We start from the raw sequence: 57,671 nt of genomic DNA on the forward strand, positions 1-57,671 counted from the left end.
CGCGCGCGAAACGCTCTGTTAAACGCGCCGGTTTTGCGGGAGAACGTCGCCTTTTGGGACACGAATGAGCCCCTGACGTCGCGATCCCATTTCGATGGCGGTTTTGTTCTATCGAGTCCTTGCAGGGTTTGGTGCAATGAGAGCCATACCGAAACCGCGCCAAAACCCAGGGACTCGCCCATGAATGTCAGCGTCTTCGATCTGTTCAAGATCGGCATCGGACCCTCTAGCTCGCATACCGTCGGGCCGATGATCGCGGCGTGCCGTTTCGCGTCGCATGTCGAGGACGCCAATCTGCTCGCCTTCGTCACGCGCGTGCGCGCCGAACTGTTCGGCTCGCTCGGGGCGACCGGCAAGGGCCACGGCACCGACAAGGCCGTGCTGCTCGGCCTCGAAGGCAATCTGCCCGATCTCATCGATCCCGACTCGATCGCGCCGCGCCTCGCGGACATCCGCGCGACGAAGCGCCTCAAGCTGCTCGGCAAGCATGACGTCGTGTTCGAGGAGCGCGAGCATATCGGCTTCTATCGCAAGCTGATGCCGGGCGCGCCGGGATCGAGCATCGTGCATCCGAACGGCATGCGCTTTCAGGCGTTCGACGAGAACGGCCAGTTGCTCGTCGAGAAGGAGTATTACTCGGTCGGCGGCGGCTTCGTCGTGAATCGCGAGGGCGATCGCGTCAATGGCTTGCGGGCGAGCAACCCGGTGCCGCATCCGTTTCGCACCGGCGACGATCTGATGCGCGTCTGCCAGGAGACAGGTCTGTCTATCGCCGACGTGACCATGCAGAACGAATGCGCGAATCGCACCGAAACCGAGGTGCGCGAAGGCCTGCTCGCGGTGTGGCGCGTGATGGCCGCGTGCGTCGAGCGCGGCTGCAAGGAACGCGGCGAATTGCCTGGCCCGATGCATGTCAAGCGCCGCGCCGCCGATCTGAACGCCTCGCTGCGCTCGCGCTCCGAGGAGTCGCTGCGCGATCCCTTGTCGATGCTCGACTGGGTCAATCTCTACGCGATGGCCGTCAACGAAGAAAACGCCTCGGGCGGCCGCGTCGTCACCGCGCCGACCAACGGTGCGGCCGGCGTGATTCCCGCCGTGCTGCACTACTACGTGAAGTTCATGCACGGCTCGAACGACGAAGGCATCGTGCGCTTCCTGCTGACGGCCGCGGCCATCGGCATCATCTACAAGGAAACGGCTTCGATCTCCGGCGCGGAAGTGGGCTGCCAGGGCGAAGTGGGCGTCGCGTGCTCGATGGCCGCCGCCGCGCTTGCCGCCGTGATGGGCGGCACGCCCGCGCAAGTGGAAAACGCCGCCGAGATCGGCATGGAACACAACCTCGGCATGACGTGCGATCCCGTCGGCGGGCTCGTGCAGATTCCGTGCATCGAGCGCAACGCGATGGGCGCGATCAAGGCGCTCAACGCCGCGCGCATGGCGATGAAGGGCGACGGCAAGCATTACGTGTCGCTCGATTCGGTCATCAAGACGATGCGCGAAACCGGCGCCGACATGAAGACGAAATACAAGGAGACGTCGCGCGGTGGCCTCGCCGTCAACGTCATCGAATGCTGAATTGCCCAAACGCTAAAACCCTGCACCGAAGGAAACACCCATGAGCCGCTACTCGATATTCAGCCTCTTGCGCAACGGCATGTCGTATCACGAGAACTGGGAGCGCCAATGGCGCAGCCCCGAGCCGAAGCGCGAGTACGACGTGGTGATCGTCGGCGGCGGTGGTCATGGTCTCGCGACCGCGTATTACCTCGCGAAGGAGCACGGCATCACCAATGTCGCGATTCTGGAGAAGGGCTGGATCGGCGGCGGCAACACGGCGCGCAACACGACCATCGTGCGCTCGAACTATCTGTGGGACGAATCGGCCGCGCTGTACGAGAAAGCGATGAAGCTGTGGGAAGGTCTCTCGCAAGACCTCAACTACAACGTAATGTTCAGTCAGCGCGGTGTGATGAACCTCGCGCATACCTTGCAGGATGTTCGGGATACTGAACGTCGCGTGAATGCGAACCGCCTGAACGGTGTCGACGCAGAGTTCCTCACGCCGCAGCAGATCAAGGAAATCGAGCCGACCATCAACCTGAACAGCCGTTATCCGGTGCTGGGCGCGTCGATTCAGCGTCGCGGCGGCGTGGCGCGTCACGATGCGGTCGCGTGGGGCTTCGCGCGCGGCGCGGATCGCGCGGGCGTCGACATCATCCAGAACTGTCAGGTGGTGGGCATTCGCCGCGACGGCAATCAGGTGACGGGCGTCGATACGACCAAGGGCTTCATCAAGGCGAAGAAGGTCGCGGTCGTCGCCGCAGGCAACACGACGACGCTCGCCGACATGGCCGGCGTGCGCCTGCCGCTCGAAAGCCATCCGCTGCAGGCGCTCGTGTCCGAGCCGATCAAGCCGGTGGTGAACACGGTCGTGATGTCGAACGCGGTGCATGCGTACATCAGCCAGTCCGATAAGGGCGATCTCGTGATCGGCGCGGGCGTCGATCAGTACGCGGGCTTCGGTCAGCGCGGCAGTTTTCACATCATCGAAGGCACGCTGGAAGCGATCGTCGAAATGTTCCCGGTGTTCTCGCGCGTGCGCATGAATCGCCAGTGGGGCGGCATTGTCGATGTGTCGCCGGATGCGTGCCCGATCATTTCCAAGACCGACGTGAAGGGTCTCTACTTCAACTGCGGCTGGGGCACGGGTGGCTTCAAGGCGACGCCGGGCTCGGGCTGGGCCTACGCCCACACGATCGCGAAGGACGAGCCGCATGCACTGAACGCGCCGTTCTCGCTGGATCGCTTCTATACCGGTCATCTGATCGACGAACACGGCGCGGCTGCCGTGGCTCACTAACCGCATCGAGGAAAAGAAACATGTTGCTGATCGAATGCCCCTGGTGCGGGCCGCGCGCCGAAACCGAATTCTCCTGCGGCGGCGAAGCGGATATCGCGCGCCCGCTCGACACCGAAAAACTCACCGACCGCGAATGGGGCGACTACCTCTTCATGCGCAAGAACCCGCGCGGCGTGCATCGCGAGCAATGGAACCATGCGCAAGGCTGCCGCCGCTGGTTCAAGGTGCAGCGCGATACCGTCAGTTATGAAATCCAGGGCTACGAGACGTTCGACCGTCCGTTGGCTGTCATGTCCGACAACGGAGGCACGTCGAAATGAGCCAGAAAGACCGACTCGGCATGGGCGGGCGCATCAATCGCGCGATTCCCGTCACCTTCACGTTCAACGGCAAGACGTATCAGGGCTACGAAGGCGACACGCTCGCGTCCGCGCTGCTGGCGAACGGCGAGCACTTCGTCGCGCGTAGCTGGAAGTATCACCGGCCGCGCGGCATCATCACCGCGGGTGTCGAAGAACCGAATGCTGTCGTGCAGCTCGAAACCGGCGCCCATACCGTGCCGAACGCGCGCGCGACCGAAGTGGAGCTGTATCAGGGCCTCGTCGCGCAAAGCGTGAACGCGAAGCCGAACATCGAGAACGATCGCATGGCGGTCAATCAGAAGATCGCCCGCTTCATTCCCGCCGGCTTCTACTACAAGACCTTCATGTGGCCGCGCAAGTTCTGGCCGAAGTACGAAGAAGTCATTCGCGATGCGGCCGGTCTCGGCGAAGCGCCCAAGCATCTCGATGCGGATCGCTACGACAAGTGTTTCGCCCATTGCGACGTGCTCGTGGTCGGTGGTGGTCCGTCGGGTCTCGCGGCGGCGCATGCGGCTGGCTTGTCGGGCGCGCGCGTGATTCTCGTCGACGATCAGCGCGAACTCGGCGGTTCGCTCCTGTCGTGCCGCGCGGAGATCGATGGCAAGCCCGCGCTCCAATGGGTACAGAAGATCGAAGCCGAACTGCGCAAGATGCCCGACGTGAAGGTTCTCTCGCGCAGCACGGCGTTCGGTTATCAGGATCACAACCTCGTTACGATCACGCAGCGTCTGACGGAGCACTTGCCCGTGTCGAGGCGCGAGGGCACGCGCGAACTGATGTGGAAGGTGCGCGCCAAACGCGTGGTGCTCGCGACCGGCGCGCACGAGCGTCCGATCGTGTTCGGCAACAACGATCTGCCGGGCATCATGCTGGCGTCGGCCGTGTCGACGTATCTGCATCGCTATGCGGTGCTGCCGGGCCGCAGCGCGGTCGTGTTCACGAACAACGACGACGCGTATCAATGCGCGCTCGATCTGAAGACGGCAGGCGCCGACGTGACCGTCGTCGACCCGCGTCCGGCCGAATCGAAGGGCGCATTGCCGGCAGCCGCACGCCGCTATGGCGTGCGCGTGATGAACAACGCGGTGATCACGGCGGCGCGCGGCAAGCTGCGCGTCGCGTCGGTGGAAGTGGCTTCGTACGCGAAGGGCCAGGTCGGGCAGAAGCAGACGGAACTGCAATGCGATCTGATCGCGATGTCGGGCGGCTGGAGCCCGGTGCTTCACCTGTTCGCGCAATCGGGCGGCAAGGCGCACTGGCACGACGAGAAAGCCTGCTTCGTCCCCGGCAAGGCGATGCAACCGGAGAGCAGCGTCGGCGCATGCGCGGGCGAGTTCTCGCTGGCGCGCGGCATTCGTCACGGCGTCGATGCGGGCGCGGACGCGGCGCGCGCGGCGGGTCATATCGTCGCGAAGCCCAATTCCGTGCAGGTCGCTGAAATCGTCGAGGCGCCGATGTTGCCGCTGTGGATCGTCGGCAACAAGGACCTGTCGACGCGCGGCCCGAAGCAGTTCGTCGATTTCCAGAACGATGTGTCCGCGGCGGACATCTATCTCGCCGCGCGTGAAGGCTTCGAATCCGTCGAGCACGTGAAGCGTTATACGGCGATGGGCTTCGGCACCGATCAGGGCAAGCTCGGCAACATCAACGGCATGGCGATTCTCGCGCAGGCGCTCGGCAAGACGATTCCCGAGACCGGCACGACGACGTTCCGCCCGAACTACACGCCTGTCACCTTCGGCACCTTCGCGGGCCGCGAGCTGGGCGAGTTCCTCGATCCGGTGCGCAAGACCGCGATCCACGAATGGCACGTCGAGAACGGCGCGATGTTCGAGGACGTCGGCAACTGGAAGCGTCCGTGGTACTACCCGAAGGCGGGTGAGGACATGCACGCGGCCGTCGCGCGCGAATCGCTGGCGGTGCGTCAGAGCGTGGGCATTCTCGATGCATCGACGCTTGGCAAGATCGACATTCAGGGTCCGGATTCGGCGAAGCTCTTGAACTGGATGTACACGAATCCGTGGAGCAAGCTCGAAGTGGGCAAGTGCCGCTACGGTCTGATGCTCGACGAAAACGGCATGATCTTCGACGACGGCGTCACCGTGCGTCTCGGCGAACAGCACTACATGATGACGACGACCACCGGCGGCGCGGCGCGCGTGCTGACGTGGCTCGAACGCTGGCTGCAGACCGAATGGCCCGACATGCGCGTGCGTCTCGCCTCCGTGACGGACCATTGGGCGACCTTCGCGGTCGTCGGCCCGAACAGCCGCAAGGTGCTGCAGAAGGTGTGTCAGGACATCGACTTCGCGAACGCGGCGTTCCCGTTCATGAGCTATCGCGATGGCACGGTGGCGGGCGCATCGGCGCGTGTGATGCGTATCAGTTTCTCGGGCGAGCTCGCGTATGAAGTGAACGTGCCGGCCAACGTCGGACGCGCGGTGTGGGAAGCGCTCATGGTCGCGGGCGCGGAATTCGACATCACGCCGTACGGCACGGAAACGATGCACGTGTTGCGCGCGGAGAAGGGCTACATCATCGTCGGCCAGGATACGGATGGTTCGATGACGCCCTACGACCTCGGCATGGGCGGTCTCGTCGCGAAGTCGAAGGACTTCCTCGGCAAGCGTTCGCTGACGCGTTCGGATACGGCGAAGCAGGGGCGCAAGCAGTTCGTCGGCCTGCTCACCGATGATCCTTCGCACGTGCTTCCGGAAGGCGCGCAGATCGTCGCGGGTCCGTTCCAGGGCGACACCGCGCCGATGCTCGGCCATGTCACGTCGAGCTACTACAGCCCTATTCTGAAGCGCTCGATTGCGCTGGCCGTCGTGAAGGGCGGTCTCGAGAAGATCGGCGAATCGGTCATGATTCCGCTCGCGAACGGCAAGCGGGTCAACGCAAAAATCACCAGTTCGGTGTTCTACGACAGCGAAGGAGCACGTCAGCATGTTGAATGAGATCAAAGGTTCCTCGACGGTCGTCGATCGCGCAATCAGCGGACAAGGTGTGTGGCAGGAGTCCCCGCTCGTCGGCGCCGATGCGTTGATGAAAGCGCATCAGAGCGGCTCGCCGAAAGCATTTCGTCTGACGGAGCGGCCGTTTCTCGCACTCGTGAACGTGCGCGGCGATACGCGCGATGCGGCCTTCGCGAAGTCGGTGCAGAGCGTGATCGGCTGCACGCCGCCCGAGAAGCCGAATACGATCGCGCGCGGCAACGGTTACACGATGCTGTGGCTCGGCCCCGATGAATGGCTCGTACATTCCGATACGGCGCACGACGCCTCGCGTCCCGCGCCGCTCGAAGCGAAGTTGCGCGATGCGTTCGTCGGGCAGTTCTCGGCGGCGGTGGATATCGGCAGCGGTTATACGGTGCTCGAAATCGATGGCCCGAAGACGCGCGAATTGCTTTCGCGCGGCTGTCCGCTCGATCTTCATCCGAAGATGTTCGGTGAAGGGCAGTGCGCGCAGAGCCATTTCTTCAAGGCGTCGATCACGCTCGTGCCGCTCGGCGGCGATCGCTTCGAGATCATCGTGCGCCGCAGCTTCGCCGATTACTTCGTGAAGATCATGCTCGACGCCGCCGAGCCGCTGCTCTCATGAAGCCTTTCGAACCGCTCGAAGCAGGTGGGCAGGGCTGGCGCGTGATCGTCGACGAGTTGATCGTGAAGACGCGCGTCGGACTGTACGAGCATGAGCATGAAGGGCCGCAACCGGTGTGCATCGATGCGAGTCTGCGGTATCGCGGCATGCCGCATGAATCGGGCGATGGGTTGATCGATTATGAGGCGTGGTGCAATCGGGTGAGCGCGTTTCTCGAGACGAAGGGGCATACGCGGTTGCTCGAGACGCTTGCGGTCGAGGTTGCCGCGCTGTCGTTCGATGAGTGGCCCGCGCTCGATGCGCTCACGCTCGTGCTGCACAAGCCGAAGATTCGTGAAGGGACGAAGCGGCTTGGGCTCGAACTCGACTGGCGGCGCGCGGATTACGACGCGTGGCGGTTGAACGCCGCCGCGCAACATGCGTCCGTGCGATGAATGCGTCGCGCGATGTTGCCGCGCAGCTTTCCGAACGTGCCTGCAAGAAGCACGATGCGGGTGCGGCGCTCGCGTTGCTCGATCGGAGCATTGCGTTGAAGCATCGGCGTATTGCGTTGATTCGATATCTGCACGCGCAGTATCTGGATGCGCCGTTGGAGGCGCGGCATCATGAGTATGTGAAGGCGGTTGCGGCGCGGTTGAGCGTGGAGGCGGTGATGCGGGTTGTGAAAGCGGCGCGGGTGCGGTTTGAGTGATGGTTGGGCTCCGCGAGGGCGGAGGTAACGCGTCTGCGCCTTCCGGGGCCGCGTTCTTCGGTGGGCGATCTCCGCGTACGGGGAGGAACCGATGTAAGCAGCCCGAAATCGCTTGCTCATGGGGGTCTATCTTCGCGTACGCGGAGGAACCTCCTGCCGCGCTTCCTCGTAGCGATAGGCGTAGGGTCTATCTCCGCGTATGCGGAGGAACCCAGTCCTCATAGTCGATCAGCGCGCCGTACCGGGGTCTATCTCCGCGTACGCGGAGGAACCTCGGACCAGTAGCTGGGATTGATGTAGCGCTTGGGTCTATCTCCGCGCACGCGGAGGAACCACACCTTCGCCCCAGAACTGACCGGGCAGCTTGGGTCTATCTCCGCGCACGCGGAGGAACTAGTCAGAACACGGTCGCGTCGATGGTCGACAAGGGTCTATCTCCGCGCACCCGGAGGAACCCCGTCCACGAGGTAACCGGGCGTCGTGGTAGTCGGTCTATCTCCGCGCACGCGGAGGAACCCAGGTGCGACATGTAATTCTCGACCGTCTGAGGGGTCTATCTCCGCGCACGCGGAGGAACCCGTGATCGCGCTCGGCTGATGGGACGCGCGGCAGGTCTATCTCCGCGCACGCGGAGGAACCTTGTATCAGCGCGTCTTTAAACCATGTATACAGGGTCTATCTCCGCGCACGCGGAGGAACCTCTACCCACTATCTTCGTGATTTAAAAGAACAAACGATCAATTCGATGTTCTGAACTGTCCTCGCGGTCGAGAGTATGTCGACCCACCCCCCTGCTGTCAAACATCCGAACCCGCGCTGGAAACTCAGCGAAATCGTATGGCAGTGCGCAAGGCATTCGCGTTAAAAATAGGTATCCAAAATAAAGAATCGCTGCCTGAAATCTCCCATACGAGGCAAGTGCATGCGATCTGACAGCGCATGCAATCAAAAGCAAACAAAATCGGTACTTTCGCTGCCTGGGGCAAGCGTCCGCGAGACGGCGACGAGCACTCGCCCTTTCATCCGCTTTGCGATCACATGCTGGATGTGGCGGCATGCTTCATGGAGATCGCGCATTGCGGGCGCATTCACGCTGCCCTGTGCGCCGCCGCTGGCCGGCCATTGAGCGAGCAGGATATCGAGCGCCTTGCCGCGCTTGCCTATCTGCACGACTTCGGAAAAGCCAACAGCGGCTTTCAGGCGAAACGATGGAAAGGTCCCGCGCCGCGCGAATGGCCCCAAAAGACGGGACACGGTGCCGAGGCCCTCTACGCGTTCGGCTGCGGTGAAGCACTGCTTTCGGGACTGCGCATGGAAGCGATTTGGGACTGGGGCGGTGGTGTCGAAGAACTTCTGCTTGCGAGCCTGGGCCACCACGGTCGTCCCGTCCAGGAGCCATCGAGAGTCGATCCACTGATATGGCAGCCCGTGCGTGATGCCGCCGGTCGCGAAATGTACAGTCCTGCAAACGCGCTGAAAGAAATCGGCAATGCCTTGCGTCGGCATTTTCCATTCGCATTCAACCCGGGTGGCGAGCCGCTGCCATCCAGGCCTGCTTTCATTCATCTGTTCGCAGGCCTCGTGCAATTGGCCGACTGGCTTGGCTCGGACCTGTCCTTCTTCGAATACAGTTCGCCGGGCTCCGAGCGAAGGCTGGAAGACACGCGCGATCGGGCTTCGAAGGCGGTTGGCGCCATAGGACTCGAGACGTCCGCGCTTCGCGAGCAGTTGATTCGCGAGGGATTCTCTTTCCAGTCCGCTTTCGGAATGAAGGCGCCACACCCGGCTCAAAGCGCGCTCGGCGAGAAAGACCTCGGCCCGCTTCTCATACTCGAATCGGAAACGGGCAGTGGCAAGACGGAAGCCGCGCTGTGGCGCTTCGCGAAGCTGTTCGAGGCCGGCAAGGTCGATTCGCTGTACTTTGCGCTGCCGACGCGAGTGGCCGCCGCGCAGGTTTATGAGCGTGTCCGTGCGTTCGTCGCGCGTCTTTGGCCGACGAACGCGCCGGTCGTCGTGCGCGCGCTGCCGGGCTATGAAAGCGCGGATGGCAATGTGAAGGAAGCGGCTTTGCCGGACTTTCAGGTTCTTTGGACCGATCACCCCGACGATGCAACAGCGCACCAGCGCTGGGCCGCCGAGTCGCCGAAGCGCTTTCTCGCGGCGACGATCGCCGTAGGCACGATCGATCAGGCGTTGCTCGCCGCGCTGAAGGTGCGCCATGCGCATCTGCGTCACGCGACGCTTTGCCGGTCCTTGCTGGTCGTCGACGAAGTTCACGCCTCCGACACCTATATGTCGCAAGTGTTGGAGCAACTCCTGAAAGCGCATCACGCGACGGGCGGCCATGCGCTGCTTTTGTCCGCCACGCTCGGTTCGAGTCAGCGCGCGCGGTTTCAGGGCATCACAAGCGGAGGCCGGGAAGTCGCAGCTCTCGGCATCGAGGAGGCAGTTGGATCGCCATACCCCGCGCTCACGGATGGTGCAATCGTTCAAGCATTGCCGACCTCAGGCGAGCCCAAAACGGTCCACTGGCAAACTCTCAACGCAATCGACGACCACGAGCGCATCGCCCGCCTCGCATTCGATGCCGCGAAACAAGGCGCGCGCGTATTGATCATCCGCAACACCGTGCCGGCCGCGATTGCGACGCAAAAGGCGGTGGAAGCGTTGGTCAACGCATCCGGCGATCGCGCATGGCTGTTCGATCACAATGGCATCCCAACGCTGCATCACAGCCGCTTCAGCCGACAGGACCGGCCGCATCTCGATGCGCGCGTCGAAGAGCGCGTCGGCAAAGTGCGCGAGCCCATGCAGGCGTGCATCGTCGTCGGCACGCAGACGCTGGAGCAAAGCCTCGATATCGACGCGGACATGCTCATCACGGATATCTGTCCGATGGACGTGCTGTTGCAGCGCATCGGCCGGTTGCATCGACACGAGCGCAAGAAGCACGAGCGGCCGGTGGGTCTTCGGCAAGCGCGCGCATGGGTACTGATACCTGAGAGCGGTTCATTTGAAGCCTGTCTCGAGAAGCCGCGTAACGGCCTCGGGCGGCTGAAAGATGGCGGCGGCGTCTATCCAGACTTGCGCATGATCGAAGCGACGCGCCGCCTGATCTGCGCGCAACCCAGCCGCGAGATTCCGCGTGAAAACCGCTCGCTGGTGGAACGCGCCACCCATCCCGATTGCCTGCGCGCGATACAGCAGGAACTCGGCGCCTCGTGGGAGCAACTGTCGCAACAACTTGAGGGCGGCAAGAGTGCTGAGCGAGTCATCGCGCGAGACCATGCGCTTCCGTATGACACGCGATTCGACAAACTCGCATTCCCGGACGGCGAAGAGCGCGTCGCCACCCGTCTCGGCGCGGCCGATCGTCTCGTCGAGTTCGATCCGCCCGAGCGTGGGCCATTCGGCACGGACGTGCACCAGATCGCCATCCGGCATCACATGCTGCCACGCGGGCTTGACGCAGACGCGAAGCCGGCTTCGATCGTTCGCTTTGACGGCGGTTTCGAATTTGGGCTGGGCACGGCTCGCTATTCGTATAGCCGGTTCGGTATCGAGAAGATCTAGAGCCCTTTCATGCACATCCAATTCAGCTTGCTCGATCACGCGCTGATCCGCTACCGGACCAGCAATCGACAGGAACGGCACGCAACGTTGCCGGAACTGCTGGCCGCCTTCAACGATGACGAAGTGCGCGATTTTCCCGCGCTGCGTCCACATCAGCGTCATCCGTGGCATGCGTTTCTCGTGCAGCTTGCGGCGATCGCGCTTCATGCGGCGAAGCGTGAGACGCCTTTCGAAACCGCCGGCGAATGGCGCGCGGCCCTGCTTGCATTGACGCCCGAGGATAGCGACCGCGCGGCGTTCGCGCTCGTCACGCCGGACGAACGTCCCGCGTTTTTGCAGGCGCCGTGCGAGCGTGAGGCGTCGCGCAAGTGGAACAAGCGGATCACGACGCCCGATGCGCTCGATATGCTGGTGACATCGCGAAATCACGATCTCAAGGCACAACGCATGATTCATGCACAGGCCGAGGACTGGATCTACGCGCTCGTCAGCTTGCAGACACAAGAGGGCTTTCTCGGCGCGGGCAACTACGGCATTTCGCGAATGAACGGCGGTTTCTCCAGTCGTCCGGCGTTCGGCGTGGTGCCGGTCGGGCACTGGGGGAAGCGCTGGGCGCGCGACGTGCAAGTTCTGCTGCGCAACCGCGACAGGCTCGTCGAGCGCCTCGAACTGAAGGACGAAGGCGGCATCGCGCTCGTCTGGCTTCGGCCCTGGGATGGCGCGAGCAGCCTTTCCTTTGCCGAACTCGATCCCTTCTACATCGAAGTGTGCCGGCGCGTGCGCTTGCAGGCGCAAGGCGATACGCTCGGCGCAATCGCCACGACCAGCAAGGTTGTGCGCATCGCCGCGAAGGAACGTTGCGGCAATACGGGCGATGCCTGGACGCCGGTCAGCGCTGCCGAGCGCAAGGCGCTGTCGATCACGGGGAAAGGCTTCGACTACACGCTCGCGAGCACACTCGCGTTCTCGCAAAGCAAATTCACGCCGACTATTGCGCGCGAGCTGTCGGACGACGACGGAAACGAAGGCTTGTTCATCCTCGCTCAAGGTATTGCGCGCGGTCAGGGGAAGACCGAGGGGTATCACGAAAGGCGCATTCCCATCACGAAGAAGATGCGCGATCTGATGCTGCGACGAAATAGCGACGAGATAGCCGAGGCGGCGAAAGAGCGCATCGAGGCCATCAGCGATGTCCGCAAGACGTTGTGGAGCGCGTTGTGCGCGCTCCTGGGCAACGGCGCTCAGAGCGTGAGCGACGACACCAAGAACAAGGCCAACCGATTTTCAAAAACGTTCGAGCAGGAAGAAGACCGGCGCTTCTTCAACGATCTCAGCAAGGAAATCGAAGCCGACGACAGAATCGTCGAGCACGACCAATGGCTTTGCGCGCTCGTCGATCGCGCTGATGCCGCATTGGAGCAAGCATTCATCGCGGGACCGCGCAGTGCGGAACGTATTTATCGCGCACGAGGCGCGGCGCTTTCGCGCTTTCATGGTGGCCTGCGTTCCGCGAAGGCGCCACCCCGAATCGCTCGCGTGTTGAAACAGCGCGATGAAGCGCGTAAGGCCGCGCGATCCAAATCGTTCGAAGAGGTTTCAGATGTCCCAAATTGAAGACGTCGCGCCGCGAACATGGCGCGTCTCGGGCAATCAGGCGCAAGCGCTCGCCCATTTCATCGAAGCCGGAAAACAAGGCGAAGGCGCGCTGAAGGCGGACCATGTGGCGCTCAAGCGTCTCAACCCGGATGCCGAATCGCTTACCGTGCAACAGATTGCCGCCCTCACGCGGGCATTGCGGCGCGCGAAAGTGGATTGCGAGCAATTGAGCGTCGAGGGCTGGAAGCGATGGGCCGTGATCGTGAACGGCATCGCCCTGACGGGCCATCACATCTCGAAGAAAGGCGAGGAAAAAGCGAATGGGCGATTCGGATTTCAGTTGAGGCGCGCGGGCGTGTCCGATGCGCGCGTCAACCGGCTTTTCAACGCGCGCGGCGATGCGTTCTTCCCGCTCTTGCAGCGTGTTCTTCGCCTGATGCAAAGCCGGAAGGTCGAGCCGAACTGGGCCGAGCTGGGCACGTTCGTCCTCAACGAAGGTGCGGAACATGCCAGGGGCGAGCGCTGGGCAGAAGCATCGCGCATCAGGTTTGTCCAGGACTACACGAACGCCAAACCCGAAAGCGCCCAAAGGCCATGACCGCCCGCGCACCGAAGCACGCCTACTCAATCAGCAATAGAAGGACCGAACATGACTCACCCGCGCTTCATCCAGATCCACACACTGCAAGGCTACTCCGCCGCGCTCCTCAATCGTGACGATGCAGGCCTCGCCAAACGCCTCCCGATGGGCGATGCCGTCCGCACGCGTATTTCGTCACAATGCCTCAAGCGGCACTGGCGCACGGCGGACGATCATCATGCGCTCGCGAGGCTCGGCGTGCCGATGGCCGTTCGCTCGCGTATCACGCTCACGATGATCCGGGATGAGCTCATCAAACAGGATGTGCCGGAGCGCCTCGCTCAGACCGCAGCCGAAGCCTTGCGCGATGCAGGCCTGCTAGACAAAGGTGGAAAGAAGCTCAAAGGAAAGGATGCGCTGGAAACCGGACAGGCCGTTTTGCTTGGCAAAACGGAAATCGACTACCTCGTGCAGCGCTGCGCGACGCTGGCGCGAGAGTGTCAGGACGAAGCTGCGTTGACCTCCGCAGTGGCCGGTTTTCTCAAGGATGAGAAGGCGAACATCGAAGCGCTCAAGCACGGCAGCGGGCTCGAAGCGGCGCTCTTTGGTCGCATGGTTACATCGGATGTGCTCGCATCGCGCGATGCCGCCGTGTATGTCGCGCACGCGTTTACCGTCCACGAGGCGCAGGTGGAGAACGACTATTTCACCGTCGTCGACGATCTTTTGAGGGAAACCGGCGAACGCGGCTCCGCGGGCATCTTCGACACTGAACTCGCGTCGGGTCTTTACTATGGTTACGTCGTCGTGGACGTGCCGCAACTGGTGGCGAATCTCGAGGGCATCGGCATGGCCGAGTGCTTCGACGCGCATCCCGAACGACGCGAACTGGCGGGACAGGTCGTCAACAGCCTGCTGCATCTGATCGCGACCGTCAGTCCGGGCGCGAAGCGTGGTTCGACCGCGCCGTTCGGTCACGCGAGCCTGATGCTTATCGAAACGGGCGACTGGCAGCCGCGCAGTCTCGCGGGCGCGTTCGAAACGGCGCTGAAGTTGAAGGGCGCGAATATCCGCGAGCAGGCGATCCGGCAACTCGCGCGCGAAATCGAAAAGCACGACTCGGCGTACGGCGCGCCGCTGGATCGACGGTATCTCGCGCTCGATGATGAGACGCCGATGCCGAAAGCTCAGCGCCTCCCGCTCGATCAACTCGGCAAGTGGGTTCAGACTCGCATCGTCGAAGGAGCGTGACATGTCCCGACATCTGCTGATGCGCTTGCGCGCGCCGCTCGTGGCGTTCGGCGGCGAAACGATCGACAGTTACGGCGTGATCCGCGACTTCCCGGCGCTGTCGATGGTGACCGGCCTGATCGCCTGTGCGCTCGGTTACGATCGCGGCGACTTCGCGTTGCACGACCGCTTGCAGGCGCGCATCGTGATGGGCACGCGGATCGATGCCGGCGGCGCGCGGCTCGTCGACTTTCAGACGGCGCAACTCAACAGGCGCGACGAGGCGTGGACGACGCATCGCGAGCCCGAGACGCGTCAGGGCGGCGAGGACTCGTACAAGAGCCCGCACTTGCGTCATCGCGAGTATCACGCGGGTCTCGACGCGCTCGTCGCCATTCGGCTCGAACCGGCCAACGAGCAACCGACGCTCGATGACGTCGCGCTCGCGCTGGATCGGCCGAAGCGTCCGCTTTTCATCGGCCGCAAGCCGTGTCTGCCGACGACGCGCGTGTTCATCGACATGATCGATGCCGACCACGTGCTCGGCGCGCTGCAACAGGCGCTCGCGCCCGAGCTGCCCGATTTCCGCTTTCAGTGGCCCGAAGGCGAAGGCACGCTGCCTCATTCGCAATGGCGTGATGTCTGCGACGAACGCAACTGGCGAACCGGGGTTCATGGCGGATGGCGGCGCGTGCTCGAGGGTAGCGGCCCGTGTGCATCGAACTCGCTGGAATTATCCGCATGACCGCCTTCAACCTGATGCACTGTCAGCCCGATTCGCGCAAGCTCGTGTTGTGGGCTGCGCGGCAAGGCTGGCTGCCGGCGGGCGGCGATCTCGGCTATGCGTTGCATGCGGCGCTCCATCGCGTGTTCGGTGAGCGTGTGCCGAAGCCTTTTTACTTTCGTGATGCGCGCGCGGGCCTCCTGGCCTACACGCGAAGTTCGGCCGAAGAACTGCACGAGGCGGCTGCATTGTGTGCTGCGCCCGATCTGGCCGATGCGTTGGGTCTCGACGCAGGTCCGCGCAGTCCGGGCCTTGGCGTGCGTGCGTTTCCGCTGCGATGGAGCGCGGGCCGCGAGCTGGGCTTCGAGGTTCGCGTGCGGCCCATGCGCCGCTACAAAGCGGAGGACCGCGAGCACGGGACCGAGCGCGATGCGTATCGCGAACACGAAGCGCGTGTCGAGGATGAGAAGGAGCTTGCGCGCGAGGCTGTCTATGCGCAATGGCTCGCCGAACAGTTCGAGGCCACCGGCGCCGCGAAACTGATCGAAGCACGCATGACGCGCTTCCAGCTGACGCCGGTTTTGCGCCGGACACAGTCGAGTGAGCAGCAGGGCGGCGGAGGCCGCAAGGCACGCACGATCATCGGTCCGGATGCCACGTTCAGCGGACACCTGCGCGTCGAGGATACGGAGGCGTTTGCGCGATTGCTCATGCGCGGCGTCGGGCGTCATCGCGCGTTCGGGTTTGGCATGCTGCTGTTGAAGCCGGCGTCGATATCGGCATGAGTTGCGCGACGGGCCCATGCTGAAGGGTCGCCTCGGACTCGACACGTCGCGCGTTCCGCATGCGGATCGTCACGGTCTCGTGTGGCGGAAGCGCGGTGAGTTGAACGTGATCGACGGATGCCTGCATTTCGCGAGCGGGCAATAGCACGTCGATCAGATTCCGCATCAGTCGGTGTCGATGATCTTGCTCGGCCCGGGCAGCAGTGTGACGCACGACGCGCTGCGTCTGCTCGCTCGTCACGGGACGTTGCTCGCGGCGGTGGGCGTCGATGGCGTGCGCACTTACACCGCGCCGCCGTTGATGCCGGACCGTTCGAGCGTCGCGCGCCGGCAGGCGGAGTTGTGGGGCAACCCGCGCAGGCGTTTGAGCGTCGCGCGGCACATGTATGCGTTGCGTCTGGGCGAAGTGCTCCCGCATCGCGATCTCGACACGTTGCGCGGCATTGAGGGCGCGCGCGTGAAGACGATCTATCGGCTGCGGGCGCAGCAGTTCGGCATCGATTGGGACGGGCGTCGTTATGACCGTGCGAACCCCGAGGCCGCCGATCTGCCGAATCAGGCGATCAATCATGCTGCGACGGCGGTGCAGGCGGCGGCCGCCATCGCCGTGCAGGCGCTCGCTGCGATACCGCAGCTCGGGTTCATCCACGAGGATTCGGGGCAGGCGTTCGTGCTCGATATCGCCGATCTCTTTCGCGATGACATCATGCTTTCGATCGCATTCGCCGCCGCGAAGGAAGCGGGGCGGAGCGATCAGACTGTCGACCGACTGGTGCGGCGTGAGGCGGCGCGCGTGTTTCGCAAGAAGGCGGTGATTCCGGCGATGATCGATCGCGTGAAGCAGGTGTTACGGCTGGACGAGAAGCTGGAGGAAAGCGATGGCGCTGGTCGTGGTAGTGACGCGTGATGTCGCGGACCGGTTTCGCGGCTTTCTCGCGTCGGTGATGCTGGAGGTATCGACGGGGGTGTATGTTGCGCCGCGCATGAACAAGGGCGTGCGCGAAAGGACCTGGTCCGTGCTTGCCGATTGGCATGGGAATGAGCCGCGGGGCAGTGTCGTGATGGTGTGGCGGGATTTGGATGCGGTGGGCGGTATCGGGATCGTGCAGCTCGGGGCGGCGTCGCGAGAGCTTGTCGATGTCGATGGGATGTATGTCGTGCGGCGGTTGATGGTGGGGTAGAGGCGCGTTTTGTTCTTTGAAAATTTGGGTTTTGAGATTGGGTGGGAATGGGGGATTTGCTTTTCGGTTCATGGGGTTATGGGGGAGAGGTTCCTCCGCGTGCGCGGAGATAGACCCGGTTTGTTCCATCTTGCTGGCCCTCCTTGGGCGGTTCCTCCGCGTGCGCGGAGATAGACCCCAGCGGCAGAGCGTTTGCAAAGACGGCAATGCGGTTCCTCCGCGTGCGCGGAGATAGACCCGCCCTCCTGATCGCCGCCGCACCAGAGCTGCTGGTTCCTCCGCGTGCGCGGAGATAGACCGCTGGCGGGTAGCTCGAGCAGCGCGAGCAGCTCGGTTCCTCCGCGTGCGCGGAGATAGACCCACGTACACCGTCACGTACGCGGGCGCAGCGTCGGTTCCTCCGCGTGCGCGGAGATAGACCCGTGACATTGACCGGGACTGACGGCTCGGTCTAGGTTCCTCCGCGTGCGCGGAGATAGACCCGCGGGTGTGGCGGCTTATGGCGTCTCGCAGGGGGTTCCTCCGCGTGCGCGGAGATAGACCGAACGAGGCCGGCAAATCGCCCTGGCCGGCGACGGTTCCTCCGCGTGCGCGGAGATAGACCCGCCTTCCGAGCGGTGGGCTTAGCGCGGCGCCCGGTTCCTCCGCGTGCGCGGAGATAGACCCTGCCCGATCAAGGGCGTGCGCGTGTTCGAGGAGGTTCCTCCGCGTGCGCGGAGATAGACCTCCGCAAGCGTAAAGGTTCCGGGGGCTGGTTTCGGTTCCTCCGCGTGCGCGGAGATAGACCCTCGATGACGGCGTTGTGATAGCGATCCTGCACGGTTCCTCCGCGTGCGCGGAGATAGACCGCACGCGCTGGTCTCGGCTTTCCTCGCCAAGCAGGTTCCTCCGCGAACGCGGAGATAGTCCCGCCGCCAAGTGGACTTATCGGCATAGCGTTTCGCTTTCTCCGCCTCAGCGGAGCCACTACGTCACACCCCCCGCCGCGAGTCTCTGCAAACCACGCGCCCTTTTCCCCTCCGCCACGAAGTACGCCGTAGCAACGCGACCCAGCGCCTCCCGCCCCCGAATCCGATCCGCGATCTTCTCCGCCAGCATGATCGTCGGCGCATTGAGATTGCCCGTCGTGATCTGCGGCATGATCGAAGCATCGACGACGCGCAGTCCTTCCATGCCGTGCACGCGTCCTTCTCCATCCACGACAGCCATATCGTCATACCCCATCTTGCAGGAGCACGAAGGGTGATAGGCCGTCTCCGCCTTCGCTCTCACGAACGCATCGAGCTCCGCGTCGCTTTTCAGGTCATCGGAAGGATGCAGCTCTCGCCCGCGATACCGCGCGAGCGCAGGCTGCCGCATGATCTCGCGCGTGATGCGAATCGCATCGCGGAACTCGCGCCAGTCGAGCGGATCGGCCATATAGTTGAAAAGAATGCCCGGATGCGCGTGCGGATCGCGCGACTTGAGCTTCACGCGCCCGCGGCTCGGCGAACGCATCGATCCGACATGCGCCTGGAACCCATGCATCCTGATCGGGTTCGATCCGTTGTAATTGATCGCCACCGGCAGAAAGTGATACTGAATGTTCGGCCAAGGATCGTCATCGCGCGTGCGGATGAACCCGCCCGCTTCGAACTGATTGCTCGCGCCGACGCCCGTCCCGTTCAACAGCCATTCGGCCCCGATCGCCGGCTGATTCCACCACTGCAACGCCGGATACAAGGACACAGGCTCCTTGCATTCGTACTGCATGTACATCTCGAGGTGATCCTGTAAGTTCTCACCGACGCCTGGCAGATCGTGCACCACGGGAATCTCGAACTCCTTCAGCCAGTCCGCCCGCCCCACGCCCGAACGCTGCAACAACTGCGGCGAAGCAATCGCCCCGCTGCACACGAGCACCTCGCGCCGCACATGCGCCGTGACACGCTGCCCGCCATGCAGATACGCAACACCGATCGCCCGCTTGCCCGAGAACAACACGCGGTCGGTCGTTGCATGCGTCACGATCGTGAGATTGCCGCGATGCTTCGCACGATCCAGATACCCGCGCGCCGTGCTCGCACGCCGTCCGTTCGCGGTCACGGTGCGATCCATCGGACCGAAACCTTCCTGCTGGTAGCCGTTCAAGTCTTCGGTGCGCGGATAACCCGCCTGCACGCCGGCCTCGACCATCGCAGCGAAAAGCGGATTGTTGCCGGGCTTGCTCGTCGTCACATGCACGGGACCATCGCCGCCGTGATACGCATTCGGCCCGATATCGCGCGTCTCCGCCTTCCGAAAATACGGCAGACAGTCGAGATAGCTCCAGTCATCGAGCCCCGGCTGCGCGGCCCAGTTATCGTAATCGAGCGCGTTGCCGCGGATATAGCACATGCCGTTGATGAGCGACGATCCACCCAGCCCTTTGCCGCGCCCGCATTCCATGCGACGGTTGTTCATATGCGGCTCGGGCTCGGTTTCATAGGCCCAGTTATAGCGCCGCCCTTGCAGCGGATAAGCCAGCGCCGCAGGCATCTGCGTGCGAAAGTCGAAGCGATAATCCGGCCCGCCCGCTTCGAGCAGCAGCACGGTCACGTCCCCGTCTTCGGTGAGACGGGACGCGAGCACATTGCCCGCCGATCCCGCGCCGACGATGATGTAGTCGTATTCGTTCACGCTCATCGCAAATGCTCCTTAAAACACGGGCTGATAGGGACCGAGCTCGACCTGCACGGACTTGACGCGCGTATAGGCATTCAACGTGGCAATGCCGTTCTCGCGCCCGATGCCCGATTGCTTGTAGCCGCCCACCGGCATCTCCGCAGGCGATTCGCCCCACGTGTTGATCCAGCAGATACCCGCTTCGAGCCGATGAATCACGCGATGTGCGCGCGACAGGTTCTCCGTCACGACGCCCGCCGCAAGACCGTAGTCCGTATCGTTGGCGCGCGCGATGACTTCGTCTTCGTCATCGAACGCGAGAATGCTCATCACCGGACCGAAGATTTCCTCGCGCACGATACGCATGTCGTCGCGGCAATCGGCGAACACGGTCGGCTCGACGTATTGGCCGCGCGCGAAGATGCCATCGGTCACGCGCGCACCGCCCGCGACGAGCCGCGCGCCTTCGCGCTTGCCGCTCTCGATGAAGCCGAGCACCTTCTGCAACTGCGCCGCGCTCGCGAGCGGCCCGAAGTTGGTGCTGGGATCATCGGGCGCGCCGATGCGTATGCGCTTCACACGCTCCAGAATCAACGCTTCGAATTTGTCGATGACACCGCGCGCCACGAACACGCGCGTGCCGTTCGTGCACACTTGTCCTGAACTGAAGAAGTTCGCGCTCATCGCGATATCGGCGGCGCGTTCGAGGTTGGCATCGTCGAAAACGATGAGCGGTGACTTGCCGCCGAGTTCCATCGTGACTTCCTTGAGCGTCGATCCGCCCGCGCGCGCCATCACCTTCTTGCCGGTCTCGACGCCGCCCGTGAACGAAATCTTCTCGATGCCGCCATGTTCCGCGAGCATCGCGCCGACGCGGCCATCGCCTTGCACGACGTTGAACACGCCGGCGGGCACGCCCGCTTCGATATAGATCTCCGCGAGCTTCGACGCGGTCAACGGCGTGACTTCGCTCGGCTTGAAGATCATCGCGTTGCCTGCGGCGAGCGCGGGCGCGGACTTCCAGCACGCAATCTGAATCGGATAGTTCCATGCGCCGATGCCCGCGCACACGCCGAGCGGTTCGCGCCGCGTGTACACGAACGACGATTCCCGCAGCGGAATCTGTTCGCCTTCGATGGCCGTCGCGAGCCCCGCGTAGTACTCGATGACATCCGCGCCCGTGACGATATCGACGGCGCGCGTTTCCGCGATCGGCTTGCCGGTATCGCGCGTTTCGATGGCGGCGAGTTCGTCATTGCGCGCGCGAAGCAAGTCGACCGCGCGGCGCAGGATGCGCGAGCGCTGCATCGCAGTCGTCGCGGCCCATTCGCGTTGCCCTTCGCGCGCGGAACGCACGGCGCGATCGATATCCGCCTGCGACGCCTGCTGTACGCGCGCGAGCGTAACGCCTGAGGCGGGATCGAGCGTGTCGAAGGTTTCGCCGCTCGTCGCATCGACGTATTCGCCGCCGATATAAAGCCGTTGCTCTCCGAATACCGACATGTCGCGCTCCTTTCCTTGAGTGTGGGTGATCAGCCGCGCGCGTCGAGCACGAGGTCGATGTAGTCGTAGGCGAGGCGCAGCGCGCCTTTGGTATCGAACGGCTCGCCGGCGAGTGCGCCGCGCAGCCACAAACCGTCGATGAGCGCGGCGAGACCGCTCGCGGCGCGCCGCGCGGCGGGCTTCGTCAATGCGCGGGCGAAATCCGCGCACAGGTTCGAATGCAGACGCCGCGTGTTCACGCGCTGGAGTCTGCGCAACTCCGGCTTGTGCATGCTCTCGGACCAGAACGCGAGCCACGTTTTCATGACCGGCCCGTTCACCTGTTCGACGTCGAAATTAGCCGCGACGACCGCGCGCAGCTTCGAGCGCGGATCGGGTTTCGCGGCCTTGCGACGGCGTGACGTGCCTTGCCACAGCGAGCGCAGCACGTGACGCATGGTGGCTTCGAGCAGGCCGTCCTTGTCGCCGAAGTAATGACTGACGATTCCCGTCGACGTGCTCGCGCGCTGCGCAACGGACGCGAGCGTCGCGCCCGCGAGCCCGGACTGGTCGATGGTGTGCAGCGTGGCGTCGATGAGTTGCGCGCGGCGGATCTCGCGCATTCCGAGCTTGGGCATGGTGGCGTCGACCTGAAAACGGTGCGCCGATACTAGTTTTTTTATTTTGAACGGTCAATCAATAAAAAACGGGTCGAAAGGCTTTCGGGGCGCGATGTCGGATTCAGTCAAACGCGCGTCGCATTGAGTGACAGTCGCGGCTTCGCAGCGGCGCTACCCTCGTTGCACGGGCGCGGTCATCCCTCGGGTGTATCGCGCGTGCCGTCCACGAAACAAGGAGACGATCAATGAGCAGCAATCGCGGCGTCGTTTATCTGGGGCAGGGCAAGGTCGAAGTGCAATCCATCGACTATCCGAAAATGGTCGATCCACGCGGCCGCGACATCGGCCACGGCGTCATTCTGAGAGTAGTCAGCACCAATATCTGCGGTTCGGACCAGCACATGGTGCGCGGCCGCACGACTGCGCAAGTCGGTCTCGTGCTCGGGCATGAGATCACGGGCGAGGTCATCGAAGTGGGGCGTGATGTTGAGACGCTTGCGATCGGCGATCTCGTTTCGGTGCCGTTCAACGTCGCGTGCGGACGCTGCCCCACCTGCAAGTCGCAAAACACGGGCGTATGCCTGAACGTGAATCCGTCGCGCGCGGGCGGCGCGTATGGTTATGTGGACATGGGCGGCTGGATCGGCGGCCAGGCGGAATACGTGATGGTGCCATACGCGGACTTCAATCTGCTGAAGTTTCCCGACAAGGCGCAGGCCATGTCGAAGATTCGCGACCTCACCTGCCTTTCCGACATTCTTCCGACGGGTTACCACGGTGCCGTGATGGCGGGCGTGGGGCCGGGTTCGACGGTGTATGTCGCGGGAGCGGGGCCGGTCGGGATGGCGGCGGCGGCGTCGGCGCGCTTGCTGGGCGCGGCGTGCACGATTGTCGGCGACATGAACGAGGAGCGTCTGGCGCATGCGCGCTTGATGGGCTTCGAGACGATCAACCTGTCGAAGGATGCGACGCTAGGCGAACAGATCGAGCAGATTCTGGGCAAGCCGGAAGTGGATTGCGCCGTTGACTGCGTGGGCTTCGAGGCGCATGGGCACGGGAGCGACAGCGGTCACGAAGCGCCTGCGACGGTGCTCAATTCGTTGATGGAGATTACGAAGGCTGCGGGTGCGATTGGTATTCCGGGGCTTTATGTGACCGACGATCCGGGTGCTGTCGATGCTGCCGCCAGGAAGGGGAGTCTCAGCATTCGCTTTGGGCTTGGCTGGGCGAAGTCGCATTCGTTCCATACCGGGCAGACGCCGGTGATGAAGTACAACCGCAATCTGATGCAGGCGATTCTGTGGGATCGGTTGCCGATTGCCGATATCGTCAACGTGTCGGTGGTGTCGCTTGAAGAAGCGCCGGAAGGATATCGGCAGTTCGATGGCGGAGCGCCGAGGAAGTTTGTTATCGATCCGCATGGGTTGTTGAAGGCGGCTTGACGCTTTTTGTTGTTGCCCCTGGCGGGATTTGGTCCGCTGGGGGTATTTTTTTGCGCTTTCGCCGAAGAAACAAACCCCTCAAGCCACCAGAACCGACGAAACAGCAGCCAAAGAAGGAGCCTGCTTCCGTCTCTCCCGCGTCGGCGCGGTCCCAAACGCATCGCGATAGCTCTTGGAGAAGTGACAAGCCGACTGAAACCCGCAAGCCATCGTGATATGCATGATCGACATATCCGTCTGCAGCAACAACTCCCGCGCGCGCCGCAATCGCAACGTCAGGTAGTAATGCGTCGGCGTCATCCCGAGATGCTCGCGAAATAGCCGCTGCAACTGCCTCTGCGACATCCCCGCGAGCCGCGCGAGCTCCTCCCGCGACAAAGGCTCCTCGATATTGTTCTCCATCAGCGAGATGACCTCGAAGAGCGATTTGTTCGCCGACCCCAACCGCGCGACCAGCGGCATGCGCTGCTGCGCATTCACATCGCGCACATGTTCGACGATGAACTGCTCGGCGATCTGCGTAACCCGCGCCGTGCCGACGCGCGCCGCGATCAGGTTGAGCATCATGTCGAGCGGCGCGACGCCGCCCGTGCACGTCACGCGATCGCGATCGATAACAAACAGTTCCTTGAGAAAGCGCGTGTCGGGAAACTCTTCCTTGAGCGCCGACATGTTCTCCCAGTGGATCGCGCACGCATAGCCGGCCAGCAAACCCGCACGCGCCAATGCATAGGTGCCGGTGCAAAGCGAGCCAAGCACGCTGCCCGTGCGCGCAAACCGGCGCAACGCGGAAAGATGCTCCGGCGTGGTCGAACGCTGCACGTCGATGCCGCCGACCACGAACACGATGTCGGGCTGCCCCACGCAATCCACCGGACCCGTATCGACGGAAAGGCCGTTGCTCGCCGTCACCGGACCGCCCTCCGGACTCACGATCGACCATCGATAAAGCGGCTGGCCCGTCAGATAGTTCGCCATGCGCAGGACTTCAATCGCATTCGTGAACGCGATCATCGTGAAGTTGGGGAGCGGCATGAACGCGAAGTGGGACAGCGACGCCGTGCGATCGGAGGACATGTGAGGACTGATTCCTTGGAATCTATTAATTGGCGCCGTCATTTGCGGCGCTTTGCCACTTTCGCAATTTTGGTTTCGAGTGCAACTACCATGCCATCAGGCTAAACCCTGAGCAATGCAAGGCACCGTGCATGCTTCGCTGCGCGCGCGCACCGAGCCGGGCCATACGCCATAAGCCGCGCACTGCCATAGCGCACGATCGTTCCGGTGCAGTGCAGCAGGACACACAAAAAAACGCGCTACACCGAATCGTAATTCGCCACTTGTCGAAAACAGACGCGCATGTCGGAAAAGGCAAAGAACACGTCTAAATTCGTAAATTGACCGGCAGGGCGAAAGACAAGAATAGACGCAACGGCAAAGGTATCGATCAGGCGCTGCAAAGCCCGTCAGACCTTCGTCTTTCCCCCACTACCCGGCACGCGGAGCACACCCAGATGAGCACCCTCCACAACGACAGCATCATCATCGACGGACTGAATATTTCCAAGTTCGAGCGCTCCGTGTTCGAAGACATGCGAAAGGGCAATGTCACCGCCGTGAACTGCACCGTCTCGGTCTGGGAGGACTTTCAGAAGACCATCGACAACATCGCGGAAATGAAGCAGCAAATCCGCGAGTACAGCGAGATCCTCACGCTCGTGCGCACGACCGACGACATCCTGCGCGCGAAGAAGGAGAACAAGACCGGCATCATCTTCGGCTTCCAGAACTCGTATGCGTTCGAGGACAACCTCGGATATATCGAAGTGTTCAAGGAACTCGGCGTGAACGTGGTGCAGCTTTGCTACAACACGCAGAACCTCGTCGGCACCGGTTGCTATGAGCCGGACGGCGGCCTCTCGGGTTACGGCAAGGAAGTGATTCATGAAATGAATCGCGTGGGCATCGTGGTCGATCTGTCGCACGTCGGGGCGAAGACTTCTTCCGATGCGATCGCGTGCTCGAAGAAGCCCGTCACGTACTCGCACTGCTGCCCGTCGGGGCTCAAGGATCATCCGCGCAACAAGACGGACGAGCAACTGCGCGAAATCGCCGATGCGAACGGCTTCGTCGGCGTGACGATGTTCTCGCCGTTCCTGAAGAAAGGCCCGGACGCGACCGTCGACGACTATCTCGAGGCGATCGAATATGTGATCGATGTCATCGGCGAAGACAAGGTCGGTATCGGCACGGACTTCACGCAAGGCTACAGCACGGAATTCTTCGACTGGATCACGCACGACAAGGGCCGCTATCGCCGCCTGACGAATTTCGGCAAGGTCGTGAATCCGGAAGGAATCCGCACGATCGGCGAGTTTCCGAACCTCACCGCCGCAATGGAAAAGGCCGGCTGGAGCGAATCGCGCATCAAGAAAGTGATGGGCGATAACTGGATGCGCTACTTCGGCGAAGTCTGGAACGTCTGACGATCAACGACAAATACACAGGAACCCCGCGATGCAACCGCAACTGCCTATCGATGTCGATCCGCAAACCGGCGTCTGGACCACCGACGCGCTGCCGATGCTTTATGTGCCGCGCCACTTCTTCACCAACAATCACGTCGCCGTCGAGGAAGCGCTCGGGCGCGACACGTATGCGGAGATTCTCTACAAGGCCGGCTACAAGTCCGCGTATCACTGGTGCGACAAGGAAGCCGAGAAGCACGGCATCAGCGGCATGGCCGTGTTCGAGCATTACCTGAAGCGGCTGTCGCAGCGCGGCTGGGGCCTGTTCGACATCGTCGAGGCCGATCCTTCGACGTCGCATGCGCGCATTCATCTGCGTCACTCGTCGTTCGTGCTCCAGCAGCCGGGCAAGCAGGGCAAGCTCTGCTACATGTTCGCGGGCTGGTTCGCAGGCGCGATGGACTGGGTCAACGACACCGCGCCCGACAGCGCAAAGAAAGGCCCGCGCTCGAAGTCGATCGAGACGCAGTGCGCCGCCGAAGGACACGATCACTGCGTGTTCGAAGTGTCGCCGCTTGCCTGAGAGAGCGCCGGAGACAGCGCAGCAGCAACGTAGTCGCAGATAAAACCATCCCGAGGTCGATCGCAATGCGTTACCCGAACCTTTTCAAGCCTCTCCAGCTGAACAAGCTCACGTTGCGCAATCGCATCGTCAGCACCGCGCACGCGGAGGTCTATGCCGAACCGGGCGGTCTGCCCGGCGACCGCTATATCCGTTATTACGAGGAGAAGGCGAAGGGCGGCGTCGGCCTCGCCGTGTGCGGCGGTTCGAGTCCCGTTTCGATCGACAGCCCGCAAGGCTGGTGGAAGTCGGTGAATCTCGCGACCGACAAGGTCATCGACCCGCTGTCGCGTCTCGCCGAAGCGATGCATCGTCATGGCGCGTTCATCATGATCCAGGCGACGCACATGGGCCGCCGTTCCGCATGGCACGGCGAGCACTGGCCGCATCTGATGTCGCCTTCGGGCGTGCGTGAGCCGGTGCATCGCGGCAACGCGAAGATCATCGAAGTGGAAGAGATCAAGCGCATCATCCAGGACTTCGCCGCAGCCGCGAAGCGCGTGAAGGATGCGGGCATGGACGGCATCGAGATTTCCGCCGCGCATCAACATCTGATCGATCAGTTCTGGAGTCCGCGCACCAACTTCCGCACGGACGAATGGGGCGGCTCGCTCGAGAACCGTCTGCGCTTCGGTACGGAAGTGCTGAAGGCCGTGCGTGAAGCCGTGGGCGCGGATTTCTGCGTCGGCCTGCGCATGTGCGGCGATGAGTTTCATGAAGACGGCCTCTCTCACGAGAACCTGAAGGAGATCGCTCAGGCGATGTCCGAAAGCGGCCTCATCGATTACGTCGGCGTGATCGGTTCGGGCGCGGATACACACAACACGCTTGCCAACTGCATGCCGCCGATGGCGCTGCCGCCCGAGCCGTTCGTGCATCTCGCGGCGGGCATCAAGTCGGTCGTGAAGCTGCCGATCATGCATGCGCAGAGCATTCGCGACGCAGGCCAGGCCGAACGTCTGCTCGCCAACGGCATGGTCGATCTCGTCGGCATGACGCGCGCGCAGATCGCCGATCCGCACATGGTCATCAAGATCCGCGATGGCCGCGAGGATGAAATCAAGCAGTGCGTCGGCGCGAACTACTGCATCGACCGTCAGTACAACGGCCTCGATGTGCTGTGCGTACAGAACGCGGCGACCTCGCGTGAAGAGACGATGCCGCATGTGATCGAAAAGACGCGCGGGCCGAAGCGCAAGGTCGTGGTGGTCGGCGCGGGGCCTGCGGGTCTCGAAGCGGCGCGCGTTGCGCGTTCGCGCGGCCATGACGTCGTGCTGTTCGAGAAGAACGAGTATGTCGGCGGTCAGATCATGCTCGCCGCGAAAGCGCCGCAGCGCGAACAGATGGCCGGCATCGTGCGCTGGTTCGACATGGAAACGAAGCGGCTGGGCGTCGATCGCCGCCTCGGTGTCGCGGCCGACGACAAGATGATCATGGCGGAGAAGCCGGACATCGTCGTGCTCGCGACGGGCGGTTCGTCGTTCACGAATCAGGTGCCTGCATGGGGCGTGGAACAGGGTCTTGCAGTGAGTTCGTGGGACATTCTCTCGGGCAAGGTCGAGCCGGGCAAGAACGTGCTCGTCTATGACGGCGTGAGCACGCATGCGGGCGCAGGCGTCGCGGACTTCATCGCGTCGCGCGGCAGCAATGTCGAGATCGTCACGCCGGATGTGAAGGTCGCCGACGACACCGGCGGCACCACGTTCCCGATTTTCTATCGACGGCTCTATGCGCAAGGCGTGATCCACACGCCGAACTACTGGCTCGACAAGGTGTACGAGGAAGACGGCAAGAAGATCGCCGTGATCCGCAACGAGTACACGGAAGAGCAGGAAGAGCGCGCGGTGGATCAGGTCATCATCGAGAACGGCATCACGCCCAACGACGCGCTCTACTGGAAGCTCAAGCCCGAGTCGCTCAATCGCGGGCAGATCGACGTGCACACGCTCTTCGCTTCGCAACCGCAGCCGTCGCTCAGCGAAGAGCTCGGCAACGGACGCTTCCTGCTGTTCCGCGTCGGCGACTGCATCTCGATGCACAACATCCACAGCGCGATCTACGATTCGCTGCGCCTCTGCAAAGACTTCTGACGAGGGTATTGGACGATGAACCCCGTGTTTGTCATCACCGCTTTGCTGTGGCTTTCGATGGCGGGCCTCGCGTTCGCCCTTCTCAAGCGCGCAGCCTACTGGCGCGAAGGCCGCGCGACGACGGCCGGCGCGTACGGATGGGCGAATCTGCTGACCATCCCCAAGCGCTATTTCGTCGATCTGCATCATGTCGTCGCGCGCGATCCGTATATCGCGAAGACGCACGTCGCGACCGCCGGCGGCGCGATTCTCGCGATGGCGCTCGTCTTCATCAACTACGGTCTCGCGATCTACTCCGTCTGGCTCGACCGCGCGATCTTCCTCGCGGCCATCATCATGCTGGTCGGCGCGGTGTTCGTGTACCGGCGTCGCCGCGCGAAAGATGTGCCCGCGCGTCTGTCGCGCGGACCGTGGGACAGTCTGCCGCTGTTGCTCGGATCGTTCGCCGTCGGTCTCGCGCTGTTCATGCTGTTGCCCGCTTCGTGGATGTCGGGATCGCTCGCGATCATTGTCGCGTTGCTGATTGCGGCGGGCGCCTACACGATGACATTCGGCGCGGCGCAAGGCGGCCCGATGAAGCACGCGATGGCGGGTCTCCTGCATCTCGCGTTCCATCCGCGCCAGGAGCGTTTCAAGGCAAAGACCGAGCACGAAGTGGTGCCGCCGACCGCGCTGAAAAAGCCCGTGCTCGATGCGAAGGAATACGGCGTCGGCAAGCCGGTGGAGTTTCGCTGGAACCAGTTGCTGAGCTTCGACGCCTGCGTGCAATGCGGCAAGTGCGAGGCCGCGTGCCCCGCGTTCGCATCGGGTCAGCCGCTCAATCCGAAGAAGCTGATTCAGGATCTGGTCGTCGGCATGGTCGGCGGTTCCGACTCGCAATACGCGGGCAGCCCGACGCCCGGCATTCCGGTCGGCAAGCATTCGGGCGGTCCGGCGAAGCCGCTCATCTCGCAGATGATCGAAGCGGACACGATCTGGTCCTGCACCACCTGCCGCGCCTGCGTGCAGGAGTGCCCGATGCTGATCGAGCACGTCGATGCGATCGTCGACATGCGCCGCAATCAGACACTCGTCGAAGGCGATGTGCCGGGCAAAGGTCCGATCACGCTCGCGAATCTGCGCGAGACGGGCAGTCAGAACGGCTACGACATCGGCGCGCGTTACGACTGGTCGGTGGATCTGCAAGTGCAGGTCGCGCAACCGGGCCGTCCTGTCGATGTGCTGCTGATCGCCGGCGAAGGCGCGTTCGACATGCGTTACCAACGCACGCTGCGCGCACTGGCGAAGGTGCTGAACAAGGCGGGCGTCGATTACGCGGTGCTCGGCGGCGTCGAAACCGATACCGGCGACACGGCGCGGCGTCTCGGCGACGAAGCCACGTTCCAGCAATGCGCGTCGAAACTGATGAACACGCTGTCGCAGTATCAGTTCCGCCGCATCGTCACGGCCGATCCACATGTGCTGCACAGCCTGCGCAATGAATATCGCGCGCTCGGCGGCTATTACGAAGTGCAGCATCACACCGCGTTCATGGCCGAGCTCGTCGCGAACGGCAAGCTGACGCCGAAGGCCGCCGCCGTGCTCGCGGACAAGAAGATCACGTATCACGATCCGTGCTATCTCGGCCGCTACAACGGCGAGACGGAAGCGCCGCGCAAGCTGCTGAAGACCATCGGCATCAAGGTCGTCGAGATGGAACGTCATGGCATGCGCGCACGCTGCTGCGGCGGTGGCGGCGGCGCGCCGCTGACCGATATCCCCGGCAAGCAGCGCATTCCCGATATCCGCATCGCCGATGCGAAGTCGGTCGGCGCGGACGTGGTCGCGGTCGGTTGCCCGCAATGCACCGCGATGCTGGAAGGCGTGGTCGGCTCGCGTCCCGAAGTGCTCGACGTGGCGGAACTCGTCGCCGCAGCGCTGGAGTAAAGGCAATGAACGACATCAAACGAATCGATCCGCGCCGGCCTTTCATCGTCACGGCGGCGGGGCTCAAGCGCATCACGCTCGGTGAAGTCGGCAATGGCGTCGTGCTGGACTTCGCGCATGGCGGCCACAGGGAAGCGGTGAAGCCGCGCCGCACGATGAAGCCCGCCACGCGCGTGCTGCTCGTCGCGGCGCATACGGATCGCGGCGCGCTCGACGATCACGCGCGCCAGGCGCTCGCCGCCGCAGCGTTGCTCGCGGATGACACAACCGAAGTTGTGCTGATCGCGTTCGGCGAGTTCAAGGACGATGCCGCTGCGTTGGGCGCGGATCGTTATATCGAACTGCCCGCGTTCGACCGGCGCAATTACGCGCCCGACGAAGAAGTGCGCGCGCTGACGGCATGCGTCGCGGCATTCACGCCCGCGCACGTCTTCATGCCCGACAACGCAACGGGCGATGGCGATCTCGGCCGCCGCTACGCTGCGCGCGCCGATGCATCGATTGCGACACAGGTCGTCGAACTCGACGCCGCGCACGTTGCGTCGTATGCGCAGGCGGGCCGCGCGCTCGCATCGCGCGCCTTGCCCGATGTGATTCTGCTCGCCGCCAACGCGGTCGATGCGAAGCTGCCGTTCGTCGGCGCGGGCGAGGCGGTGAATCCGGACGGCATCGTGCCGGCTTCGAAAGTGAGCGCTTACGTCGATCTCGGCATCGAGGAAATGGACGCCGCGCAGGTCGCGCTGGAAGAGGCGGATTTCATCGTATCGGCGGGCAACGGCGTGTCCGATGTCGCCGCGTTCGAGGTGCTGGCGGGCACGCTGGGCGCGGCGATCGGGGCGAGCCGCGTCGCCGTAGACGATGGCAAGTTCACGCGCGACAAGCAGATCGGCGCGACCGGCAAGACTGTCGAGGCGAGCGTGTATATCGCGTTCGGCATTTCGGGCGCCGTGCAGCACTTGCAGGGCATCAAGGATTGCCGTCACGTGATCGCCGTGAATCTCGACGCCAGCGCGCCGATTGCCAAACGCGCGAATCTCACGATCGTCGCGGACACGCAGGAAACCATCAAGGCGCTGTCCGACGCCGCCGCCGCCGCGCGCGCCGCGCGCGCCGCGCGGGCCAGCGGTGCTTCGATCGTGCAGACCGCGCACGTTGCCGAGGGAGTCGCAGCATGAAGATCGCCGTTCTGGTTTCCACCGGCCGCCATCCCGTCAGCGGCACGGCGCGTTACAGCCGCAACGATGCGGCCGCCTTGACGATCGCCATCGACATTGCCAGGACGCACCACGCGCAACTCGACGTGCTGCACGCGGGCGATCCGGGAAATCCCGCACTCGCGGAATATCTCGCGCTCGGCGCGCCGAAAGTCGAAGTGCTGAATACGCAAGGCGATGCGTGCGCGGCTCTTGGAGCAAGGCTCGCGGGTTACGACCTGGTGTTCACCGGCACACGCGCCGAAGGCGCGTTCGACAGCGGCACGCTGCCCTACAAGCTCGCCGATGCGCTGAACGTGCCGCTCGTCGGCGCGGCTGTCGATGTCAGCGTGACGAAGGACGGCGTGGAAGTGCGTCAGTTCATGCCGAAAGGCTTGCGCCGCCGCGTGCGCGCGCCGCTGCCCGCGCTCATCGCCGTGCATCCGCTCGCCAACGCCGCACCGCGCTATGCGTATGCGCGCATGCGTGAAGGTCACGTCACGCCGGTTGCGGCGAGTGCGCCTGCCGACAGGGAAAACACCGCCTGGAGCATCGGCCCGGTCACGGCCAAGCCGAAGAAACTGTCCGCGCCCGAGAAGCGCTCGGGCCACGCGCGCATGCTCGGCGCGACGACGACCGAAAGCCGCGGCGGCAGCGTCGTAATTGAAGGGAGTTCCGTCGAAAAAGCACAAGTGATTCTCGCGTATTTGCGCGAGCATCAACTCGTCGATTACTAGGTTTCGACGCAAGCCCGGTGCCACATACGAAAGCAGCAGCCCGCGTTCAAAGGTGTTTGGCGGGGCACCAGACGTGACGCAAAACGGAGCACACGATGAAAGTTTCGGCAGACGTTCGCGCAATGATCGAACGCCGCAAAAAGGGCCATACGCTCGAGGCGCCGTTCTATACGAGCCCGGAGATCCACGCGCTCGACCTCGATGCCATCTTCCGCAAGACCTGGATTCAGGTCGCCATCGAACCGGACATTCCCGAACCGGGCGATTACACGACGGTCGAGATCGGCAACGACTCGATCCTGATCGTGCGCGACGACGACATGGAAATCCGCGCGTTCTACAACGTGTGCCGCCATCGCGGCGCGCGCCTGTGCAATCAGGAGAAGGGCTCGCTCGGCAATATCGTGTGCCCGTATCACAGCTGGACGTACAACCTCTCCGGCGACCTGATGTTCGCCGAGCACATGGGCGACCAGTTCGACCGCTGCAAGCACAGCCTGAAGAAGGTGCATGTGCAGAATCTCGCGGGCCTGATTTTCATCTGCCTCGCCGATGAACCGCCCGCCGACTTCGCCGTGATGCGCGAAGCGATGGAGCCGTATCTCGCGCCGCATGGCCTGAGGGACTGCAAGATCGCGGCGAGCATCGACATCGTCGAGAAGGGCAACTGGAAGCTCACGATGGAGAACAATCGCGAGTGCTATCACTGCGTCGCGAACCATCCCGAGCTGACCATTTCGCTCTATGAATACGGCTTCGGCTATCAGCGTTCGCCCGCCAACGAGGAAGGCATGGCCGCGTTCGAGCAGACCGTCGCCGAACGCACCAGGCAATGGGAAGCGATGTGCCTGCCGTCCGCCGAAATCGAACGTCTGTCCGATCTCGTCACGGGCTTTCGCACGCAGCGCCTGCCGCTCGATCGGGACGGCGAATCGCAGACGCTCGATGCGAAGGTTGCATCGAAGAAGCTGCTCGGCGGCTTCGAGCGCGCGGACCTGGGCGGCCTGTCGTTCTGGACGCAGCCGAATTCGTGGCATCACTTCATGAGCGATCACATCGTGACGTTCTGCGTGATTCCGCTTGCGTCGGGCGAAACGCTCGTGCGAACGAAATGGCTGGTGCACAAGGATGCGCGCGAAGGCATCGATTACGACGTCGACAACCTCACCGCCGTGTGGCGCGCGACGAACGATCAGGACCGCACGCTCGTCGAGTATTCGCAGCTCGGCGTCACGAGCAACGCGTACGAGCCGGGTCCATATTCGCCGTTCACGGAAGGGCTCGTCGAAAAGTTCTGCGAGTGGTACATCGGGCGTCTTGCCGATCATGCGAACGCGCCCGAGCACGGCGTGGATGCGTCGCACGGCGAGAAAGTCGTTTCCTTCATGCGCTAAGCGCGCTCGAACAGCAGCAAGCAGGAGCAGAACATGATGCGCGATCAGGCTACGTTCGAGCCGACCCAAAGCCGAGTCACCCAGCCGAAATTCTGGGGGACGCTGCCCATGCGCTGGGATTGCGACACGGACGAGACGCTCGTCTGCTGTCACGTCCGGCAGGAAACGCATGACGTCAAGAGCTTTTTCTTCAAGGCGCCCGGCGAACGCACGTTCGTGTTCGAGCCGGGGCAGTTCATCACGCTCGAACTCGATATCGACGGCGAGCAGATCAACCGTTGCTACACGATTTCATCCGCGCCGACGCGCCCGCACACGATTTCCATCACGGTGAAGCGCGTGCCGGGCGGCAAGGTGTCGAACTGGCTGCACGACAACGTCGTGGCGGGAACGACCGTGCGCGTGCTCGGGCCGTCGGGCGAGTTCACGTGCGCGCGTCATCCGGCGCGCAAGTTCCTGTTCCTGTCGGCGGGGTCGGGCATCACGCCGCTCATGTCGATGAGCCGCGCGCATCACGAGCTCGTCGACGATGCCGACATCATGTTCGTGCATAGCGCGCGCACGCCGGACGACATCATCTTCGCGCGCGAACTCGATCTGATCGCGTCGAACCAGAAGAACTTCCGCACTGCATTCGTCTGCGAACGCGTGGGCGCGCGCACGAACTGGCCGGGCGTGACGGGCTTTCTGAGTCTGCCGTTGCTGAAGCTGATCGCGCCGGACTTTCTCGAACGCGAGATCTTCACGTGCGGTCCCGCGCCGTACATGAAGGCGGTGCGCGATCTGCTCGACGAAGGGGGGTTCGATCGCAAGCATTATCACGAGGAGAGCTTCTCGTTCGGCGTCGTCGAAGAAGTCGCGGCCGTGCTGACGACCGCGCATGTCGGCGATGCGCTCGCGACGCAGACGGATTTCGTCGAAGCGCGCGAAGAAGCGGTTGGCTTCGAGCCGGCGCCGGCGGAGCCGGTCGTCGAGCCGGTTGTGGAACCCTTGATCGAAACGAAGTTCAAGGTCAACTTTGCGAAGAGCCGGCGCGATATCGAATGCGGCGGCCACGAACACGTGCTCGATGCCGCGAAGAAAGCGGGCGTGCGGTTGCCTTCATCGTGCACGCAGGGCATGTGCGGCACCTGCAAGGTGAAGCTCGTGTCCGGCGAAGTGAGCATGAAGCATGCGGGGGGAATTCGTCAGCGCGAGATCGATCAGGGCATGGTGCTGCTGTGTTGCAGCAAGCCGTTGACGGATCTCGTCGTCGACAAGTGAGGTGCCCGGGCGACCCTGATCTGGGTGCGTCGTTTCTTGACAACTGAGTGTCGGAAAAGTGCGTTACGGGCCAATTCTGGCTGGTGATTCTGTTCGCTACACGGCGTGGGCCGCTAAGGGGAAACCAAATGAAACCGATGAGAAGAATGCTCGTGCTCGGGGCGATGACCGCCGCGCTGGCCGCGAGCCTTGGGGCGAACGCCGCAGACAAGCCGACGATCAAAATCGGTTACGTCGAGGGCTGGGACGATAGCGTCGCGACGTCGAACGTGGCGGCGCGCATCATCGAGAAGAAGCTGGGGTATCCGGTGCAGCTCGTGCCGGTTGCGGCGGGCGTGATGTGGCAGGGCGTCGCGCGCGGCGATCTGGACGCGACCTTGTCCGCGTGGCTGCCGGTGACGCACGGCGCGTACTGGAACAACTTCAAGGCGAAGGTCGTGAATCTCGGTCCGAACTTCAATGACGCGAAGATCGGCTTGATCGTGCCTGAGAATGTCGACGTGAATAGTCTTTCGGACCTCGAAGCGAAGAAGGCGGAATTCGATTCGCGCATCGTCGGGATCGATGCGGGCGCGGGTGTGATGCAGAAGACCAGCGAGGCGATCAAGGCCTATAACCTCGACTACAAGCTGCTGCCGAGCTCGGGTAGCGCGATGACAGCGGAACTGGCGCGTTCGGAAGCGGCCAACAAGCCGATCATCGTGACGGGCTGGAAGCCGCACTGGATGTTCGCGAAGTACAAGCTGAAATTCCTGGAAGATCCGAAGAAGGTGTTTGGTGAATCCGAGCACGTAGACAACGTGATCAATCCGGAACTGGAGAAGAAGGCGCCGCAGGTTGTGGCGTTTCTGAAGAAGTTTCAGTGGAAACCGGGTGAGATCGATAGCGTGATGCTTGCCACGCAGAATGGCGAGAAGCCGCAGGCGGCTGCCGATGCGTGGATCGGCGCGCATGGGGATCGGGTGGATTCCTGGGTTAAGTAACGGGTTCTTTTGCGTTTGGGCAAACGCTAAGCGTCGTGGGGATGGTTCCTGCGGCGCTTTTTTTTGATGTGTCGCCGGATTCGGCGACACACCCAAACCAAAACCCTCAACGCAAAACCACGGTCCGCTCACCGTTGATAAAGACCCGCCGCTCGATAAAAGCCTTCACAGCCCGCGCCAGCGTAATGCATTCGACATCGCGCCCGGTGGCAAGCAGCCTCTCAGGCCCATAAGAATGATCGACCCGCTCGACTTCCTGCTCGATGATCGGCCCTTCATCGAGATCATCGGTGACGAAATGCGCCGTCGCGCCGATCAGCTTGACCCCGCGCGTATGCGCCTGATGATAAGGCTTCGCTCCCTTGAACCCCGGCAGGAACGAATGATGAATATTGATCGCCCGCCCGGCGAGCGCGCGGCTCGTCTCTCCCGAAAGAATCTGCATATAACGCGCAAGCACCATCAATTCAGCGCCTGACGTCTCGAACAGATCGAGCAGACGCGCCTCCTGCTGAGACTTGGTATCGGCGGTAATCGGCAGATGATGGAACGGCAGGCCATGCTGTCCGGCCAGATGCGCGAGGTCCGTATGATTCGACCCGATCCCGACGATGTCCATCTTCAGCTCGCCCATGCGCCAGCGGAACAGCAGATCGGCGAGACAGTGCTCCAGCTTCGACACCATGATGAGCACCTTCGGCCGCACGGCGAGATCGTGCATCGCCCACGACATCGAGAAGCGCCCGGCGATCGGTTCGAATTCGCGCTTCAGCATCGCGAGGTCCAGCGCTTCGCCGGCCTGTGCGCCATGAAACACGCAGCGCACGAAGAAGCGTTCGCTCAAGTCGTCGTCGAACACGGTGAGTTCGTCGATATAACCGTGATGCCGCTCCAGAAAGCCGACGATGGCGGCGACCTGCCCCGCCGCGCTCGGGCACGAGACCGTAAGCACCAGTTGATCAAAGCGGGAATCGGCGGCCATGCGTGCTCCACATTCGTAGGGTCGCAACGCCGCGAAATGCGGCGAGCGTACACGCTAGTAGAGCAAACACCGGCACGCTCCGGATAGAAGCGAAACGCCGCGCAGATAGTATGAAAGCGTCAGCCGGTGACGTCGCATTCGTCGAGCAGCCACTCGCTGAACGCCCGCACTGCGGCAACCGGCTCGCGCGCCGTGACCAGCACGTAGCCGCGCTCGGTGACGAGCGGCGCATCGCAGAGCGCGACGAGCTGGCCCGTCGCGATCAGTTCGTCGATGAGCGGCGCCCAGCCCAGCGCGACGCCCTGGCCCATCACCGCCGCGTGCGCGACGAGCGCGTAACTGTTGAAGGTGAAGCCGCCTTGCGTCGGCGGTGCGGCCAGGCCGTGCGCCTCGAACCATGCGCTCCACGACAGCCAGCGTTCGGGGAGCGTCGGTTCGAGATGCAGCAACGGCAGCCCGGCCAGATCGGCGGGAGCGACGGGCGCGCTTCTGCCCGCGATCAACGCGGGGCTGCATACCGGCATCACGCGCTCGGGAAAGAGCTTCACGGCGCTCCTGTTGCCCCAATCGGCCTGCATATCACCGAACACGATGACGACATCCGCATGATCGCCCGATGCGCTCGGCAGGCTCTGCGACGTGATGATCTTCACGTCGACATCGGGCATCAGTGCCTTGAATTGCGGCAGGCGCGGCATCAGCCAGTAGGTGGCGAAGCCGAAGTCCGTCGAGAGCGTGAGCGTGCGCTGCGCGTGGCGCGAGCGGATATCGGACGTCGCCGCGCGGATGACGTCGAGGCCGCGCCGCACGGCATCGAAAAGACGCGCACCGTCTTCGGTGAGCGTGACGCCGCGATGCCCGCGCTCGAACAGCGCCGCGCCGAGCGACTCCTCCAGTTGCACGACGCGCTGGCTCACGGCGGGCTGCGTCGAGCCGAGTTCGCGCGCCGCGGCCGTGAAGCTCGCGAGACGCGCGGCGGATTCGAACATCAGTAGCGCCTGCATCGGTGGCAGACGGTCCAGGCGCGGCATAAGTGCTCCTTATAAGCGCATAACGAAATGCCATCTTCACAGCCGCAATCTGAACGGCAATAGTGAGACTGAACGCTCAAACAAAGATTCTATTCGAGGCACGCATTCATGCTTGAGACGAAACCCAATATCCTTGTGCTGATGGCCGATCAACTCACGCCCTTCGCACTCTCCGCATACGGCAACCGTGTGACGAAGACGCCGCGCATCGATGCGCTCGCGCGAGAAGGCGTCGTGTTCGAATCCGCGTATTGCGCGAGCCCGCTGTGCGCGCCGTCGCGCTTTTCGCTACTTGCTGGCAAGCTGCCTTCGAATATCGGCGCATACGACAATGCCGCCGAGTTTCCGTCCGAGACGCTCACGTTCGCGCATTATCTGCGCGCCGAAGGCTATCGCACGATTCTCTCGGGCAAGATGCATTTCTGCGGCGCGGATCAGTTGCACGGCTTCGAGGAGCGGCTCACGACCGATATCTATCCCGCCGATTTCGGCTGGACGCCCGACTGGCAGAATCCCGAAGCGCGCCCGACGTGGTATCACAACATGAGTTCCGTGATCGACGCGGGCCCGTGCGTGCGCACCAATCAGCTCGACTTCGACGACGAAGTGACTTTCACGACGCGTCAGAAGCTCTTCGATATCGCGCGCGAGCGCAACGCGGGCAGAGACGCGCGCCCCTTCATGATGGTCGCGTCCCTCACGCATCCACACGACCCGTACGCGATTCCACGCAAGTACTGGGACATGTATCGCGATGAAGATATCGACATGCCTTCGTATCGCGATTCGCTCGAAGCATGCGATCCGCATTCGAAGCGTTTGCGTCACGTGTACGAAGCGGACCGCACGCCGCCGACCGAGCGGCAGATCCGCAACGCGCGGCGCGCGTACTACGGCGCGGTGTCCTACGTCGACGACCAGTTCGCCGCGATTCTCGAGGCGCTCGAACAGGCGGGCCTCGCCGACGACACGATCATCGTCGTCACGTCCGATCACGGCGAGATGCTCGGCGAGCGCGGCCTCTGGTACAAGATGACGTTTTTCGAAGGCGGCTGCCGCGTGCCGCTGATCGTGCATGCGCCGAGGCAGTTTCGCGCGCATCGCGTGGCGGACTCGGTCTCGCATCTCGACGTGCTGCCGACGCTCGTCGAATTCGCGCGCGGAGAAACGCCGCAATCATGGCCCGATAGCGTCGACGGTCGAAGCCTCGTGCCGCATCTGCGCGAGACCGGCGGCCATGACGAAGCGATCGGCGAATATCTCGCGGAAGGCGCGATCGCGCCGATCGTGATGATCCGGCGCGCTCGCTTCAAGTTCATTCACACGCGCGTCGATCCCGATCAACTCTATGACGTCGAAGCCGATCCGTTAGAGCGCACCAATCTCGCGAGCGACGAACGTCATGCATCGCGCGTGGCCGAATTCCGCGCCGAGATCGCGCGCCGCTGGAATCTCGACGCGCTGCATCAGGACGTGCTGAAGAGCCAGCAGCGCCGTCATTTCCACTTCGCGGCGACGACGCGCGGCACGATTCAGTCATGGGACTGGCAGCCGCATGTCGATGCGAGCCAGCGCTACATGCGCAATCACATCGATCTGGACGATCTCGAAGCGATGGCTCGTTTTCCTGCCGTCGAGCACTGAGACGCGATCTGCACCATCACCCCACATTCGACAGGAACGCACCATGAAAAAGGGCTTCATCCATGCGCTGTTCGCCGCCGCGCTCGGCATCGTGGCGTCTCACGCGTCGCCCGCCGAGCCGCAGTCCTGCGCGCAGGTGCGCATGGCGGGGCCCGGCTGGACCGACATCGACGCGACCAACGCGATGAGCGGCATCGTGCTCAAGGCGCTCGGCTACCGGCAGAACGTCGCGAACCTGTCGGTGCCGATCACGTATCAGGGCATGAAGAAAGGGCAGATCGACGTCTTTCTCGGCAACTGGATGCCTGCACAGGCGCCGCTCGTGAAGCCGTTCGTGGAGGAGAAATCGATCGACGTGGTGCGCCCGAACCTCTCCAACGCGAAGTTCACGCTTGCCGTGCCGGACTATGTGGCGGCCGCCGGCGTGCATTCGTTCGCGGACCTCGCGAAGAACGCCGACAAGTTCGATCACCGCATCTATGGCATCGAGCCGGGCGCGCCCGCGAATCAGAACATCAAGCGCATGGTCGACGACAAGTCATTCGGCCTCGGCGACTGGAAAGTGGTCGAATCGAGTGAAACCGCGATGCTCACGCAAGTGGATCGCGCGGTGCGCGAGAAGAAGTGGATCGTGTTTCTCGCGTGGGAGCCGCATGTGATGAACACGAAGTTCAAGCTCGCCTACCTCGATGGCGGCGACCGGTACTTCGGCGCGAACTACGGCGGCGCGACGGTCAACACGGTGGCGCGCAGCGGCTACGAGCAGCAATGCCCCAACGTCGCGCGCCTGTTCAGGCAGATGGCCTTCAACGTCGATCTGGAAAACGGCGTGATCACTGAGGTGCTGGAGAAGAAGACCCACGTCGATGCAGCCGCGACGGATGCGCTCAAGCGTCATCCGGAACTGCTGAAGTCGTGGCTCGACGGCGTGAACACGGCGAGCGGCGGTAACGGCCTGGAAGCGGTTCAGACCGCGCTCGGCGTGAAGTGAAAGGTTAGAGGCCGAGGCGCTCGATGACGGCGCGGGTGGCCGGCGATACGAAGTGGCGGATAGCCTCGACGTGAGACTTGTTGAGGAGTCCGTGATCGCGATAGACGCCGGCCGCTTTGGCCAGACGTTCGAGCACGATGTCATGCACGATGGATACGTCCTGGCCGAAATCCCGTGCCTGAGCGGAGACGAGCCTGTCGATCGCGCGAATCATGTCGAGCAGACCTTCGGTATGAGGCGCGTAGAGATGGAGGAACGTGGCGACGATGAGATCGATGTCGCGCGGCTCGAGGCCGGGATACCAGAGGCTCAGAAGGCGACGGCGGGCGGCCTGGAGACAGTCGCGTGCCATCTCATGCTGGCTGTTGGTCAGGCTCGCGCGATGGGACCGGTGTTCGGTGAGCACCTCGTCGACGTTCGCGAGCTGGCCGCCCGCCGCCATGATCGCGGCGAGATAGTCGAGATCTTCGGCGCTGGCCGAGCGATCGTCGAAGCGAATATGGTGTTCCCGAATGAACGAACGCCGCACCATCAGCGTGCCGCCGCTGATCGTGTTCAGGCCGTCGAGAAGGTGAGCCTTGATGTCCGCGTCGCCCAGCGCGCAGTGCGCAATGCCTTCGGGGACATCGCCGAACACGCGGGCGTGCGATCCGGCGGCCATCAGGCGATCACAGTTCCTGAATGCGGCCACCTGCGCGGCAAGTCTCGCAGGGAGCGCGCGGTCATCGGCGTCGAGGCGAGCGATGAATTCACCCTGAGCTGCATCGAAGCCAGCGTTGGACGCGACGCTGACGCCCTCGTTGCGGTCGAAGTGGATGAGGCGAATGCGTTGGTCGTCGCCGGCGGCGTGGCGGGCGGCGGACATGGTCTGATCGGTCGAGCCATCGTCCACGACGATGAGCTGCCAGTCTTCGAGCGATTGTTGTCGAACCGAAGCGATCGCTTCGCCGATGAAGCATTCCGCATTGAAGGCGGGAATCACGACAGTGACGAGGGGCGGTGATTTCAGAGCGTTTTCAGACGTCATGGGGCGGTGGGCGAAGCGAACGGAAGGGATGCGGTTTTTTTACAGATTCCGAAGTATGCGGAGCCGTATCCGTCGGGCATATCGGGCATATCTGAATTCGCGGTCGTTCTATTGACGCGCAACACTTCATTGCACGAGTCGCAACTGGACAGATTTGCGTCGCAACAGGTCGAGCCGCGACATATATGGAACCTTATTTTTATAGCGTCGACACGACACGTCGTTTCATCGCCTAGCAGATCGTCAGCTTGCTTCATGCCTTTACGCCATGCGCGCGGGCAGGGCAGCGCTTTTTCCAACGCAACATCCATCAAGACGAGCAAAGGACCAGCACATGAGAAAAGGACATGCCGCGAAGATCGCCGGCCTCGCGTTCACGGCGGGCGCGGCGAGCGTGCCGACAGCGGCGCATGCGCAAAGCAGCGTGACGCTCTACGGCATCCTCGATGCGGGCATCACCTGGGTGAGCAACACCGGCGGCTCGCACGTGGTGAAGTTCGACGACGGCATTTCCTACGGCAACCGCATCGGCTTTCGTGGCGTCGAGGATCTCGGCGGCGGCCTGCAGGCGATCTTCGTGCTGGAGTCGGGCTTTCATCTCGGCAACGGCCAGTACGCGTTCGGCGGCGCCGAGTTCGGCCGGCAGGCGTATGTGGGCCTGAAGAACCAGTGGGGCACCGTGTCGCTCGGCAATCAGCTCGACATGACCGAGGAGTTCGTCTATCTCTACAACATCTCGGCCTGGGCGAGCGGCTATGCGATTCATCAGGGCGACTTCGACCGCATGAACGGCGACCGTCTGCCTAACTCGATCAAGTTCCTGTCGAACGACTTCGGCGGCTTCACGTTCGGCGGCATGTATTCGTTCGGCAATCAGGCCGGCGACTTCCATCGCAACAGCGCATGGAGCGTGGGCGCGCACTACACGGCGAGCACCTTCAATGTCGGCGCGGCCTATACGCAACTGAACAACCCCAACGGCATCTACGCGTTCGATCCCTACGCGATGATCGGCGCGCGCACCTTCCTCGGCCAGCCGACCGTATCCGTCGATCCCGCGACTGGCGCGGTCACGGATCTCTATAGCGCGAACGCGTTTCCCGTCGACAAGCAGGGCGCGTTTGCAGTGGGCGCGGCGTGGACCATCGGCAAGCTGATGTTGTCCGGCAACTTCACCTACACGACGATCAAGGGCCTTGGGCAAACCTCGCACATGCAGGTGTACGAAGGCGGCGCGTCGTATAGCTTCATGCCCGATCTGAGCCTGTACGGCGGCTATCAGCACACGCGCTTCGAAGGCAATCACTGGAATCAGGGGTCGCTCGGTTTGCACTATCTGCTTTCTAAGCGCACGGATGTGTATGTGTCGGGCGACTATCTGCGCGCGTCGGGGCCGATCGATGCGGTGATCGGGTATAGCTTCACGCCTTCATCGTCGAATACTCAGTCCGATGTTCGCATCGGCATGCGTCATTCGTTCTAGGCCGCCGCAAGCCCTGCGGGAGCGGCACCACGCAATGCGCTGCGATCCTGCCGCGGACTCGTGTTGAAGCGCACACGATACGTGCGCGAAAAATGCGACGGCGATTCGAACCCGCATGCGACGCATACCGCGAGAATCGACATATCCGTCTGCTGCAACAGCTCGCGCGCCCGCGTGAGCCGAAGCCCGAGATAGAAATGCGTCGGCGTGTCCTTCAGCGACGCGCAGAACAGCCGCTCCAGTTGCCGCCGCGTCACGCCGATCGATTCGGCGAGCGCGTCCGGCGACAGCGGCTCTTCCATGTTCTGCTCCATCAGCTCGATCACCTGGATCAGCTTGCGATTGTGGATGCCGTACCGCGCCGCGATCTGCAGGCGCTGATGATCCGAGCGCTCCTGATGCGCCCCAGCACGAACTGCTCCGACACCTGCGCCGCGAGATTCGCGCCATGCTCGCGCGCGATCAGGTCGAGCATCAGATCGATCGACGCCGTGCCGCCCGCGCACGTGATGCGACGCGTGTCGATCTCGAAGAGTTCCTGACTCGTCTCGATGGCCGGATAGCGCTCCGCGAACGCCGCGGCCGCTTCCCAATGCAGCGTCGCGCGCTTGCCCGCGAGCAGGCCGGCTTCCGCGAGGATGAAACTGCCCGTGTCGATGCCGCCGAGCGTCGCGCCCGCGCGATCGAGACGCTTCAGCCAGTCGCCGATCGCGCGCGTGTAGTCGGAGAGCGGCTCGAAGCCCGACACGACAAACACGGTGCGCGCATCGCTCACCTGATCGAACGCGCTTTCGGCGTTGAGCGTGATGCCGTTGCTCGCGGCGACCGGCCCGCCGTCGACGGACAGGATATGCCAGCGATACAGCTCGCCCGCGAAGCGATTGGCGACTCGCAGAGGTTCGATCGCGGACATGAAGCCGATCGACGAGAATTCGGGCAGCAACAGAAAGTGGAAATCGTGGGGAGCGGACATCGGATCGATCGAAAAAGACAGGTCGATTGGCAAGCCGTCCACGCTAGCAAGTGCAATAAACGCGCGCAATCCGGCGCGCCCCGTAGGGCGAGCCGGACCGGATGCGGAAGAACGTGCGTTCAGGCGCTCGACAGTTCGTTCGTGAGCGTCTGCGCGACGGCGGCGAGATGCGGTTCGACGACCAGATCGGTGTGCTTGCCATCGACCTGCATGATGCGCAGGCCGTGCTTCGCGACGCGCTGCCAGACCGGCAGTGGATCGCTGCGCGAGTTGTCGAGCAGGCTCGCGCGCACATAGACGATCGGGCCGCCGTCATAGCGGCGCGGCCGGTAGGTCGTCATCGCCACGCGCATCGATTCGCGCACGCGCTGAAGCACGGGCGGCATGCCGACTGCATCGGGTGCGGGCGTGTGCGCCTGCTTGCCCATGCGCATGCGCACGCGGTCGGTGATCACGGCTGCCTTGCCGCGCATGTAACCGAAGCGCTCGCCGGCTTCGAGCGAACGCAGTTCGCGCAGACGTTCGACGATCACGGCCGCCTGATAGCGCGTCCACTGCGAGAGAGGCAGGCAGCGTGTGTGAACGTAGGTATCGAGCAGGCAGAGCATCTCGATCTTCTCGCCCGCCGCGACGAGCTGCTGCGCGATCTCGAACGCGATCAGACCGCCGAACGAGTAACCGACGAGCGCATACGGCCCGCTCGGCTGCACTTCGCGCATGCGCAGCACGTAGCCGCGCGCCATCTCTTCGACGCTGTGCTGCGGCGCTTCATCGCCGTCGAGGCCCAGCGCCTGCAGGCCATAGACGGGCCGCTCGTTTTGCAGCATGCCCGCAAGCGTCAGGCACTCCATCACCGAGCCGGTGATGCTGTGCACCATGAAGAGCGGCCGGCCGCTGCCCGCGCGCATCTGCACGAGTGTGGAGTTGCCGGCGCGCGTGTCCGGATCGGCGGCGAGAACGGCGGCGAGCCGCGCGATGGTGGGCGCGAGGATCATCGTCGAGAGCGGCAGGGTGCGGCCGGTCGCGCGCTGCACGTCGGTGAGCATGCGCGCGGCGAGCAGCGAATGGCCGCCCAGCTCGAAGAAATTGTCGTCGCGGCCGATCGGCGAGAAGCTGAAATGCTGCTCCCACAGCGCGCACAGATACGCTTCGATCGCCTCGACCGATTCGCCCGGCGCGGGCAGCTCGCGTTTCACGCGCGTGAGCGACGGATGCTCGCGGATCTGATCGAGACACTCGGGATTCGCGAGCGACGACACATTGCGCGCGGGCAGGCCGTTGACCGCATCGCGCGCGGCGGCTTCCGATGGCTTGTTGTTGTGCGTGACCGGCAGACCGTCGACCTGCACGATCACGTCCGGCACGAGCGCGGCCGAGCCCTGGCGCGTGAGATCGCGGCGCACATGCGCGGCAAGCGCCGCATTCAGTTGCGCGCCGGGCCGCAGCACGAGCAGCAGCACGATGCGCTGGCCCGCGTCGCCCGCGTTCGCGCCGGTCTGCGGCACGACCATCGCGTGACGAATCTCGGCAATGCCGCTCAGAATGCGGTAAATCTCGCCCGGGCTCACGTTGATGCCGCGCACGTTGAGCACGCCGTCGCTGCGGCCGTGCAGCCGCGCGGAACCCTGCGGCGAGAACTCGATGACATCGCCGTGCGTCCACACGCCTTCGTTCGCGGCGAAGTAGGCCTTGTGAAAGCGCGAGCCGTCGTCGTCGCTGAAGAAGCCGAGCGGGCGCGACGGGAACGGATTCGTGCAGACCAGCTCGCCGGGCATGATCGTGCTCGCGCCCTGATCGAACGCCTGCACGTCGAGGCCGAGGCTCCTGCATTGCGCTTCGCCCGCATAGACGGGCAGGTTCGGGTTGCCGAGCACGAAGCAGCCGATGATGTCCGTGCCGCCCGAGATCGATTGCAACTGCAACGGCTTCACATGGTCGTAGACCCACTGGAACTGCGAGTCGTAAAGCACGGCGCCGGTGGACATCATCGCCCGCAATGCGGACAGATCGAGCTGCGTACCCGGTTCGATACCCGCGTCCTCGCTCATCTTCAGATAGGCGGGGCTCGTGCCGAACACGCTCACGCGCTCCTTCGCGATGAGACGCCAGAGCGTGTCGACGGCCGCGACCGGGCCGTCATATGTGACGATCTCGACGCCCGATGCGAGCACCGACATCTGCCAGTTCCACATCATCCACGAGCAGCTCGTGTGGAAGAACAGCTTGTCGCCGGGGCCAAAGTCGCTGTGCAGGCGATGTTCCTTCACGTGTTCGAGCAGCGTGCCGCCCGCGCCGTGCACGATGCATTTCGGCTTGCCCGTCGTGCCCGACGAAAACATGATGAAGAGCGGATGATTGAACGGGAAGCGCTTCCATGAGAAGCGCATCGCGTCGCCGCGCACGATCAGCGAGTGCAACTCGTGCTGGCGCTGCGTCACCGAACTGGGCAGGTCGGTTTCGTCGAGGCACACGATGTCGGTCAGCGTCGGCAACTGCGCGGCGACTGCGGCGACGTGCCCCGAGATCGACCCGCCCGTGTCGAACGGACGCTGCATCGTGTGCGCGAACATCATCTTCGGGTCGAGCGGCGCGAAGCGGTCGAGGATCGCCTGCACGCCGTTTTCCGGCGCGGCGGTGGACAGCGTGGCGCCGAGCGCGGTCACGGCGAGCGCGACGGTGATCGCGTCGCCGTCGTTGCGCATGATCGCGACCACCCGGTCGCCCTCTTTCAGGCCCAGCTCGGAAAGCGTCTGTGCGAGCCGCACGACGCGCTCGCGCAGTTCACCGCGCGTATAGGCGATGCGCCGGCCGTCGGCATAGCACGAGGTGAGCGCGGGGGCGTCATCGGGAGCGATGCGTTTGCCGAGCAGATTCTCGGCGTAATTCAATTCGACGTTCGGAAAAAATCTGGCCGTTTCGCATTGATTGCCGATACAAACGGGCTCATCCGAACCCGACCATTCGAGACCGCGCGCCGATTCGAGAAAGCATTTCCAGAATTGCCGATATTCACGCGCCGCGTAGGCGTGCAATTGGGAATAATCGGCGAAATGTTCGCCGGTTGCTTTCTCGAAGGCCTGTGCGAAGGCCGTCATGCGCGATGCTGAAATCTGTTCGGTGGACGGCTGAAATAGCGGTTCGCGCGCATACAGCCGCGCATTCTCTCGGATGGCGTCTTGACGGTCCATGTCCCAGGCACCTTTGATTTGGACGACGTGTTTTAAATAGCTATGTGCTCGACGACGATTCGCAGGAAATCTCTCCATTCCCTTTGCCGCAGGCGTCGGAGACCAGCCTAACCCCTCATGTCGAATGTACCCCGCCGGAAATCCTTCCAATGTGCGCATAACCACAGAGGTTGTGGCGTTCCGGCCAAGTTTGACCTTGCAAGTGGGCGCTAAAGCATGTTTCGGATACCGAAAGGCGGCAATTACTACGCTTTCGGGCGGGTTTGTTCATCTCAATTCGCGTTAACGCTATGGCGAAAATCCTTTGAATGCGAGCCGAAACGAGGTAAGCGGCGCGCGAACGTGCGTGCGTGAATGCTTTCGGCGTGCAGGTCGCAAGCAGTCAAGTCACGGTCGCACGCGGGCGTTCGGGCGCCTTTATGCGGCGGTACTTTGTACCCCATGCCGGCACACGAACCGGCGCATCGATTCAACCCTCACCGAAAGGCTCGCCATGAGACAACGCCTGATCTGCACGCTGCTTGCCGTTACCTGTTCCGCATTCGCCGTGGCGCCGGGCGCGCAGGCGGAAGACGCGAGTTGCCGCACGGTGCGCTTCGTCGATATCGGCTGGACCGACATCACCTCGACGACCGCGCTCGCGTCGGTCGTGTTCGAGGGGCTCGGCTATGCGCCGCGCACTACGGTCGCGTCCGTGCCGATTTCGCTTGCTGGCCTGAAGAGCAAGCAGATCGATGTATCGCTTGGTTACTGGTGGCCGGTGCAGCAGAAGGCGGTCGAGCCGTTCCTCGAAGCGAAGAGCATCCAGAAGCTGGAACCGCCGAACCTTTCGGGCGCGAAAGCGACGCTCGCCGTGCCGAGCTATGCGTACGATGCGGGCATCAAGACGTTTGCGGACATCGCGAAGCATCGCGACGAGCTGGGCGGCACGATCTACGGCATCGAGCCGGGCAGCAGTGCGAACGCCAAGATTCAGAAGATGATCGATTCGAATCAGTTCGGGCTGGGTGGGTTCAAGCTCGTGCAGTCGAGCGAGGCGGGGATGCTGGTCACGGTCGAGCGCGCGATCCGCGAGAAGAAGCCGGTTGTGTTTCTCGGTTGGGAGCCGCATCCGATGAACATTCAGATGAAGATCAACTATCTCTCCGGTGGGGATGAGGTGTTCGGGCCGAACTATGGCGAAGCGCGGGTTTATACGCTGACGAATACGGATTTTCTGGCGCGGTGTCCCAATGCGGGGAAGTTTGTTTCCAACCTGCGATTCACGACTGATCTGGAGAACCGCTTGATGCAGCCGGTGATGAACAAGGAACGGCCTCAGGAAGCGGCGAAGGCTTATCTCAAGCAGAACCCGCAGGTGCTGGATGCCTGGCTTGCAGGCGTGAAGACGGTTGATGGGAAGGAGGGTTTGACGGCGGTCAGGCAGTATCTTGGGCTTTGAGTTTTGCTTGCGCTTGGGGTTGGGGTTGTTGTCGCCGGATCCCGTGAGCGTGTTGGTTTATTTGCGTTGCCCCGCACAGGGGCAACGCAAATAGACCGACACGAAACCAGGATTTCGCGAAAAAGCCGAAGCAACCCAGAAACAAAGGAACCCTAACAGAAACCAAGGGAAAAAAGACGATGAACTACGAAGTGATAGTAACGTGCGCAGTAACCGGCGCCGGCGACACGACCGGCAGACACCCCGCCATCCCCACGACCCCAAAACAGATAGCGCAAGCAGCAATAGAAGCGGCCCGCGCGGGCGCGACCGTCGCCCACTGCCACGTACGCGATCCCAAAACGGGCAGAGGCAGCCGCGATCCCGCGTTGTACCGAGAAGTAGTGGACCGCATCCGCTCCTCCGACACCGACGTGATCATCAACCTGACCGCCGGTATGGGCGGCGACCTCGAAATCGGCCCGGGCGAAGACCCGATGCGCTTCGGCAAGGGTACTGATCTCGTCGGCGGTCTGACGCGTCTCGCGCACGTCGAAGAACTGCTGCCCGAAATCTGCACGCTCGACTGCGGCACGCTGAACTTCGGCGACGGCGACTACATCTACGTCTCGACGCCTGCGCAACTGCGCGCCGGCGCAAAGCGCATCCAGGAACTCGGCGTGAAGCCCGAACTGGAAATCTTCGATACGGGTCACCTTTGGTTCGCCAGTCAACTGCTGAAAGAAGGCCTGCTCGATGACCCGCCGCTCTTCCAGCTGTGCATGGGCATCCCCTGGGGCGCGCCGCCCGACACCGGCACGATGAAGGCGATGGTCGACAATCTGCCGCCCGGCGCGCACTGGGCGGGCTTCGGCATCGGCCGCATGCAGATGCCGATGGTCGCGCAGGCGATGCTGCTCGGCGGCCACGTGCGCGTCGGTCTCGAAGACAACCTGTGGCTCGATCGCGGCGTGCACGCGACCAACGGCTCGCTCGTGCAACGCGCCGTCGAGATCATCGAAAGGCTGGGCGCACGCGCGCTCACGCCCGCCGAAGGACGCAGAAAACTCGGGCTGCCGCCGCGCGGCGAACGTCCGCTGGAAAAACGCATCGCCGAACAATTCGCCTGAATCCAGAAGACCCGAAAGGACAGATCGATATGCAAGTCAAGCAATTCGCCGCGCTCGGCGCGGGTGTGATCGGCAGCGGCTGGGTGGCGCGCGCCCTCGGAGCAGGGCTCGACGTCACCGCGTGGGACCCCGCGCCCGGCGCCGAAGCGCAGTTGCGCGCGAACGTCGCGAATGCGTGGCCGGCGCTCGAACGCGCCGGGCTGGCGAAAGGCGCGTCGCCGCAGCGGCTGCGCGTCGTATCGACGGTCGAGGAATGCGTGGCCGATGCCGACTTCATCCAGGAAAGCGCGCCCGAACGCGAGGAACTGAAGCTCGCGTTGCACGAACGCGTGAGCCGCGCGGCGAAGCCCGATGCGATCATCGCGTCGTCGACGTCCGGGTTGCTGCCGAGCGAGTTCTACGCGCGTGCGGTGAATCCTGAGCGCTGCGTCGTCGGCCATCCGTTCAATCCGGTATATCTGCTGCCGCTCGTCGAAGTGCTCGGCGGCCAAGCGACTTCGGGTGAGACGATCGATGCGGCGATGAGCTTCTACGCGTCCATCGGCATGCGGCCCTTGCGCGTGCGAAAGGAAGTGCCGGGCTTCATCGCGGACCGCCTGCTCGAAGCGCTGTGGCGCGAGGCGCTGCATCTCGTGAACGACGGCGTCGCGACGACCGGCGAAATCGACGACGCGATCCGCTACGGCGCGGGCATCCGCTGGTCGTTCATGGGCACGTTCCTGACCTACACGCTGGCCGGCGGCGAGGCGGGCATGCGACACTTCATGCAGCAGTTCGGCCCCGCGCTCGAATTGCCGTGGACGAAGCTGGTCGCGCCGACACTGACCGACGAACTCATCGACCGCGTGGTCGACGGCACGTCGCGGCAGACCAACGGGCGCGGCATCAAGGAACTGGAGCGATATCGCGACGACTGCATCGCGAGCGTGATCGAGGCGATCGCGCAGGCGAAAGCGCGTCACGGCATCGAAGATTAAAGGAACCACGATGATCTATCGCGACACGGTCAAGCCCGAATGGGTCGACTACAACGGCCATCTGCGCGATGCGTTCTACATGCTGATCTACAGCCTCGCGACCGATGCCTTCATGGACCACATCGGTCTCGACGACGCGGGCCGCCGCGCGCGGCAGCGCACGCTCTACACGCTCGAAGCGCACATCAGCTATCTGCGCGAAATCAAGGAAGGCGCGGCGGTGCGCGTGCAAACGCGGGTCGTCGCGCATGACAGGAAGCGCGTCCATCTCTATATGGAGATGTTCGAGGGCGAGACGGCCGAGCCGGTGTCCGCGTGCGAGCAGATGATGATGCACATCGATTCGAGCGGCGCGCCGAAGTCCGCATCGTTCGACGAGGACATCGCCGCGCGCATCGCCGCCGAGCCGGCCATCGCGCTGAAGGACGCGCGTTACGCGGGCCGCGTGATCGGTTTGCCGGCGCGCGCTTCGTCGGCAAGCGCGCCGGCCTGAGCGCGCCACGTTCTCAGCAACAGCGCGTTGGTCACCACGCTCACGCTGGAGAACGCCATCGCCGCGCCTGCGAACATCGGATCGAGCATGCCGAACGCCGCGAGCGGAATGCCGATCAGGTTGTAGACGAACGCCCAGAAGAGGTTCTGCTGAATCTTGCGGTAGGTGCGCCGCGAGATATCGATCGCGTCCGCGACGAGCGCCGGATCGCCGCGCATCAGCGTGAGGCCGGCCGCTTCGATCGCCACGTCGGTGCCGCTCGCCATCGCGATGCCGATGTCGGCGGCGGCGAGCGCGGGCGCGTCGTTGATGCCGTCGCCGGCCATCGCGACGATGCCCTTGCCCGACGCCTTCAGTTCAGCGACGACGCGCGCCTTGTCGGCGGGCAGCGTCTGTGCAAAGACTAGCTCCGATGAAATGCCCAGCGCGCGCGCGACGGCCTGCGCGCTGCCGTGGTTGTCGCCGGTGACGAGCGCGCTTTTCACGCCCATGCTCGCCAGGCGATCGATGGCGGCGCGTGCGGTCGGCTTGATCGTGTCGCCGAACCCGAGCAGCGCGAGCACGGCGCCATCGAGATCGATGAGCCAGGAGATCGTATTGCCCTGCGCCTCCAGTTCGCGGGCGCGCGCCGCAAGCGATGCGGGCACGTCCGCATTCAATTCCGCGATCCAGCGCGCGCTGCCGATCGCGACGCGCCGCGCCCCGACATTCGCCTCCACGCCACGTCCCGCGACCGCGCGCGCCGCGCTCGCAGCGAAACGCGGCGCATCGTGCGCAGCCGCGACGACGGCCTTCGCCAGCGGATGTTCGCTCATGCGCTGCACGGCGGCGGCGAGCCCGAGTGCTTCGGCACGATCCTGCCCGGGCGCGGCATCGAATGCGATCAGGCTGGGTTTGCCGACGGTCAGTGTGCCGGTCTTGTCGAACGCGACGATCCGAATCGCGTGCGCCTGTTCGAGCGCCTGCGCGTCCTTGATGAGAATGCCCTGGCGCGCCGCGACGCCGGTGCCGGCCATGATCGCGGTCGGCGTCGCGAGGCCGAGTGCGCACGGGCACGCGATCACGAGCACCGCGACGGCGTTGAGCAGCGCCGTTTCCGCGTTCGCGCCGTGCCACAGCCAGCCGGCCAGCGTGACGAGCGCGATCGCGAGAATCGCCGGCACGAACACCGCCGACACGCGATCGACCAGCCGCTGGATCGGCGCTTTCTCCGCCTGCGCCGATTCGACCAGCCGGATGATGCGCGCGAGCGTCGTTTCCGCGCCGATCGCCGTGGTTTCGATCGCGATCACGCCTTCGCCGTTGATCGAGCCGCCGGTCGCGCGCGCGCCGGGTTCCTTCGCAACGGGCAGGCTTTCGCCCGTGATCAGCGATTCGTCGATATGCGTGCGGCCCTCGCGCACGATGCCGTCGACCGGCACGCGCTCGCCCGGCCGCACGATCGCGATATCGCCGATCCGCACATCGGCGAGCGCGACTTCGCGTTCGCGCGCCGGATCGTCACGATCGCGCACGCGCGCCTTGTCCGGGCGCAGCGCATTGAGCGCGCGGATCGCGTCGGTGGTCTGGCGCTTGGCGCGCGCTTCCAGCCACTTGCCGAAGCGCACCAGCGTGATGACGACCGCCGACGCCTCGAAGAACAGATGTTCCGTCATGCCGCCGTGCGCCGCCATCTGCCAGACGGACAGGCCCCACGCCGCCGACGTGCCGAGCGCGACGAGCAGATCCATGTTGCCCGCGAACGCCCGCACCGCGCGATAACCGCCGACATAGAAACGCGCGCCGAAGCCGAACTGCACGACGCTCGCGAGCGCGAGTTGCAGCCACGGGTTCAGGGCGAGGCCGAACATCGGCGCGAGCAGCGGCACGGTGAGCACGGCGGACGCGAACACCGCCGCGAGCTCGCGATCGAATGCGGGCGGCGCGGCGGCGGCGGGCGGCGCTTCAGGCAGAACTGGCGCGGCGTCGTAGCCGGCTTTCGCGACGGCGGCGACGAGCTGATCGTCGGTGACGGCGCCGCTCGCGTGGACGGTCGCCTTTTCGGTGGCGAGATTGACCGCGACGCTCTCGACGCCCGGCACGCGCCTGAGCACCTTCTCGACGCGCGCGACGCACGACGCGCAGGTCATGCCAGTCACGGCGAGCTCCGCGGTTCTTGGTTGATCGGTTGTTGACATGATGAAACGCTCCAGTCTGGCCGGGATCGCGAAGATCCCTCACGAGACCAGTATCGACCTTCCAGTGATTGGAAGGTCAAGGGCGGAATGAACTGCGCCGTGCAATTCTGAAATGCTGCGTGCCGACGGACGGGACATACGGCAAGTCACGAAGTGCTTTTGACCGGCAACTCGTGCATGCTTCGAAACGCCGGAGCGCTTTTGTTCACTTTGGCGTGGCTATTTCTTGCCTATCGTCCGCGGATAAGTTAAAACCCGAATTTCGAGATAATGCTCGTGGCGCGCCGCGTGGGGCCTGGATGCGGCGATAATGCGCGCGCGAACCCATCGAAAGAAAAACCGGATTCCCATTCGAATGAAGAACAACCGACGCTGGACGTTTGCGCTCAAACCTGTCATCTGGATGAGCGTGAGCCTCGCCGGAATCGCGGTCCTCGCCGGCTGCGCGAGCAAGCCGCCTGAGGTGAAACCGACCAGCACCGGCTGGGTGAAGAACCAGGTCGCCGATGCCTATACGTTCGGCTTTCCGCTCGTCGCCACCGACATCGCGCGCGAGCGGGCGAGCGGCAGCGCTGGCCAGGGCCAGGCGCCGCTCAACACCTTCCGCCACGCGAGCGCGCTGCCGCCCTCCGGCGCGGGCGGCGCGCCGAGCGTCGACACGCTCGAATCGGCCGCGTGGCTCGATGTCTCCGCCGATCCCGTGATCGTGTCGCTGCCCGCCGCGCCGCGCGGCCGCTATCTCGACGCCCGCGCGTTCGACGCGTGGACCAACGCGCTCTATTCCAGCGCCGACACCACACCGTATCCGAAGATGCAGCTGATCGCGTTCGTGCCCGCGGGCTGGACCGGCACGCTGCCCGCCAACGCGACGCGGGTGGAAACGCGCACCCGCTACGTGTGGCTCTCGGTGCGCGTGCGCGTGAACGGCCCGCGCGACGTGCGCGAGGCGCGCAAGCTGCAGACCGCGATGCGCATCGACACGCTTACGCCCGCGAAGGGTTCCGCAGCCGACCCGACGCCGGCCGTCGCCAGCGCATGGCCCGCGAGCGGCGCGAAGCAGCCTCCGGTGCCGCCGCTGCCCGCCGCACTGGCGACGATCGCGCCGGGCGCGCAGGCCGAGGCGCTCGACGCGAACGCGTTCTTCGCGCGCCTCGCCCGTTCGCTCGACGACAATCCCGCCGCCACCGACGACAGCCACGCGATGAGCCAGCTCGCCGATCTCGGCGTCAAGCCCGGCGAGCCGGTGCAGTTCAAGCGGTCCGATGCGCCGCTGCTCGATGCCGGCCTCGCCGACGCGCGCGAGCGGCTCGCGACCGTGCCGCCGAACGCGATCACGAAGAACGGCTGGATCTGGTTCGGCGACGGCGTCGGCATCTACGGCACGGACTACACGTTGCGCGCGTATCTCGCGCGCCGGCAGACCGCGACGGGCACGAAGGAAGGCGAAGTGAAGCCCGTGACGCGCGTGGACAGCGACGGCCATGCGTTGAACGGCGCGAACCAGTACACGCTGCACTTCACGCCGGGCCAGTTGCCGCCGGTGCGCGGCTTCTGGACGATCACGGCCTACACCAAGGACGGCGCGCTCGCCGATGCGAAGCTGCCGCGTTTGTCGATTTCCGATCGCGACCAGTTCAGGAAGAATCGCGATGGTTCCGTCGACGTGATCGTGTCGGCGAAAGCGCCGGGACGCGCGCGCGACGCGAACTGGCTGCCCGCGCCCGAAGGCGAATTCCAGCTCGCGATGCGTCTTTATGCGCCGAGGCCGCAGGCGAGCGACGGCTCGTGGGCGCCGCCGCCTGTCACGCGGCAGTGAACCGGCTGCGCGAAAGCAATTGAACAAACCCGAGAAGGCCGCGATTTTTTCGCGGCCTTCATGCTTTTGAAGCGCACTTCGGCCAACGTTTGCGTGCCGCCTCGTCGTATACTCGAACTTCATCTTTCCCGGGACGGCGAAGCTCGGGCGGCGCTCATACGGGCGGCTCGTCGCCGCGCATCGAATGTCAAGCATCACCAGGTCTTCTCTTGCCTCCGCCGGTCAAACCCTGCGCGGCGTCGTGCACGCGCGGCGCACGCGGCGCATCTTCATCGGCTTGCTGATCGCGGTACTCGTGATCGGCGCGCTCGGGTTCTTCGTCGCGCCGCCGGTCATCCGCCATGTCGCCGAGCAGCAACTCGCGAAGCAGCTCGATCGGCCGGTCAGCATCAGGCGCATCTCGCTCAATCCCTACACGCTCGATTTCGAAGCCGATGGCGTGCGTATCGGCGAAGCGAGCGCGAATCTCGCGAAGGCGCCGGGCGCGTCGGCCGATTTCGTCGATGTGTCGCGGCTCGTCGTGCGCACTTCGTGGGCGTCGGTCTTCCGGCTCGCGCCGGTCGTCAACGAACTGAAAATCGATTCGCCGCGCATCAGTGTCGTGCGTTTCGACGGCGAGCAATTCAATTTCTCCGATCTGATCGCGAAGTTCGCCAAGCCCGCGTCGCCGCCGTCGGACAAGCCCGCGCGTTTCTCGGTGTCGAACATCCGCATCGAGAACGGCCAGATCACCTTCGATGACAGGCTCCTGAAGGCGAAGCACCTGATCGACCGCTTCGCGCTCGGCATTCCGTTCATCGCAACGCTGCCGTCCGCCACCGATATCTTCGTGACGCCGCTGTTGCAGGCGCGCATCGACGGTTCGCCGCTCGTCGTGAAGGGCCGCACGAAGCCGTTTTCGGAGTCGCGCGAATCGGAGATCGCGCTGTCGCTCGACGGCCTCGACATGCCGCAGATGGCGTCGTACGCGCCGGCTTCCGTGCCCGTCGCGGTCAGGAGCGGCAAGCTCTCGACCGACTTGAACGTGCGCTTCGCGATTTCGGGTGAGACGCCGACGATCCGCATCGACGGCACCGCCGATCTCGCCGATCTCGCCGTCACCGACAAGGCGAACGCGCCGCTCGTCGCGGCCCGCGCGCTGCACGTGAAGATCGAGAACGCGGAGCCGCTGCGCGATATCTATCACCTCGACGAAGTGACGCTGTCGAATCCGGACGTGCATTTCGCGCGCGATTCGGCCGGGCAACTGAACGTGCAGAAGCTGGCCGGCCCCGCGCCCAAGCCGGAAGAGAAGAAGCCCGCCGCGGACGAGGCGAAAAAGGAAGCGCCGCCGCTCGACCTGACGATCCGCCATCTCGCGATCAACGACGGCACGATCGCCCTCGACGACCAGTTGCTGAAGTCGCGCGTGCAGGGCGCGCTGACGGGCCTTGCCGTGACGCTCGACGGTTTCTCGACGCTCGCGAAGACGCCCGCGAAGTACACGCTCAAGACCGCGTTCGACCACGGCGGCGCGCTCGATGCATCGGGCAACGTGTCGCTCGCAGGAAAGACGGCGGACGCGAAACTGGCGCTGAAGGCTTTCGCGCTGCCGCCGCTGCAACCCTATTTCGCGAACCTGCTGGCCGCGCGGGTGACGAGCGGTACGCTCGGCGCAAACCTGCCGGTGTCCGTCGACTGGAGCAAGCCGGATGGCGCCGTGCAGGTCGGCGCGGGCGACGTCAAGCTCGATGCGCTCGCGCTCACGCCCAATGCGGGCGGCGCGCCGGTCAGGCTTGCGTCGGCGGTGGCGAAGATCGGCAAGGTCGATGTCTCCGCGCGCAACGCGGCGCTCGACAGCGTGCAACTGAGCGGCCTCGCGCTCGACGCGACGCGCCGCAAGGACGGCAGCATCGATCTCGCCGCGCTCGCGGGGCCGCACGAGGCCGCGCCCGAGCAGACGGCGACGCGCAAGATCCAGAAGGCGCAGGCAGCGGGACCGGCGTGGCGCTATCAGATCGGGGAGATAACGCTTGCCGATGCATCGGCGAATGTCGTCGACGAAACCACCGCGCGGCCCGTCAAGCTGCGCGTCGCGCCGGTCGCGGTGAACGTGAAGCAGTTCAGCGACGATCTGACCAAGCCGCTCGCCGTCGATGGCAAGCTCACGCTGAATGGAAAGGGCGCGCTCGCGATCGGCGGCAATGTCACGGTGAGTCCGCTCAAGCTCGCGCTGCACGTGAAGGGCGATCAGGTCGATGCAGCCGCGTTCGAACCGTATTTCGGCGACAAGCTCAACATCGACGTGACGAGCG

General features: G+C 63.9%; 44 protein-coding genes, 2 pseudogenes and 2 CRISPR repeat arrays (1 of these 48 cut by a window edge). Of the genes and pseudogenes, 36 read left to right on the top strand and 10 right to left on the bottom strand.

What is annotated here, in order from left to right; translation table 11 throughout:
* Positions 1–180: 180 nt before the first annotated feature.
* From AWB80_RS13310 to cas2e, 17 genes and pseudogenes are all read left to right on the top strand, one after another.
* Positions 181–1,575, top strand: a complete 1,395-nt coding sequence (locus tag AWB80_RS13310) for an L-serine ammonia-lyase (protein ID WP_061175131.1) — start codon at positions 181–183, stop codon at positions 1,573–1,575.
* A gap of 40 nt (positions 1,576–1,615) precedes the next feature.
* Positions 1,616–2,860: a sarcosine oxidase subunit beta family protein gene (locus tag AWB80_RS13315; RefSeq protein WP_061175132.1), complete on the top strand. Its 1,245-nt coding sequence runs from the start codon at positions 1,616–1,618 to the stop codon at positions 2,858–2,860.
* A gap of 20 nt (positions 2,861–2,880) precedes the next feature.
* Complete coding sequence (locus tag AWB80_RS13320; RefSeq protein ID WP_061175133.1) at positions 2,881–3,180, top strand: sarcosine oxidase subunit delta; 300 nt, start codon at positions 2,881–2,883, stop codon at positions 3,178–3,180.
* Positions 3,177–6,179 carry a sarcosine oxidase subunit alpha family protein gene (locus AWB80_RS13325; RefSeq protein WP_061175134.1) on the top strand — a complete coding sequence of 1,001 codons (3,003 nt, stop codon included), beginning with the start codon at positions 3,177–3,179 and terminating at the stop codon, positions 6,177–6,179. Before AWB80_RS13320 ends, AWB80_RS13325 begins: the two co-directional genes overlap by 4 nt.
* Positions 6,169–6,822 (top strand): sarcosine oxidase subunit gamma, encoded by a 654-nt coding sequence (locus tag AWB80_RS13330; protein ID WP_061175135.1) that lies wholly within the window; start codon positions 6,169–6,171, stop codon positions 6,820–6,822. The genes AWB80_RS13325 and AWB80_RS13330 overlap by 11 nt, the downstream gene beginning before the upstream one ends.
* Positions 6,819–7,256, top strand: coding sequence for a dihydroneopterin aldolase (locus AWB80_RS13335; RefSeq protein WP_061175136.1), 438 nt, complete (start codon positions 6,819–6,821; stop codon positions 7,254–7,256). Before AWB80_RS13330 ends, AWB80_RS13335 begins: the two co-directional genes overlap by 4 nt.
* Positions 7,253–7,513, top strand: coding sequence for a hypothetical protein (locus AWB80_RS13340; protein ID WP_061175137.1), 261 nt, complete (start codon positions 7,253–7,255; stop codon positions 7,511–7,513). Before AWB80_RS13335 ends, AWB80_RS13340 begins: the two co-directional genes overlap by 4 nt.
* Before the next feature lie 62 nt (positions 7,514–7,575).
* Positions 7,576–8,213: a CRISPR direct-repeat array (repeat unit 28 nt; unit sequence GGTCTATCTCCGCGCACGCGGAGGAACC).
* 338 nt (positions 8,214–8,551) lie between these two features.
* Positions 8,552–9,076 (top strand): annotated as a pseudogene (locus AWB80_RS44880) (HD domain-containing protein); the annotation flags it as partial.
* A 204-nt stretch (positions 9,077–9,280) separates the two neighbouring features.
* The gene (cas3, locus tag AWB80_RS13345) at positions 9,281–11,086 is read left to right on the top strand and encodes a CRISPR-associated helicase Cas3' (protein ID WP_244206498.1); all 1,806 of its coding nucleotides are present in this window, start codon (positions 9,281–9,283) and stop codon (positions 11,084–11,086) included.
* A 9-nt stretch (positions 11,087–11,095) separates the two neighbouring features.
* Positions 11,096–12,700: a type I-E CRISPR-associated protein Cse1/CasA gene (gene casA, locus AWB80_RS13350; RefSeq protein ID WP_061175139.1), complete on the top strand. Its 1,605-nt coding sequence runs from the start codon at positions 11,096–11,098 to the stop codon at positions 12,698–12,700.
* Positions 12,687–13,280 (top strand): type I-E CRISPR-associated protein Cse2/CasB, encoded by a 594-nt coding sequence (gene casB / locus AWB80_RS13355; RefSeq protein ID WP_061175140.1) that lies wholly within the window; start codon positions 12,687–12,689, stop codon positions 13,278–13,280. The genes casA and casB overlap by 14 nt, the downstream gene beginning before the upstream one ends.
* Positions 13,281–13,331: 51 nt before the next feature.
* Positions 13,332–14,513, top strand: coding sequence for a type I-E CRISPR-associated protein Cas7/Cse4/CasC (gene cas7e / locus AWB80_RS13360; RefSeq protein WP_061175141.1), 1,182 nt, complete (start codon positions 13,332–13,334; stop codon positions 14,511–14,513).
* Position 14,514: 1 nt separating this feature from the next.
* Positions 14,515–15,237, top strand: a complete 723-nt coding sequence (gene cas5e, locus AWB80_RS13365; protein WP_061175142.1) for a type I-E CRISPR-associated protein Cas5/CasD — start codon at positions 14,515–14,517, stop codon at positions 15,235–15,237.
* Positions 15,234–16,001 carry a type I-E CRISPR-associated protein Cas6/Cse3/CasE gene (cas6e, locus tag AWB80_RS13370; RefSeq protein ID WP_061175143.1) on the top strand — a complete coding sequence of 256 codons (768 nt, stop codon included), beginning with the start codon at positions 15,234–15,236 and terminating at the stop codon, positions 15,999–16,001. Before cas5e ends, cas6e begins: the two co-directional genes overlap by 4 nt.
* 16 nt (positions 16,002–16,017) lie before the next feature.
* Positions 16,018–16,146: a hypothetical protein gene (locus AWB80_RS45305; protein WP_279628651.1), complete on the top strand. Its 129-nt coding sequence runs from the start codon at positions 16,018–16,020 to the stop codon at positions 16,144–16,146.
* 12 nt (positions 16,147–16,158) lie between these two features.
* On the top strand, positions 16,159–16,908 hold the full coding sequence (cas1e, locus tag AWB80_RS13375; protein WP_279628653.1) for a type I-E CRISPR-associated endonuclease Cas1e: 750 nt from the start codon (positions 16,159–16,161) through the stop codon (positions 16,906–16,908).
* Entirely contained in the window at positions 16,880–17,182 is a 303-nt protein-coding gene (cas2e, locus tag AWB80_RS13380) for a type I-E CRISPR-associated endoribonuclease Cas2e (RefSeq protein WP_061175144.1), read from the top strand. The genes cas1e and cas2e overlap by 29 nt, the downstream gene beginning before the upstream one ends.
* 88 nt (positions 17,183–17,270) lie before the next feature.
* Positions 17,271–18,091: direct repeats of the CRISPR family, unit length 28 nt; unit sequence GGTTCCTCCGCGTGCGCGGAGATAGACC.
* Between the two features lie 57 nt (positions 18,092–18,148).
* Here the strand turns inward: cas2e and betA are convergent.
* The 3 genes from betA to betI are packed head-to-tail and all read right to left on the bottom strand — an operon-like array spanning position 18,149 to position 21,945.
* Positions 18,149–19,846, bottom strand: coding sequence for a choline dehydrogenase (betA, locus tag AWB80_RS13385; protein WP_061175145.1), 1,698 nt, complete (start codon positions 19,844–19,846; stop codon positions 18,149–18,151).
* Positions 19,847–19,858: 12 nt separating this feature from the next.
* Positions 19,859–21,328, bottom strand: a complete 1,470-nt coding sequence (gene betB / locus AWB80_RS13390; protein WP_061175146.1) for a betaine-aldehyde dehydrogenase — start codon at positions 21,326–21,328, stop codon at positions 19,859–19,861.
* Between the two features lie 29 nt (positions 21,329–21,357).
* Entirely contained in the window at positions 21,358–21,945 is a 588-nt protein-coding gene (betI, locus tag AWB80_RS13395; protein WP_061175147.1) for a transcriptional regulator BetI, read from the bottom strand.
* A gap of 227 nt (positions 21,946–22,172) precedes the next feature.
* On the opposite strand from betI, the gene fdhA reads away from it, so the two are divergent.
* Positions 22,173–23,369 (top strand): formaldehyde dehydrogenase, glutathione-independent, encoded by a 1,197-nt coding sequence (fdhA, locus tag AWB80_RS13400; protein WP_061175148.1) that lies wholly within the window; start codon positions 22,173–22,175, stop codon positions 23,367–23,369.
* 78 nt (positions 23,370–23,447) lie between these two features.
* Here the strand turns inward: fdhA and AWB80_RS13405 are convergent, their stop codons facing one another.
* On the bottom strand, positions 23,448–24,446 hold the full coding sequence (locus AWB80_RS13405; protein WP_061175149.1) for a GlxA family transcriptional regulator: 999 nt from the start codon (positions 24,444–24,446) through the stop codon (positions 23,448–23,450).
* A 437-nt stretch (positions 24,447–24,883) separates the two neighbouring features.
* Between AWB80_RS13405 and AWB80_RS13410 the strand changes: the two genes are divergently transcribed.
* The 9 genes from AWB80_RS13410 to AWB80_RS13450 all read left to right on the top strand — a co-directional run bounded on the left by AWB80_RS13410 (position 24,884) and on the right by AWB80_RS13450 (position 36,045).
* A complete protein-coding gene (locus tag AWB80_RS13410) occupies positions 24,884–25,855 on the top strand; it encodes a dipeptidase (protein ID WP_061175150.1) in 972 nt (323 codons plus the stop codon).
* Positions 25,856–25,886: 31 nt separating this feature from the next.
* Positions 25,887–26,420 (top strand): DUF5943 domain-containing protein, encoded by a 534-nt coding sequence (locus AWB80_RS13415; protein WP_061175151.1) that lies wholly within the window; start codon positions 25,887–25,889, stop codon positions 26,418–26,420.
* A 65-nt stretch (positions 26,421–26,485) separates the two neighbouring features.
* Positions 26,486–28,549: an NADH:flavin oxidoreductase gene (locus AWB80_RS13420; RefSeq protein ID WP_061175152.1), complete on the top strand. Its 2,064-nt coding sequence runs from the start codon at positions 26,486–26,488 to the stop codon at positions 28,547–28,549.
* A gap of 15 nt (positions 28,550–28,564) precedes the next feature.
* The gene (locus tag AWB80_RS13425; protein WP_061175153.1) at positions 28,565–30,475 is read left to right on the top strand and encodes a (Fe-S)-binding protein; all 1,911 of its coding nucleotides are present in this window, start codon (positions 28,565–28,567) and stop codon (positions 30,473–30,475) included.
* Between the two features lie 5 nt (positions 30,476–30,480).
* Entirely contained in the window at positions 30,481–31,650 is a 1,170-nt protein-coding gene (locus tag AWB80_RS13430) for an electron transfer flavoprotein subunit alpha/FixB family protein (RefSeq protein ID WP_061175154.1), read from the top strand.
* Entirely contained in the window at positions 31,647–32,405 is a 759-nt protein-coding gene (locus AWB80_RS13435; RefSeq protein WP_061175155.1) for a drug:proton antiporter, read from the top strand. The genes AWB80_RS13430 and AWB80_RS13435 overlap by 4 nt, the downstream gene beginning before the upstream one ends.
* Before the next feature lie 95 nt (positions 32,406–32,500).
* Complete coding sequence (locus tag AWB80_RS13440) at positions 32,501–33,799, top strand: aromatic ring-hydroxylating oxygenase subunit alpha (protein WP_061175156.1); 1,299 nt, start codon at positions 32,501–32,503, stop codon at positions 33,797–33,799.
* Between the two features lie 33 nt (positions 33,800–33,832).
* Complete coding sequence (locus tag AWB80_RS13445) at positions 33,833–35,062, top strand: FAD-binding oxidoreductase (RefSeq protein WP_061175157.1); 1,230 nt, start codon at positions 33,833–33,835, stop codon at positions 35,060–35,062.
* A gap of 128 nt (positions 35,063–35,190) precedes the next feature.
* Positions 35,191–36,045 carry a glycine betaine ABC transporter substrate-binding protein gene (locus AWB80_RS13450; RefSeq protein ID WP_061175158.1) on the top strand — a complete coding sequence of 285 codons (855 nt, stop codon included), beginning with the start codon at positions 35,191–35,193 and terminating at the stop codon, positions 36,043–36,045.
* A gap of 106 nt (positions 36,046–36,151) precedes the next feature.
* Here the strand turns inward: AWB80_RS13450 and purU are convergent, their stop codons facing one another.
* Positions 36,152–37,027, bottom strand: coding sequence for a formyltetrahydrofolate deformylase (purU, locus tag AWB80_RS13455; protein ID WP_061175159.1), 876 nt, complete (start codon positions 37,025–37,027; stop codon positions 36,152–36,154).
* A gap of 119 nt (positions 37,028–37,146) precedes the next feature.
* Positions 37,147–38,058, bottom strand: coding sequence for a choline sulfate utilization transcriptional regulator (locus AWB80_RS13460; RefSeq protein WP_061175160.1), 912 nt, complete (start codon positions 38,056–38,058; stop codon positions 37,147–37,149).
* Between the two features lie 108 nt (positions 38,059–38,166).
* Here AWB80_RS13460 and betC point away from each other — a divergent pair, with 108 nt between their 5' ends.
* Together betC and AWB80_RS13470 are read left to right on the top strand one after the other, a co-directional pair.
* Positions 38,167–39,702, top strand: a complete 1,536-nt coding sequence (gene betC / locus AWB80_RS13465) for a choline-sulfatase (RefSeq protein ID WP_061175161.1) — start codon at positions 38,167–38,169, stop codon at positions 39,700–39,702.
* Positions 39,703–39,745: 43 nt separating this feature from the next.
* Positions 39,746–40,693, top strand: coding sequence for a choline ABC transporter substrate-binding protein (locus AWB80_RS13470; RefSeq protein WP_061175162.1), 948 nt, complete (start codon positions 39,746–39,748; stop codon positions 40,691–40,693).
* Positions 40,694–40,697: 4 nt separating this feature from the next.
* On the opposite strand, the gene AWB80_RS13475 is transcribed toward AWB80_RS13470, so the two are convergent.
* Complete coding sequence (locus tag AWB80_RS13475; protein WP_244206491.1) at positions 40,698–41,720, bottom strand: glycosyltransferase family 2 protein; 1,023 nt, start codon at positions 41,718–41,720, stop codon at positions 40,698–40,700.
* Positions 41,721–42,054: 334 nt separating this feature from the next.
* Here AWB80_RS13475 and AWB80_RS13480 point away from each other — a divergent pair, with 334 nt between their 5' ends.
* Positions 42,055–43,203 carry a porin gene (locus tag AWB80_RS13480; RefSeq protein ID WP_061175163.1) on the top strand — a complete coding sequence of 383 codons (1,149 nt, stop codon included), beginning with the start codon at positions 42,055–42,057 and terminating at the stop codon, positions 43,201–43,203.
* Here the strand turns inward: AWB80_RS13480 and AWB80_RS13485 are convergent.
* Positions 43,200–44,176 (bottom strand): annotated as a pseudogene (locus AWB80_RS13485) (GlxA family transcriptional regulator). The gene AWB80_RS13480 and the pseudogene AWB80_RS13485 overlap by 4 nt on opposite strands.
* A 119-nt stretch (positions 44,177–44,295) precedes the next feature.
* A complete protein-coding gene (locus AWB80_RS13490) occupies positions 44,296–47,364 on the bottom strand; it encodes an acetoacetate--CoA ligase (protein WP_061175164.1) in 3,069 nt (1,022 codons plus the stop codon).
* Between the two features lie 493 nt (positions 47,365–47,857).
* Here AWB80_RS13490 and AWB80_RS13495 point away from each other — a divergent pair, with 493 nt between their 5' ends.
* The 4 genes from AWB80_RS13495 to AWB80_RS13510 all read left to right on the top strand — a co-directional run bounded on the left by AWB80_RS13495 (position 47,858) and on the right by AWB80_RS13510 (position 51,384).
* A complete protein-coding gene (locus tag AWB80_RS13495; RefSeq protein ID WP_061175165.1) occupies positions 47,858–48,805 on the top strand; it encodes a choline ABC transporter substrate-binding protein in 948 nt (315 codons plus the stop codon).
* 179 nt (positions 48,806–48,984) lie between these two features.
* On the top strand, positions 48,985–49,914 hold the full coding sequence (gene cdhC / locus AWB80_RS13500; protein ID WP_061175166.1) for a 3-dehydrocarnitine:acetyl-CoA trimethylamine transferase CdhC: 930 nt from the start codon (positions 48,985–48,987) through the stop codon (positions 49,912–49,914).
* A gap of 29 nt (positions 49,915–49,943) precedes the next feature.
* Positions 49,944–50,891, top strand: a complete 948-nt coding sequence (locus AWB80_RS13505) for an L-carnitine dehydrogenase (RefSeq protein WP_061175167.1) — start codon at positions 49,944–49,946, stop codon at positions 50,889–50,891.
* Positions 50,892–50,901: 10 nt separating this feature from the next.
* Positions 50,902–51,384 carry a thioesterase family protein gene (locus AWB80_RS13510; RefSeq protein ID WP_061175168.1) on the top strand — a complete coding sequence of 161 codons (483 nt, stop codon included), beginning with the start codon at positions 50,902–50,904 and terminating at the stop codon, positions 51,382–51,384.
* On the opposite strand, the gene AWB80_RS13515 is transcribed toward AWB80_RS13510, so the two are convergent.
* Positions 51,324–53,513, bottom strand: a complete 2,190-nt coding sequence (locus tag AWB80_RS13515) for a heavy metal translocating P-type ATPase (RefSeq protein WP_061175169.1) — start codon at positions 53,511–53,513, stop codon at positions 51,324–51,326. The two genes, AWB80_RS13510 and AWB80_RS13515, sit on opposite strands and share 61 nt — an antisense overlap.
* A 403-nt stretch (positions 53,514–53,916) precedes the next feature.
* Here AWB80_RS13515 and AWB80_RS13520 point away from each other — a divergent pair, with 403 nt between their 5' ends.
* Together AWB80_RS13520 and AWB80_RS13525 are read left to right on the top strand one after the other, a co-directional pair.
* Positions 53,917–55,377: a DUF1254 domain-containing protein gene (locus tag AWB80_RS13520; protein ID WP_061175170.1), complete on the top strand. Its 1,461-nt coding sequence runs from the start codon at positions 53,917–53,919 to the stop codon at positions 55,375–55,377.
* A 184-nt stretch (positions 55,378–55,561) separates the two neighbouring features.
* Positions 55,562–57,671: the 5' portion of a DUF748 domain-containing protein gene (locus AWB80_RS13525; protein WP_061175171.1), read on the top strand. Its footprint extends 1,592 nt past the window's final position; the window shows 2,110 of its 3,702 coding nt (coding positions 1–2,110); the start codon lies at positions 55,562–55,564; its stop codon lies beyond the right edge, outside the window.

The organism is Caballeronia pedi, assembly GCF_001544915.2.
Classification (GTDB): Bacteria; Pseudomonadota; Gammaproteobacteria; order Burkholderiales; family Burkholderiaceae; genus Caballeronia; species Caballeronia pedi.

Excerpts from the sequence above, each read along its gene's own strand:
- AWB80_RS13425 (WP_061175153.1), top strand. The coding sequence starts at position 28,565 with ATGAACCCCGTGTTTGTCATCACCGCTTTGCTGTGGCTTTCGATGGCG.
- cas5e (WP_061175142.1), top strand. The coding sequence starts at position 14,515 with ATGTCCCGACATCTGCTGATGCGCTTGCGCGCGCCGCTCGTGGCGTTC.
- AWB80_RS13410 (WP_061175150.1), top strand. The coding sequence starts at position 24,884 with ATGAGCACCCTCCACAACGACAGCATCATCATCGACGGACTGAATATT.
- betB (WP_061175146.1), bottom strand. The coding sequence starts at position 21,328 with ATGTCGGTATTCGGAGAGCAACGGCTTTATATCGGCGGCGAATACGTC.
- betI (WP_061175147.1), bottom strand. The coding sequence starts at position 21,945 with ATGCCCAAGCTCGGAATGCGCGAGATCCGCCGCGCGCAACTCATCGAC.
- AWB80_RS13505 (WP_061175167.1), top strand. The coding sequence starts at position 49,944 with ATGCAAGTCAAGCAATTCGCCGCGCTCGGCGCGGGTGTGATCGGCAGC.
- AWB80_RS13495 (WP_061175165.1), top strand. The coding sequence starts at position 47,858 with ATGAGACAACGCCTGATCTGCACGCTGCTTGCCGTTACCTGTTCCGCA.
- AWB80_RS13430 (WP_061175154.1), top strand. The coding sequence starts at position 30,481 with ATGAACGACATCAAACGAATCGATCCGCGCCGGCCTTTCATCGTCACG.
- AWB80_RS13435 (WP_061175155.1), top strand. The coding sequence starts at position 31,647 with ATGAAGATCGCCGTTCTGGTTTCCACCGGCCGCCATCCCGTCAGCGGC.
- cas2e (WP_061175144.1), top strand. The coding sequence starts at position 16,880 with ATGGCGCTGGTCGTGGTAGTGACGCGTGATGTCGCGGACCGGTTTCGC.
- AWB80_RS13335 (WP_061175136.1), top strand. The coding sequence starts at position 6,819 with ATGAAGCCTTTCGAACCGCTCGAAGCAGGTGGGCAGGGCTGGCGCGTG.
- AWB80_RS13440 (WP_061175156.1), top strand. The coding sequence starts at position 32,501 with ATGAAAGTTTCGGCAGACGTTCGCGCAATGATCGAACGCCGCAAAAAG.
- AWB80_RS13310 (WP_061175131.1), top strand. The coding sequence starts at position 181 with ATGAATGTCAGCGTCTTCGATCTGTTCAAGATCGGCATCGGACCCTCT.
- AWB80_RS13450 (WP_061175158.1), top strand. The coding sequence starts at position 35,191 with ATGAAACCGATGAGAAGAATGCTCGTGCTCGGGGCGATGACCGCCGCG.
- AWB80_RS13520 (WP_061175170.1), top strand. The coding sequence starts at position 53,917 with ATGAAGAACAACCGACGCTGGACGTTTGCGCTCAAACCTGTCATCTGG.
- cas7e (WP_061175141.1), top strand. The coding sequence starts at position 13,332 with ATGACTCACCCGCGCTTCATCCAGATCCACACACTGCAAGGCTACTCC.
- AWB80_RS45305 (WP_279628651.1), top strand. The coding sequence starts at position 16,018 with ATGCTGAAGGGTCGCCTCGGACTCGACACGTCGCGCGTTCCGCATGCG.
- AWB80_RS13445 (WP_061175157.1), top strand. The coding sequence starts at position 33,833 with ATGATGCGCGATCAGGCTACGTTCGAGCCGACCCAAAGCCGAGTCACC.
- fdhA (WP_061175148.1), top strand. The coding sequence starts at position 22,173 with ATGAGCAGCAATCGCGGCGTCGTTTATCTGGGGCAGGGCAAGGTCGAA.
- AWB80_RS13415 (WP_061175151.1), top strand. The coding sequence starts at position 25,887 with ATGCAACCGCAACTGCCTATCGATGTCGATCCGCAAACCGGCGTCTGG.
- cdhC (WP_061175166.1), top strand. The coding sequence starts at position 48,985 with ATGAACTACGAAGTGATAGTAACGTGCGCAGTAACCGGCGCCGGCGAC.
- AWB80_RS13475 (WP_244206491.1), bottom strand. The coding sequence starts at position 41,720 with ATGACGTCTGAAAACGCTCTGAAATCACCGCCCCTCGTCACTGTCGTG.
- AWB80_RS13320 (WP_061175133.1), top strand. The coding sequence starts at position 2,881 with ATGTTGCTGATCGAATGCCCCTGGTGCGGGCCGCGCGCCGAAACCGAA.
- purU (WP_061175159.1), bottom strand. The coding sequence starts at position 37,027 with ATGGCCGCCGATTCCCGCTTTGATCAACTGGTGCTTACGGTCTCGTGC.
- betA (WP_061175145.1), bottom strand. The coding sequence starts at position 19,846 with ATGAGCGTGAACGAATACGACTACATCATCGTCGGCGCGGGATCGGCG.
- AWB80_RS13405 (WP_061175149.1), bottom strand. The coding sequence starts at position 24,446 with ATGTCCTCCGATCGCACGGCGTCGCTGTCCCACTTCGCGTTCATGCCG.
- AWB80_RS13490 (WP_061175164.1), bottom strand. The coding sequence starts at position 47,364 with ATGGACCGTCAAGACGCCATCCGAGAGAATGCGCGGCTGTATGCGCGC.
- cas3 (WP_244206498.1), top strand. The coding sequence starts at position 9,281 with ATGAAGGCGCCACACCCGGCTCAAAGCGCGCTCGGCGAGAAAGACCTC.
- AWB80_RS13470 (WP_061175162.1), top strand. The coding sequence starts at position 39,746 with ATGAAAAAGGGCTTCATCCATGCGCTGTTCGCCGCCGCGCTCGGCATC.
- casB (WP_061175140.1), top strand. The coding sequence starts at position 12,687 with ATGTCCCAAATTGAAGACGTCGCGCCGCGAACATGGCGCGTCTCGGGC.
- AWB80_RS13480 (WP_061175163.1), top strand. The coding sequence starts at position 42,055 with ATGAGAAAAGGACATGCCGCGAAGATCGCCGGCCTCGCGTTCACGGCG.
- cas6e (WP_061175143.1), top strand. The coding sequence starts at position 15,234 with ATGACCGCCTTCAACCTGATGCACTGTCAGCCCGATTCGCGCAAGCTC.
- AWB80_RS13330 (WP_061175135.1), top strand. The coding sequence starts at position 6,169 with ATGTTGAATGAGATCAAAGGTTCCTCGACGGTCGTCGATCGCGCAATC.
- AWB80_RS13315 (WP_061175132.1), top strand. The coding sequence starts at position 1,616 with ATGAGCCGCTACTCGATATTCAGCCTCTTGCGCAACGGCATGTCGTAT.
- AWB80_RS13515 (WP_061175169.1), bottom strand. The coding sequence starts at position 53,513 with ATGACCTGCGCGTCGTGCGTCGCGCGCGTCGAGAAGGTGCTCAGGCGC.
- AWB80_RS13340 (WP_061175137.1), top strand. The coding sequence starts at position 7,253 with ATGAATGCGTCGCGCGATGTTGCCGCGCAGCTTTCCGAACGTGCCTGC.
- betC (WP_061175161.1), top strand. The coding sequence starts at position 38,167 with ATGCTTGAGACGAAACCCAATATCCTTGTGCTGATGGCCGATCAACTC.
- casA (WP_061175139.1), top strand. The coding sequence starts at position 11,096 with ATGCACATCCAATTCAGCTTGCTCGATCACGCGCTGATCCGCTACCGG.
- AWB80_RS13460 (WP_061175160.1), bottom strand. The coding sequence starts at position 38,058 with ATGCCGCGCCTGGACCGTCTGCCACCGATGCAGGCGCTACTGATGTTC.
- AWB80_RS13510 (WP_061175168.1), top strand. The coding sequence starts at position 50,902 with ATGATCTATCGCGACACGGTCAAGCCCGAATGGGTCGACTACAACGGC.
- AWB80_RS13325 (WP_061175134.1), top strand. The coding sequence starts at position 3,177 with ATGAGCCAGAAAGACCGACTCGGCATGGGCGGGCGCATCAATCGCGCG.
- AWB80_RS13420 (WP_061175152.1), top strand. The coding sequence starts at position 26,486 with ATGCGTTACCCGAACCTTTTCAAGCCTCTCCAGCTGAACAAGCTCACG.